This window comes from Leptolyngbya sp. AN10 (assembly GCF_050565645.1).
Lineage (GTDB): Bacteria > Cyanobacteriota > Cyanobacteriia > Leptolyngbyales > Leptolyngbyaceae > Leptolyngbya.
The window spans coordinates 1-45522 of record NZ_JBNXVP010000050.1; the positions used below are offsets into that span (position 1 = coordinate 1).

Genomic DNA, 45522 nt, shown 5'->3' on the forward strand with positions numbered 1-45522 from the left:
CTAAGTACAATCACACTGGCTTTTGGGGTTGGCATGACAGGATCAATTGGAATTAACCTTCTCACGCTACTGGAAAGTTAAAGCCTGCCCCCAGAACTGAAGAATTATTTCCGCTTTCTTGCACTAGTGTCTTTTCTTTGAGGGTTTCGTTTGATCAGAATCGATGAATCGAACACTGCAATCTGATCCGGTTTCCAAATGAGAAGCTGATCTCTAATTTGGAAAGTTTGGGGTGGGCAACGTAATTGTCGGTTGAGCCAATACTATTGTCGGGCAATAGCCTTAAACTAGTGGTTGTCGTCACTCGGAACTTTTGAGTTCATTTGGACGCTGGTTCCACCACAGGGGACTTGCACCCCATCAGATCACGCCCATGCTGGGCGTACACAACACAGTGGAGCGGACGGCGCAGAATCTTCGCGCTTCGTTCTAGCTCGCCGCCGCTCACTTTAGCCGTTAAATTCCGTTTGAAAAATCCGGGTTGTTTTCACTCTCAGAATTTTTGAGACTTTGAAAATGACCCGGATTTTTTGCGTTAGATGCTGTGTTTGCCCGATTGCATTGCTCGATCTCTCTTGAGTCCTGCCAAGGTATCGATATTTCACATCATGCGGATGAAAGGACTTGAACCTTCACTTCTTGCGAAACCAGAACCTAAATCTGGCGCGTCTACCAATTCCGCCACATCCGCGCATCGTTATTCATCATAACAGGAGAAAGGAGAAATAAATCGTCCTTTCTCCTACAAAATCGAGTTATGGCAAACTGCCAAGACTGAGGGGAATGAGATTGCCTTCGATCGTAAATCCGAGCAGCATCGGTTCTCCGGAGTGAATCGGCTTGCCAGTAAGGGCACAGCGATCGTCGGTTTGGGCAGTTGCGGACATCGTGGCTCGAACATCTGACGGAGAGAGTTCGGGAGCATAACTGCCCGATCGCTGTTGTACATAGTTCCACAAAATATCGCGAATGAGCGCTTGATAGCCTTGGTTGCCGGACAGTGCTTTAAGCTGCTCCTTCAACTCACGTTCTAAACGGATGCTCGTGACTTCCATTTCCGTTGTGCTGGTGCGAGTTAAGGTGTGCATCATTTGGTCTCCTTGATTGAGTGGACAGGTTTATAATACAAGTGTAGTACGTGTCCCCGTCAACTGTCACAGATGTTCGGATAATTTGATGATTTCTTTGATGCGATCGAGCTTGATCTTTCCTTGAGCCGATCGCGGAATCTGCTCGACTTTGATCCAGTGCTTCGGATGTTTGAATGCGGCAAGACGCGATCGCAGTTCGAGTTTAATTTCGTCGATCGTGATTTCCTGATCAGGCACAAAGATTGCCGTCACTGCTTGCCCCCAAATCGGATCAGGAGTTCCTAAAACATGAACGTCCTGAATGAGATTCGTCGATCGCAAAGCGGATTCGACTTCGGACGGAAAAATATTTTCGCCGCCGCTGATGATTTTGTTGCTGTCTCGTCCGATTAGATGCAGAAATTGTCGATCGTCAAAATATCCCAAATCATCAGGATCAAATTTCGGTTCAGTTAACAAATTCGGATAGTAACCGAGCATCAGGGATTTGGCTTGAATGCTCAGTTTTTGATCAGTGATTTTGATCGCCGCGTGTGGTAAAACTTGCCCACAGCCTTGAATTCCATCAAGAAAATCCGCAGGTTTGAGGGTGGAGATCTGAGAGGCAGTTTCGGTCATGCCGTAAGTTGGCGCGATCGGTAAATTTCTCGATCGAGCTTCTTCAAGCAAATGCGACCACGCTGGCGCACCTCCGAGCAGAATTGTCTTGAATTTCGCCAACCAATCTGCGTGATTCATAAGTTGTTGCAGTTGGGTTGGAACGAGTGAGATAAAGAAGTCTTGGGGATCGAATTGGGTATCTAGCGTTTTCCAGGATTGGATGATGAATTTGCCGTTTGTGAGGAACGATCGCATAAATTGCATCAATCCGCTGACGTGATAAAGCGGGAGAACGCAGAAGGAATTGATTCGATCTACTTCAAAATATTGGCGGAATCCTTGCACCGATGCGCTCAGTGTTTCCCAAGTGTGCATCGCGAATCGGACTTTGCCTGACGTGCCGCCTGTTGGAATCATGATGAGCGTTGAGACGGTTGGTTCGCTTCGTTTCGGGATCGCCCCGGAATAGAATTCGGGGCGATCGGTGCGAAGTCCGTTAGAAACGGACTGAAGAGATGGCTTTAACTTGTCCTTAGTCCACTGAAGTGGACTTTGTTCTGTTAGCCCCGAATTCCATTCCGGGGCGGGTGAATGCGACGATCGAGACCTTCCAAACAACTCATCGGATGTTTCACATTTCGGGGCGGGTGAGGACAACGATCGAGGCGATTCAAACAACTCTCCGGATGCCCCCCAAACTAAATCGGGTTGCACTAACTCCGCAACTTGTTTCCACTCGGATTTACCCCAATCGGGATTACACAGAAAGACATGACACGGAACCGAACAAGCCGCAACAAATCCAGCCAAAAACTGAACGGGATCGCGATCGCACAAAATCACATTCGGCTTTTCAAACTCTAATAGCTCCCGATACCGCAGTTCAGCTAGTTCTACTAACTTCTCGACATCTGCAAAATCGAATTCTGCTAATCGACTTAGAGGCTGTTCCATAGTTCCTCAAAGTCTTCACTGTTCAAGTCTTCAAACCAATGTGATGTGCCATATCCAACGGCTCTATTACTCAATTCCGCTGCAAGTTGCAATCCCATTCTTCGCCCGATCGCAGTTTCAAACACGGTCGAGAACACCGTATCGATCGAGTGCTGCTGGCAGAATTCGCGTAATTTCGAGGGAAATCCAGCGATCGCAGGTTTAATCACAAAAATGCCGCGCCAACCCCGATCGTAACAATCCCGAAGCTGACCAAGCGTTGCAACCGATTCATCTAATGCGATCGCAGTTCGATACTGCTGACTTAATTTCAGCATTGTCTCAAACTGATCGATTCCCATTGGTTGTTCTATAAATTCAACATTGTGAGATTCGTAAAACTCTAACCATTGATGCGTTTCAACTTCACTCAACCCCATATTTGCATCGAGTCTTATACTTGCCTCTTCTGGCAATTCATCCAGCAATGATTTTAGCGTTGCAATTTCGATTTCAATTGGTGCAACTGCAATTTTTAGTTTAAAGGTTCGATAACCCTGACTCCAAAGTAATTTCCAATCTTCGATTTTCGCCAACAATGCACTAAAGTTTCGAGTTTCAAAGTTTAGGGAATTTAGGGGACTTCCCAAAGCAGTCTCAAATCCAAATTGACAAGCAGGCAAAGAAACGTTCTGAATCCAATCCGGATCGATCGTATTCGGAGCAGATTCGCAAAGCGCGATCGCATCTTCAATCGATTCCGATCCAAACCATTCCAACGGCGCAATTTCCCCAAATCCAACTCGCCCCGCTTCATCTTCCAACCGAATCAGAATCCCTTCCCGTAGCGCCCAGACTCCATGATGCGTTTTGAGCGGTTGCCGAAATTTCCGCTGATAAGTGCGATACTCAAATCGAAACGTCACGGTAAGAGAAATCCTAATCCAAACAGCAAACCGTACCAGAAATGCAATTCCACCGCAATCAATCGACAACGTAAAAGTTTATGCGGTTGATCATACTGCGATCTAATCGTATGACACAGCCGTTTTGCTACTGGAAAACTCAGAAGCGATAACAGTGTCCAAAACGGAAACACTTTCAGAATCACAAACAGAATCGTCAACGCATAAAAGCTACCACAGATCCAAGGAAGCAATTCAGCCGATCGCTTTGCTCCGAGTCGTACAACCGGGGATTTTTTTCCGATCGCTGCATCATCTTTCACTTGATTAAAGTGCGAACAGAACAGCACTAAACTCGTTGCAATTCCAACCCCGATCGATGCCAGAAAATTCGTATTCGACCAAGCCTGAGTCTGACTGTAGTAAGCCGCTCCAAACGCCAAAGGTCCAAACGCTACGAAACAGAGCGGTTCACCTAATCCTTTGTAGCTCAAACGGAACGGCGGACCTTGATAAACATAGCCGATCGCACAACATGCCAGAATCAATCCGATCACAGTGAGATCTTTTTGCCAAAGCGCGATCGACAAAATTCCCGCCAATCCAGACAGCAAAAAGAAATTGGCAATCCAAAACACCAGCGATTTGTTTCCGGTAATATTCACCACCGAATTCGCCTTATTCACATCGACCCCAGTTTCCGAGTCGAACACATCATTGCTCAGATTTTCCCAAGCCAGAATCAAGATCGCAGACACCAGGAACGTGAAAAAAACTACTGGATTCAGCGATCGAGTTTCAAAAAATGCCACCGCAGACCCAACCCAGATCGGCATGATCGCCACGCTATACATGGGGGGCTTAATTGCGGCGTACCACAATTTTTTCTTGGAAAACTCAATCGATCGCGGGGTCATCCAACTCGCTCCTAACAACTGAAACGCTTACAATTGCTCAGATTTCAGTGTCTCATTCGAGTTTGAGAAACATGGCGATCGGTTATAGAAACGTTACAGATTCTGAACTACTGATAATTCACAATCCGCGCAAACCCTTTCGGATCAAGACTCGCACCACCCACCAACGCGCCATCAATCTCCGGTTGCGCCATGATTTCATCGACATTCTCAGGCTTCACCGAACCACCATACTGAATCGTCACACTCGGATTGGTTAACTTGCTGCGAATCAAACCAATCACGCGATTTGCCTCGATCGATTCACAGGTATCCCCCGTCCCGATCGCCCAAATTGGCTCATAAGCAATCACCAAATTATCTTGGTCAATGCCTGCTAACCCTTTCTCTAATTGTTCAAAAATAACGGCTTCCGTTTCTCCAGCATCCCGCTGCTGCTTGCTTTCACCCACACAGAGAATCGGCTTTAATCCCGCTTTCTGAGACGCTTTCAATCGTAAATTCACCGTTTCATTCGTCTCACCAAAAAACTGTCGGCGTTCACTATGACCGATCACCACATAGCGCACACTCAACTCCGTCAGCATCGGTGCAGAAATTTCGCCCGTAAATGCTCCTGACTCTGCCCAATGAACATTCTGCGCCCCGACCTGAATCCGGCTCCCGTGCAAATTCTTCGACAACACTGCTAAATCAGTAAACGGCACACACAAAAGAACTTCTCGATCGTCTGGTGTGTCCTCTAACAAAGGCTTAAATCCCTGCAAAAACTCCAAGGTTTCTGACTGAGTTTTAAACATTTTCCAATTGCCAGCAATGATAATTTTTCGCACGGTCGCTTCAAACGGATAAATTGCACTCTCCAGTCTACGGCTTCGGGGGGACAGTTTCGCGGTTTTAGTACAAGGTGCGGGGCAATTTCACCTCACACCCCATGCCCTAGTGATCAGAGCAAGAATGAGGGGTAGGGAGTAGGGGGTAGGGAGTCAGAAAAACAGCAACTCGCCTCCCCACTCCCCACTCCCCACTTTTCTAATCCTCATTCTCAATTTAACGAACCACTAAAGCGCCAACGCTCGCGGACGAATCCGAATTTGCCAACCCGAATCTACGGTTGGAGTCGCTGCGCCTGTCGTAACCTCAGTTCCATCCACTAACCAGATCGCATCTCCACCTGTCACCTGATTGCGCCAAATCAAATCGGCTTTGTCATCAAAGTTCGTGTCTCGTGCAGCAACAATTTGCCAGTTAACATCTGCAACCGTGGGAATTAATGCTCCTGCTGCGATCGTCGCTCCATCTAGCAACCAGATTGCATTCTCACCAGAGATCCGATGCCGCCAGACGAGATCCGCCTTGCCATCCGCATTAAAATCGCAGACATCCGCAATCTGCCAATTTGAATCCGGTGAGGACGAGAGCAATCCGCCGCCAGCAACCGTCGCACCATTCATCAGCCAGACGACGTTCTGCCCAGAAGTGCGGTGTCGCCAAATGATGTCGGCTCTACCGTCTCCGCTGGTATCCCGTGCGGCGATAAATTCCCAATTCGGATCTGAAATCGGAGCGAGTGCCCGTCCTTCACTCACCGCTGATCCGTTCATCAACCAAACCACTGAACCACCAGAATTAGAATTACGCCAAGCCACATCTGCTTTACCGTCATTATTAAAATCGGCAAAATCAGACACTTGCCAATCGGTTGGTACCACACCCAGCGATCGACCATCGATCACGTTGAAACTGTCCATCAACCAAACGACGTTATCCCCAGATAAACGATTGCGCCAGAAGATATCGGCAGTTCCGTCATTGTTAAAGTCACGTGATCCAATGACTTGCCAGTTCGTATCTGCAACACCTGCGATCGTCTGAGCATTTAACACGTTTTTGCCATCCATTAGCCAGAGCGAGTTATCTCCAGTAACGGAATTGCGCCAGAGCAGATCGGTTTTGCCATCCGCGTTAAAGTCGCGAGTCGAAACGATTTCCCAGTTCGGTCCAGTCGCTCCTGGAGCACCACCATCGACAACACTCGTGCCATTGACTAACCAGATCGCGGTTTCCGTCGAGTTCACATTGCGCCAGGGAATATCAACTCGTCGATCGCCATTGAAGTCAGGCGTGAAACAATCGTTATCGCTCATTCGAGTCAGCAAGACTGTTTTTGTAGAATCTTGAGGACTGCGATCGGCATTCGTGGGAGTTCCGACGCTAATCTCGATCGTTCTATCGCCTACGGTTGGTGAGTTATTGAGTCCGGTCAGCGTCACGCTGCCTGTGGTTTGTCCAGGTGCGATCGTGATGAAGTCTGGAATGGTATAGTCCGTGCCTCGTGCCGCCGTTCCACCAAAGGTCAGCGGAATTCTCACTTCTTGAGTCGTGGCAACATCGAGGTTGGCAGTTACGGTAAAGCTACCATTCGGCTTGATCACTCGTGAGGTTGACGGGAATTCAACCAGCGGTTTGTACGCTCCATCGAAGGTATTGATTTGCAGATTGTTCACCTCATGGAAGTTAGTTAATCCGCCAGTCGATGCTGCGAACCCGAACTTGAATGTACTTGGTAAAGCTCCGTTGATGGTGGTGACATTGACATCTGAAATTACGCGCTCATTTGCCGTCAGCGTTCCATCACCGTCGAGGTCGAAGGACACTGAGAGCAAGCCTGCATTCGACAGATCAATACCAACCCGTCGCCGCGCTCCCTCACGAGTGGTACTGGCTGAGTCGATCGTGCCACCTGTCAAAGTTCCAGTCGTGGTAATCAATGGGTAATTGATTGTTTCTCCAGTCCGACCTGCCCGACCGCGAACGGTGATTGATTGCTCAGCACGAGCAGTCGGGGCGATTCCACCTGACCCGTAGCGATTCACCGCAAAGTTCCCGAATTCATCGAATCCAATTCCCAGATAACCGCCGACGATTCCTGGTCCTTCTTCTCCAGAAGTGGCATTTGAAGAATATCCTAAGCTCCCTCCCACGCCGCCAGCACGAGTCGGATTAGCGCTGCCGTCAATCAGGAAGAAGCTGATTCCGTCTGCACCCGGAGTCACGACTTTTCCCTCTGAATCAACGACCTTGCCGCCGTAGGCATAGAGGTCAAACTGAACAGAAAGCCCCGATGAAGAGTTCAGCGGTTTGTCATAGATGACGAAGGAGCCTTGACTTTGGGTGTTATTGGTGAGACGAAGCGCACCGTTTCCAGGAGTATCCGAACCGCCTCCGGGCAGTCCACCGAAAGAAGCAGAACTCGAACTACGAGCGGTCAAAATGGGAGGAAGTGCAGCCGTTCGGCTAGTGCCAAAAATCCAATTGAATTGTTCGACTTCTGCATTTCTAAAAGATTCAGTTAAGATCCGATCTTGTACCATGATTTGTCCAGAGCAAAAAATTTCGTACCCTATCTAATTACCATCGTTAATGATTTTTCTCTACCGCATTCCGTAATGTCCACGTTGAATTTTCAAACAATTCATGCGGATACGTGTAGCACTTCATACATACTTCATGCACCTGAAGAAATTCCGGAGTTTAATGCGGCAGTAGCGCGTTATCTGTACTTGAGAGCGCGGTATTTCAAGCAAATAGAGCCTTTACTGCGATCGCACAAGTATAAAATTCATCTATCCTTAATTCTGTCAAGTCAAAATAAGAACAAGACATCAAAGAAGCAATAGATTTCTACTTATTCCTACTTCTTGGAATTTTCACAAAGTGAACGGATTACAGCTTCATAAAATGTTAAAGGAACAGCGTTTTTAACATTATAAAAATTGCTTATCCACCGATCGCCATTGCCATTTTGACTGCTTCCATGCTCACAGTTTGATAAATCAACTTCAGTGTTTCTATTGCAGCTTGATTCGCAGGGGGTTCTACTTTGATCGGAATCGTTCCTAATACATCAAGAACGGTTTCACTGCTGGGTGGCGGCGTGATGACGATCAGCGAAGATTCGAGTTGATCGGTATAGTTCCAGAACTGATCTGGATTCAGCGGTGTGACGGGACGAGCGATCGCTAAATCTGCACCAACCGATTCTTCTCCCGAACTCCGAATCTGCCTTAGCGCGTTGATGATTTCGTCTTTCGTGCGTCCACGCAATTGAAAGAGCACAAACGGGTCTTCTCCGAATCGATCGCCTAATAGATAGTAAACCGCGCCAATGTGCTTACAAGGATTCGCTGGATCGGGACAAGAGCAGCGACTATGAATCGCAGACTTATCATAAGGAAACAAAGAGAGTCCATTCGCGATAAAGACTTCTTGAATGTTCTGCGGCATTTCGCCTGATAGGAGTTTGGCAGAAAAAATGGCGCGTTCTGCCATCGTTTCAATCACGTAACCCCATTCTTCGTCGGTGAATCGATCGAGCGAAAATGTGACTTCATACGGTTCAGGTGCAGTCCCTTGCACTTTTGCTAGTACTTTCGCACCCTCAAAATCCAGACTCAGTACATTTCCCTGACGTGCATAGTTTCTCGCTCGTGCTAACCGCTGTGTGAATCCGATTCTTTCAAGCAAATCAATCCACTGTTGCACCCACCATTCACGATTGGGTTGAGAATATGAATCACTCATTGGGTTAATCCTCGATTACGGCACTACGATCGAGCAAGAGTAAATCTCTTAATTGATCGGTATTCAATTCTGTGAGCCAGTTCTCACCTGTACCCACAACTTGTTCTGCTAAAGCTTTCTTACTCTCGATCATGTCGTGAATCCGTTCTTCCAATGTTCCGGTACACACAAATTTATGCACCTGAACATTGCGCTGCTGACCAATTCGGAATACACGATCGGTAGCTTGATTTTCGACGGCTGGATTCCACCAGCGATCGTAGTGAAACACATGATTTGCGCGAGTCAGGTTTAGTCCAACTCCACCTGCTTTGAGCGACAAAATAAAGATTCTTGGAGCTTGCGGATCGTTTTGGAATCGATCGATCATTTCTTCGCGCTGTTTCTTCGGAGTACTGCCATAAAGGAAAAGCGTTTCACGTCCCAATTGCTGTTCTAGATGAGGTTTGAGCAATTTACCCCATTCTGCAAACTGCGTGAAAATCAAAGCTCGATCGCCTTCTGAAACGGCTTCTTCTAGCATTTCTTCAAGCCGTTGCAGTTTTACCGATCGAGGGGATGCAAGGCTTTCCTCTTTGTTAAACAATGCAGGATGATTGCAAATCTGCTTCAGTTTGGTTAGCAATGCCAGAATGATTCCTTTACGCTGGATTCCGTCTGCTGCCTCGATTTCAGCTAGTGATTGATCAACAGTTGCTTGATACAATGCTGCCTGCTCTGCGGAAAGTCCACAGTAAACGGGCATTTCTTGTTTTTCGGGAAGGTCTTGGATGATAGATCGATCGGTTTTTAGACGACGCAGAATGAATGGTTGAGTTAGCGATCGTAATGTTTGCAGAGAAGTAGTATCGCCGTAACGCTCGATCGGAATTGCAAATCGACGTTGGAAGAAATTCTTCTGTCCTAAGTAACCAGGATTGAGAAAATCGAGAATCGACCAAAGTTCAGTTAAGCGATTTTCGACAGGTGTTCCAGTCAATGCAACTTTGAATTCTGCTTCTAATTCTCGAACAGCTTGAGACTGTTTGGAGTCTGCATTTTTGATATTTTGTGCTTCGTCTAATGCAACTCCCTGCCAACTCACAGATGTCAGCGTTTTAACATCACGCTGAACCAGGGGATAGCTTGTAAGAACTAAATCACAATTTGCGATCGCAGTTTGAAAAGCTTTTCCTTGCAATCGTTTATCACCATGATGTACCAGTGTTTTCAGCGTTGGCGTAAACTTCTTGATTTCCCGCTCCCAATTGCCTAAGACCGAGGTTGGGCAAATAAGAAGTGCGGCTTTCTCTAAAATCTTTTGTTCTTTTAGATACATCAAAAATGCTAAAAACTGCGGGCTTTTACCGAGTCCCATATCGTCCGCCAAACAAGCTCCTAGTCCCCATTTTTCCAAGAATGCTAACCATGAAACGCCGCGTGATTGATAGGGTCTAAGCTCGCCTTGAAATGCTTTTGGTGTTTTGATTTCTTCTGGTGTTCCCGTTCCCGTCAGCGTAGTAACTAACTCTTGCAATGCGCCCGATGCTTCAAAAGTGACGACCGGAAGTTTCTCGATCGTTTGTGTGTCTCCCGTACTAATCCGCAACGCATCTTCGAGCGATAACGTCGTCTGGTCTTTTCTCGCAGCAAAAAACGATTGAGCCGATCGAATATCCGATTGCCGCAATTCGACCCACTCGCCGTTAATTTCAACCAAAGGTGAATTCTTCGCCACTAAGCGATCGAATTCTTTTTTACTCAAGCTCTGACCACCGATCGACAATTCCCATTCAAAGTTCAATAAGCTCTGTAATCCAAGCTTGCCTTTCTTCTGTTTCGTTGGCGTTGATGCTTTGATTCGCAGTCCCAATCGATTCGCCAATCCACCTCGATTCGCCAAACTTGGTGGCAGAACGACACCAATTCCACTATCTTGCAATCGCCAAACGACATTCATTAGAAAGTCATAAGCTTGAGAAGGATCAAGTAAACAAGCTTGTGGGCGGGCTTCTTGCAAACTGGGTTCAATGAGTGGATACAAGCGAGAAGCAAGTCCTAAACCCATTAATAATGTTTCTTGAGGTCGATCGATAATTCGTCCTTCATGGTTCAGTTGCTCGACTGGATTTCGCCAAATAGTTGGAGCATCTACCGTGAAATCAGAATCGTCGATCGCTTGCAGCAAATATTCAATCTTCCAACTCTGATAGCTCTCAGCAGGTGGAATGAGTTTCAGAGAAGCTCGGAACTGCGCCTGACTTTTTTGTAAGGGTGCTTTCCAATTCGTTAACGCCATTGATAGCGTTTTCGATTCGGTTTCATTTAGCGTTGTCGCTTTTGTACCGAGTCCTTGTATCCAAGTTTGTAAGAGTGATGTTGCTCTTTGGATTGTGACTGATTTGCGAGCTTGAGAATCGATTAATTGATTGAGAAAATCACGGAGTAGATCTTGAGGTTCAATTGGAAGATCGATCGCTAAATCTTCCCCATTCTGATACAACCGACAAACCGAAGGCATTTGACGCACGAAATGACGCAATCTTGTTTGATCGGTTGAACTATCTAGTAAAGCTTCCCAATTGTTTAAGTTTGGGAGAAACTTCGATCGAGCTAACAAATCCAACGCCCACCGCGCTCCATGCGACCAAAATCGCAAATCGCCGCCCATAAACGAATCATCGCCCAAAGCACCGAGCGGCAAGGAGTTGAGAAATTCAAACGCCTGAGACGGATTCAGCCAAAGCCCTTCGACTTTCCACGGATGCAAAACCCATTCAGAAATTGGAGCGGCAGAAAGTTGTGGGGCTTCTCCGTCGATCGGTAACGCTAAAACTCGCGCCGTCCAGTTCTCTAAAGCAGTCTTCCGTCCCCGTTTCGGCGCTTCCAGTGCTGGCAACTTCAAACCCAACGGTTCTAAAAACGCCAAGAGTTCCGATTGAGACATTGCATACGGATGAGCGGGAACGCCTGGAGTAACTGGCATCGCTTCCAATCTCCGCCACACTTCACCCCACAAAAACAAGCCGCTTGGCTGCGACTCAGACGTTTGAGCAAACCACCCACCATGTAAAACTGCCATGCCAATCTACTCGAATAAAAGCGAATCTATCTACCGTTGGGCAAAACCTTTTTTGATCTTCCGAGAAATCACATTGCTGCCGCGAAACTCTCTGTAAAACTTAATCTCATCGATCGCATTTTCTAATGACGCAAATTGAAGAATCTTTCTTATTTCTTAAGCAATTTGACAACTCGTACAGATCCGCTCAACCCGTTTCATTGTATCGCGATCGCTCAAAGGATGATTTTTCTAAGCGGTTCCGATTTCACAAGTTAAATTCATACTGCATTCGTAAATAAAAAGGCAGCAAAAAGTATATCAGTGCTACGATTGCAAGAAGACGAAACAAAAAGAAGAAAGGAAAATATACTTCATGCAAGAGTTCGAGAAGTCAATATCCTTTGATGGTAGGGATATTCGACTCAAAGTAGGCTTGTTGGCACCCCAAGCTGGAGGTTCAGTTTTAATCGAGTCAGGAGATACGGCAGTTTTAGTGACTGCGACTCGTGCGAAAGCGAGAGAAGGGATCGATTTTCTCCCCTTACTGGTCGATTATGAAGAGCGCTTATACGCAGCCGGACGCATCCCAGGCGGATTCCTCAAACGCGAAGGTCGTCCCCCCGAAAAAGCAATCCTCACCAGCCGTTTGATTGACCGTCCTTTGCGTCCGTTGTTCCCTTCCTGGTTGCGTGACGATATCCAAGTCGTTGCAACCACTATGTCAATGGATGAAAAAGTGCCGCCGGATGTGTTGGCGGTGACTGGAGCTTCGATCGCAGTTCTTCTAGCAAAGATTCCATTTAATGGTCCGATGGCAGCCGTTCGAGTGGGCTTAGTCGGTGACGATTTTGTCATCAACCCTACTTATAAAGAGATCGAATCCGGTGATTTGGATCTCGTGGTTGCGGGTTCTCCGAATGGCGTGATCATGGTTGAAGCGGGCGCAAATCAGCTTCCCGAAGCCGACATGATTGAAGCGATCGATTTCGGTTACGAAGCAGTACGCGATTTGATTCAAGCTCAGCGCGAATTTATCGAAGCGCTTGGAATTGAACTGGTTCAAGAAGCAGCACCAGAAATCGACCAAACGCTAGAAAACTTTATCCGCGATCGCGTGACATCTCCAGTGAAAGAGATTCTGGCGCGATTGGAAAAAGATAGAACTGTTCGCGATGCGGCACTCGATGAAGTCAAAGCTTCATTAGTCGAAGCGATCGCAGAATTACCCGAAGAAAATCCGGTAAAAGTCGCTGCTGCTGCCGATGGAAAAGCACTCAGCAACACTTTCAAAGACGTGACCAAAACGCTGATGCGTCGTCAAGTTGTGGAAGATAATGTCCGCATTGATGGTCGTCAACTCGATGAAATTCGTCCGATTTCGTGTCGAGTCGGTGTTCTACCGCAGCGAGTTCACGGAAGTGGAGTCTTTAATCGGGGACTCACTCAAGTCTTGTCGATCGCAACGCTTGGCAGTCCGGGTGACGAGCAAGAAATGGATGATCTACATCCCGACACCGAAAAACGCTACTTGCACCACTACAATTTCCCGCCGTTCTCGGTCGGTGAAACTCGTCCGATGCGATCGCCCGGTCGTCGAGAAGTGGGTCACGGTGCATTAGCAGAACGCGCTCTGGTTCCGGTTTTACCGCCGAAAGAGCAATTTCCCTACGTGATTCGCGTCGTTTCGGAAGTTCTCTCTTCTAACGGTTCGACCTCAATGGGTTCGGTTTCGGGTTCGACGCTGGCATTGATGCACGCAGGGGTTCCAATTATCAAACCTGTGAGCGGTGCGGCGATGGGCTTGATCAAAGAAGGCGAAGAAATTCGTATCCTTACCGACATTCAAGGGATCGAAGATTTCTTGGGCGACATGGATTTCAAAGTCGCAGGAACCGACACCGGGATCACGGCATTGCAACTCGATATGAAAATTTCTGGGTTGCCGATGAATGTGATTGCGGATGCGATTCACCGGGCGAAACCTGCTCGATTACACATTCTAGGCAAGATGCTCGAAGCGATCGACCAACCGCGCCCAGAGTTGTCTCCGTTTGCTCCTCGCTTGCTGACGATCAAGATTGATCAAGATCAGATCGGTATGATCATCGGTCCGGGTGGTAAGACGATCAAAGGCATTACCGAAGAAACCGGAGCCAAGATCGATATCGCTGAGGATGGAACCGTGACGATTTCCGCGATCGAAGGTGAGAAAGCGAAACGTGCGAAAGCAATCATCCAAGGCATGACACGCAAGTTGAATGCGGGTGATATCTACGCAGGTAAAGTGACGCGAATTATCCCGATCGGTGCATTTGTGGAATTCTTGCCGGGTAAAGAAGGCATGATTCATATTTCGCAGTTGGCGGATCATCGAGTCGGTAAGGTCGAGGATGAAGTTACCATTGGCGATGAAGTGGTCGTGAAAGTCCGCGAAATCGATAACCGAGGTCGGGTGAATTTAACTCGATTGGGGATTCATCCTGATGAAGCGACCGCAGCACGAGAAGCGGCAGCGAAATAGTAAAGAAGGCGATCGTTGTATTGTGCGATCGTCTTTTACAAAATAGAGACGCGATTGGGAGATTTACCTCATGTTCGCGTCTCTTCAGTTTTTTAAACGATCAAACCTGTGCAAATGCAGGTTCACGCATCAACAACGGAATCGCATCCGTCGCCGCCGCTCCATACACCTCACAAGAATTATTCGGACTCTCAATCAACTTCACCTTATACAACTGTGCCCCAATTTGCTGAATCGGATCTTCCAGCAAATCGCGAATGTGAACAGCAATATTCTCCGCTGTGGGCACAACCTTCTCAAAATAAGGAATATCTTTATTCAAGAACGTATGATCAAACGGTTCCACAACATAATCATCGACTGCTTTCTGGAACGCAACTAAATCTGCAATCATTCCCGTTCTCGGATCGATTTCACCCTTGATTGTCACTTCGAGGTGATAGTTATGACCGTGACCATTCGGACGAGCGCATTTGCCGTAAATTTCGCAATTCTTCTCAAAGCTCAAATCCGGACGAGCGAGACGATGAGCGGCACTGAAGTGAGTACTGATGGTGAGGTAGGCTTCCATATTGTTTCCTAGATAATCTGCCCAGAGTTCAGGATGTTCGTACAGTCGAATTTTGACGATCGGTAAATGCGATGCCAGTCGATTCCAAATCGATCGAGCAATGTGTTCGGTGGTGGGAAGGGTTTGCTGGAATTCTGCCCAGGCATCATTCAGAAAGGAGAAATCAAGCTGGCTGGTGACTTCGCGCTTGATCACATGCTTTACATCGGATAGATTCAGCACCATGCCGTACTCGTCCAAATCGCCCAGCATTGAGACATACAGCACGTAATTATGTCCATGACCGGGCGATCGAGTACAGGCTCCAAATCGCTCGACGTTCTCCGCTTCGCTCAATTCAGGCAAGTAGTACCGATGACTTGCCGAAAACTGAGCGCGGCGATCAATGATACATTTCATAGATTAGGTTAGGAGTTTAGAAAACTTCACACTTTCTTTAGGATACGCGCTTACGGTATGGATTGGGGTTTAAATTTGGGCTGGATTGAAGATTTGATTGACCGTGAGTGCGAAATCAGGGGCAATTTTGGATTGCAATAATTCATCATCGCGACGAATTTGATCTTCGTACTGTCCATTGTCCCAAGTACAGATTGTAATTTGCTGCATCTCTGGATCGATAATCCAATATTCGGGAATGCAACGTGCGGCGTATTCGGTGCGCTTGTGGCGGTAATCGCGATCGCGGTTCGTCGTTCCAGGAGAAACGACTTCAATAACGATCGCGGGAGAGGGCATTTCGTGAGTGATAGTAGCGCGTCTGGTTCTTTCCAGTGCCGCTTTAGATTCCTCAGTATGAATCATTAAATCAGGAAGTCGGCATCTTGCGAGTCTTCCAGATACTTCAATTTCAGTATCTTTGTAGGCAATGAGATTAATCGGAAAATGCTTGAGAAGTTCAAACAAAATTCGCTTTGCAACATCATTATTTGAATCACTCTCTGGCGGCATCTCGACTAGTTCTCCATCCACAAGTTCGTATCGAGTATCTGTGCCATCGTCGTAAGCCAGATACTCTGCAAAAGTCATCGGTTTTGTTTGAGATCGAGTTTGAGTCATCGGAAACCTCCGAGAAACCCTGACGCTTCAGCGCAGGGAGGGATAGGAGCGTCAATCAAGCGGACCCATGCCGCGCTGGTTGACAGTCTCACACAAACGAAGCGAGAATGTGAGGCATGGAACAAGCCTTCAAATACCGCTTCTATCCCACCGCCGAACAGGAAGCGCTCCTGCGTCGCACCTTGGGCTGTGTGAGGCTTGTGTATAACCGTGCTTTGGCTGCACGAACCGAAGCTTGGTATGAGCGACAAGAAAGCATTGATTATGTTCAAACCAGTGCTTTGTTGACTGGGTGGAAAAAGCAAGATGACCTCCAGTTTTTGAATGAAGTGAGTTGTGTACCCTTGCAGCAAGGATTGAGACATCTGCAAACCGCTTTTCGCAACTTTTTTACAGGTCGAGCAAAGTACCCGAATTTTAAGAAGAAGCGGAATGGTGGTGCTGCCGAGTTCACCAAATCTGCATTCAAATGGAAAGACGGGCAAGTGTTTTTGGCAAAGTGCAAAGATGCCTTGAGGGTTCGCTGGAGCCGTCAACTTCCTCAAGGTTGCGAACCCTCGACGATTACCGTTCGCTTGAGTCCGAGTGGGCGCTGGCACGTTTCGTTGTTGGTGGATAATCTCAACATCAAGCCACTTCCACCCGCTCAAAAATCGGTCGGGTTGGATCTCGGAATCACCAGCCTGATTGCGACCAGTGACGGCGATAAGGTTGCCAACCCCAAGCCGTTTGAGCGACTGAGAAAGAAACTCAAACGAGTCCAGAAGGCACTGAGTCGCAAGCAGAAAGGCTCTCGGAATCGCGATAAAGCAAGAGTGCAAGTTGCTCGAATTCAAGCCCGAATCGCGGATTCTCGTAAAGATTTTCTCCATAAGCTGACCACTCAACTGATTCGTGAAAATCAAACGATTGCAGTTGAGGATCTGGCAGTGAAAAACATGGTGAAAAACCCTAAGCTGGCACGTCAGATTGCTGATGCTGCTTGGGGTGAGTTGGTGCGACAACTCGAATACAAAGCCAAGTGGTATGGTCGAAACTTGGTGAAAATTGACCGATGGTTTCCAAGCTCTAAACGTTGTGGAAACTGCGGTCACGTTGTTGAATCGTTGTCGTTGAACATCCGTGCATGGGATTGCCCCAACTGCGGGGCGCACCATGACCGGGACATCAATGCAGCACGAAACATTTTGGCGGTGGGACACACCGTTGCAGTCTGTGGAGCGAACGTAAGACCTGATCAGCATGAGTTGAAAGGGCAGTTGCAAAAGTCCGGTAACGGAAAGAAGCAGAAACCTAAGCCGTGAGTCTTAGGAATCACCGTGGCTTCAGCCCGGTGAGGATGTCAAGAGATTTCCGCACGTCGATCGGAGTGACCTTATTCTATCGTAGGAGTTCTGCGACTTTTTCAAGTTGGGCGAAGGGCGGAAGATCGGCGGGAACGTTCGGTAGAGTGACGATCGCTTTTCCAGCAAATTGCTCGATCGAGTGCTCGGCGCGATTGTGAACGATGTAACGCTGATGAACTTTCAATTGTTCCAGAGATTGAATCAGGCGTTCGGTTTCAGCGAGAATTGTCGATCGATTCTGCACTACACCAATAAACTCTGTGTGTTCAGGATTTTGAAGTTTTTTATGAGTTTGAACAATTCGTTGGCGCAATGTTCTTAATCGGCTCATGAACTCAGTGTGACCAATCACGTTTTGATATTTGAGCCAGAGTTTGAAAATCCAAGCGAGCCAGTCTGAAAGCACCGAAGGCATTTCTAGAAATCTTAAGAGATGTCCAGTCGGAGCCGTATCGAGAATGATCAAATCTTGTGCTTGTGAGTCGAGCAGTTCCATAACTTCAATCAGTGCAAGCATTTCCTCGATGCCGGGAAGTGCTTGAGACATGATTTTTCGCCATGCTTCGGGAGTGTAAGCAATTTGCAGCGAATCATCTCCAGTTTCACCGCTCATCATGTCTGCTAATTCCCAAAGGTAAGCTTCACGAAAATCATCAAGCATCGATCGAGCATCAATTTCTTGAGCGCTTAAGTTTGGAGAAAGATTAGTCGGTTCATGTCGAAGTTCAGTTCCGAACGCATCACCAAGAGAATGAGCCGGATCGATCGAGATGACACGAATTTTTTTATCGGGATGAAGTTGTGAGAGATTGAGCGCGATCGCGGCTGCAACCGTTGTTTTTCCAACTCCACCTTTTCCACCAATTAACAACAGTTTGCGACCTTCTAAAATGAAATCTGGGAGCTTGATCGAAGACTGGACAGAGAGCGAAATTGAGATAGAACTTGAAGCACCAATTTGTGAAATGAGATGATCGATCGCGCTTCCTCCAAGCGGTTCTTGGTTCTGCTGTGGAATTGTAATGAGTGATCCAGGCTCGAATGTATCTTTGAACTTTTCAATCAATGGTTCACTCTCGGTGTGAATCTGATTTAGAAATAATCCTCCAAACGGAATCTCTAATGTTTCCAGAGATTTGAGAAAGCGTTGGGATTCGCGTAGACTTAACCATTCTGCGATCGCAACAATAAAACAAGCAGAGCGCGATCGATCTTGTAATAGCGATCGACCATCAATCAAATCTTGCTGCATTGTTTCAAGAAAGCGATCGACTTCATCGGGTGTGTAGCGTCCCGTAAATGTCTCGCTCATGGTGCGATGTTTTTGCTGAAATAGCTCTAGTGCAGAGAGGAACTCTTGCAGAAAGTCCATCATGTTGAACAATGCTAAGGTGTGACCGCTCGGAGCCATATCGACCACAATGCGATCGACAATTTGCTCTTTCAACAATCGATGAATTTCGAGAATTCCCATCAGTTCATCAAGTCCCGACCAGCCCAAATCCCAAACCGAAGATAAATCCCCTTTTTCAACAAAGCTTCCTCGCTCGACTAATCGTTCTAAAATCTCGCCATAGTTCGATTTGAAGTCTTTGAGCAACAATTGAGCATCTAACGCTCTAACACTCAAATTCGGCAAATCATTAACAGATCTCGCTGTGTTGTCTACATCCATTTGCAGCACATCACCGAGCGAATGGGCTGGATCAGTCGAGAGCAGCAAAATTCGCTCATTCGGAAACTGTTTTGCCCATCTGCGAGCAAAGCCACTCGACAACGTAGATTTACCCACGCCACCTTTACCGCTAAACATTGCCAAACGCAGAAAATCAAACGAATTCAGAGTCTTCATAATTCAACAGAGCGAGATGGGCACAATCCCTAATAGTCTTCCCCGAAACTCGGTAACATCATGAGTGAGCTATTTAAAGGATTTGAACAACTGCTAGAACTGGCAAAGCTGCTGGAGGAAAAAGCAGAAAAAGGCGAACTAAAAGCGAACGTGCAGATCAATCGAGGTGCAGCTTTTAGCAGCATTCCACGCAATACAGGCGTGAATCGTCCTGCTCCGTCACCTGCGCCAGAAGTGGTCGTCACTCCGCCACCTGCAAATTCAGTTTCGCTGCAAAATGTTGGCGGGTTGCGGGAAGTTTTACAAGAATTGCGCGAATTAGTTGAACTGCCGCTCAAACGCCCAGAAGTGTTAGCAAGATTAGGATTGGAGCCGATTCGAGGGGTTTTGTTAGCAGGTTCACCGGGAACGGGGAAAACCTTGACGGCTCGATCGCTCTCTGAAGAATTGGGCGTGAACTACATTGCGATCGCCGCTCCTGAAGTGATGGGTAAGTATTACGGAGAAGCTGAGGGTCGGTTGCGGAGCATTTTCGAGAAAGCGGCAGCTTCTACTCCTTGCATTATTTTTATCGACGAAATTGATAGTCTCGCACCTGATCGTGCCAAAGTCGAAGGCGAAGTCGAAAAGCGCGTTGTCGCTCAGTTGCTCACGCTGATGGATGGATTTGCTCAAACCAAAGGTGTGATTGTTCTAGCAGCAACGAATCGCCCTGATCATCTCGATCCAGCTTTACGGCGACCCGGAAGATTCGATCGAGAAATTCAGTTCCGCGTTCCCGATCGCAATGGACGCTTAGAGATTCTTGAAATTCTGACAAGATCGATGCCTCTGAGTTCAGTTGATCTCGAATTCGTTGCTGATCAAACCGTTGGAATGGTAGGAGCCGATCTTAAAGCAGTTTGCCAAAAAGCGGCTTACATTGCACTCAGGCGGCAGGTTCCTTCATTGGAAGCAGTGCCGGATCAATTGTCGATCGAACAATCCGATTTTCTTCAAGCTTTGAAAGAAATCAAACCTTCAGTTCTACGATCGGTCGAAGTCGAATCTCCGAACATTGCTTGGGAACAGATTGGAGGTTTAGAAGACATCAAACGAACCTTACGAGAAGCAGTCGAAGGTGCAATGCTTTATCCTGAATTGTTCCAGCAAACCGGAGCGAAAGCACCTCGCGGAATTCTACTTTGGGGATTGCCTGGAACTGGGAAAACATTGTTAGCAAAAGCGGTCGCATCTCAAGCTAGAGCAAACTTTATTGCAATCAATGGTGCAGAGTTGATGAGTCGCTGGGTCGGAGCCGCAGAACAAGAAGTGCGGGACTTGTTTAATAAAGCTCGTCAAGCTTCGCCTTGTGTAGTGTTCATTGATGAGATTGATACCTTAGCTCCTGCGCGTGGAAAGTTCAATGGCGATTCGGGAGTGAGCGATCGAGTAGTAGGTCAATTGCTCACCGAACTAGATGGACTACAAGACTGTGGAACGGTTCTATTAATCGGTGCAACCAATCGCCCAGATGAACTTGATCCAGCATTGCTCCGATCGGGACGGTTAGATTTGCAGATTGAAGTTTCATTGCCTGATCAATCGAGTCGATTCGCCATTCTGCAAGTTCACAATATCGATCGACCTTTAGCTGATGTGGATCTTAATGCGATCGCACAATCAACTGAAGGCTGGAACGGAGCAGATCTAGCACTATTGAGCAACCAAGCAGCACTGCAAGCGATTCGACGGTATCGTGCTCAAGGCATGACCGAACCTACGAACTTGCAAATCACTGGAGATGATTTCGCGATCGCCTATCAAGCGTTACTCAGTCAGCGACGCTAAGGAGCCGTATTCCGGATGATCACTTCAACGCGGCGATTTTTCTGGCGACCTTCAGGATCGTCTGAACCATCAGGCTTTGTGTTCGACGCGATCGGTTGAGTTTTGCCAAATCCCTTTGGTGTTAAGCGATCACCATTCACCTGAAAGTTTTGCACCAAATAAGCTTCAACCGCTTTGGCGCGACGTTCTGAAAGCGTCTGATTATAATCGTCGCTGCCTTTACTGTCCGTGTGTCCGCGAATCTCGGTCGGAGAGTTTTGATAAGTCTTCAACAATACACTGAGTTTTTGTAGAGTTGGCTTGGCGTTCGGGCGAATGTCCGCTTTGTCAAAATCGAACAGAATATCTTCCGGTAAATTGACCCTCAATCCTTCCGATGTCCTTTGAGCTTGCAAATCAGTGATAGCTTGCTGGACTGAGATGGTTGTCGTCGTCGTTGGCGCAGTACTACCTGATTCGAGGCGAGTTGGCTCGATCGTGGTCGGAGGCTCTAACTGAGTCACGGCAGGAGTCGAGGTTTGGATTGTAGTCGTCGTAGGAGCAGGTTCGATCGCACGACAGGAGACAAGACTCAGACCCAAAACAATAAGCGCAGTCCACTTCATTGAGTCCCTCCTTGAAGTGGAACATTAAACACGATCTTTGGATCTCTACTGAACTTGGCAGTGCCGCCAAACTTATTGTTCGTTGCCACTGCGATCGAGGTTACATTCGGCGCGAGTCGCCCTTTGAAAACAAACTGTCCTTTTAACGTTGTTCCAGGTGCGATGCTAATCTCAGCATTTTCGGGGGGAGCTGCCAAATTATATTGATTGCCGAGATTGTCGGTAATCACGAAATCTTCATGCTCGTTTAATTTGATCGCTTCTTTGTAACCGTTAGTCACGGTGAGCGATGCAGTCATGCTGTCTTCACCAAAGGTAAGTTGGGTGAGACGAGCGGTTGAGCCATTGGGATGATTGACTTGAAGATTAACAGTTGGGGCGGGCGGGAGTGCTTCTGTGGTCGCTGGAGAACTATTTGGAGATTGCTGTGGAGAGGCAGGAGCGACTGTGGTTGGGGCATTTGCGATCGGCGAAGTCGTGGGTGCGGTCGCTTGTCGTTGTGTAAAAAAGTAAAGTGCGCCGCCCGCGATCGCCATGACTGCAACACCTAATAGAAAAGCAAAGAATCCATTCGAGGAACGATTTCCGTCAGCCATACTTCAGATTGAACTCGCTGCATCCACTATACAGAACCTTGCTTTTCTTTCAGGACTGCATGATATTACTTATCCTTTCGATGATTCTGTCTTTGGGTTTAGCAAGCTCTTTCGATCGAGGGAATTTTGAAACGCTCGATCGCAGTATTGTCAAAACCATGCAGTAAAAGTTCAGAGTAAACACTCAGAGTAAATCCTATGTCAAACAATCCAGATCTCTCATCTCCAGCATCGGCACAACCTGGAAGAGGCGCAGCAGGGAATGATCATTGGGCAGTTCAAACTGCACAGCCAACCGATGTGAATGCTCCTGATGAACGCATTCCTTCTGGTGTCAATGTTGAAGAAAACATTCACAACCTAGAAGCCGCAGTCGAAGCAGAATCAGACACCGATTTGAAGACAACGGACGGATATGTGATCACTGAATCAGGTCAGATTAATAACTTTGCGGTTGAACCTCCGATGTATTACGAAGATAACAATGGAAATCGCGTAGATTTGCCGAGTTAGTAAGATTGTTCTTTTTCATCAGCGGCGGGAGGTAGCTTCCGTCGCTTTTGTTTGCCCGAATGTGGATATCCGTTCCGAATTGCGTTGATTCCGCCCAACCGAATCAGCGCAATTCTGCCACAATAAACTCAGAACTTTAAGATTTGTGAAAATTATGAGTCTCAGTATCGAACAAATTGCCCAACAATTAGAAAGCGATAATAGCCGCGATCGCATGATTGCCTTAGCGAACTTGCGGGAGATTCCGGCTGAAGATGCTGTGCCACTGATCAAAAAGGTGCTGAACGACGAAAGTTTGCAGATTCGATCGATGGCTGTGTTTGCCCTTGGAATTAAGCAAACAGACGAATGTTTTCCGATTTTGCTCAACATTCTGGAAACAGAAAAAGACTATGGAATTCGAGCGGATGCCGCAGGTGCATTAGGCTATCTCGAAGATTTGAGAGCCTTTGAGCCGTTAGTTCGCGCATTCTATGAAGATACAGACTGGCTCGTGCGATTTAGTGCGGCTGTAGCGTTAGGCAACTTGAAAGATCAAAGAGCCAAAGAAGTTCTGTTGCAAGCTTTGAACAATGAGGAAATTGTTGTCCAGCAAGCCGCGATCGCAGCATTGGGAGAAATCAAAGCGATCGATAGCGTCGATGCAATTCTGCGGTTCGCTCAATCGGAAGACTGGCTCGTTCGACAAAGACTGGCAGAAGCTTTAGGCAATCTTCCCAGCGAAAAAAGTATTTCAGCGTTGCGCTACATGGAAAAAGACAGCAATTCAAACGTGGCAGAAGCAGCACGTATCGCATTGGAGCGATTAAACGGAGCTTCAATTTAACCGGATGGGGTTAGACCTAGCGTGGAAAAGATTGACAAGCCTCCCTCCAATTGTGTAATTTGCATGACTTAGGGATGTCCGTCGGATCGAGTACATATTTAGCAAGTGACCCTAACCCCACCTCACCATGAAATTGTCGCCTTGGAATCGTCTCCTGAGCTTCTCAAAGCGGGTTGCTCCTCGATCGCACTGGAAACGTTTAACGCTGGGTTTGTTGTCCTTCGCTGCAACGGTCTCGATCGCGGCTTGTTCTGGTCTAAATACGTCTCAGATGACCACGCTCACTCCGCCGCTGTTACCTGTCGCTGAGAAGCCTCCCACACTGCAATCGAGTTTGAATGTTGCGATCGCGCCTGTTTGCTCTCAAGGAACTCAGATCGGGTATCAAGCTTCGACTTCGGTTCCGACCGATTTCAAGCCTGTGACATTTAGCGCTGAATCGAAACGGTTTGCGGAAGCTTGGAAGACGGAATTTGCTGAAGTACCCTCGCCCGAAATCAATCCCCGCGCACGATTGGCGAAAGTTCCAATCATGATGTATCACGACATCATTGCTGAGAAAGAAGTCTTTTTTGATGTCACTCCTGAAGAATTAGAGGCTCATTTTCAACTGATTCAGAAAAATGGACTAACTCCGATCAGTTTGGATCAATTAGTTGAACATCTCAAAACGGGCATTCCACTGCCTCCAAAGCCGATTGTTCTCACGTTTGATGATGGTTACTTAGGACATTACAAATTTGTCTATCCGCTGATGAAAAAGTACCGCTATCCGGCGGCATTCTCAATTTATCCTGCCAAGATTGACAAACCGAGAGGTCGTCCGGGCATGAATTGGGCGCAGGTGAAAGAAATGGCGGCTGATCCACTCGTGACGATCGCATCTCACAGCGTGAACCATCCCTCTGATCTGCGCGAGATCAAAGACGATACGAAGTTAGCCTTCGAGATGACCGAATCCAAGCGATCTCTAGAGACAAACCTCGGCATTCCGATCAAGTACTTTGTCTATCCTGAAGGCAAAAATGATGAGCGAGTTCAGCAAGCCGCGATCGCAGCAGGCTATCAAGCGGCTTGGACAATGAGCGACGAAGCAAATCTATTTGCCGCAGAATCTGAGAACTTATTCAACATTTCGCGAATCGGACAATCTCAAATTGAAACAGTGCTAGAAGTTGCGAGTGGTGGACCTCCGATCGCATTTATTCAAGATGGTAAGAACTTCAGTGCGCCCGTAGAATTGATCAAAACCACGATCGATAAAGTGCCTCTGATTATGGCAGCGGGCGGAAAGCCAACCACAATTCACGCCAAAAGCCGATTCCAGGTTGGGGAGATCATCAAGGACACACCCGCGATCGCAGGGGTCGATGGAGGGTTCTTCTCGCTAGAAATGCTCGATTCAAACAAGATGATTGGTCCGGTGATGAGCAGTCACTCTGGAACCTTTGCGGCGGCTCCTCAAGGATCATTGGCAAAACTTGAAGGGCGACCTTTAGTATTAGTGAGCGATCGTACAATCAAGTTCGTTCCATTTGATCCGCTGAAACACAATACTCGCGAAGGCATTCTTTCAGAAATGAGCGATGCCAAAGATGCCTTTGTTGCAGGTGCATGGCTTGTGAAAGAAGGGCAACCCCAATCAGCAGAAACCTTCCGGGGATTGTTTGGGTTTGATGCAGAACGCGATCGAGCTTTTTGGGGAATTGATCAAGCCGATCGTCCGTTAGTCGGGGTATCGGGTGATTATGTGAACTCAGTTGCATTAGGGGAAGCTTTATCAAAAGCAGGATTGAAAGAAGCGGTGATGCTCGATTCTGGTGCGAGTGCATCTCTGGTGTATAAAGGCGAATCGATGATGAGCTATACGCCGCGTCCGGTTCCGCACGTTGTGGCTTTGATGCCGCCTGTTCAAACTGATTCAACCACGTGTCAAACGGCTGTGAAACCTTAGAGGATGTTTGAAAAGTAATCGTTCATCGCAGCAATCGCCCCTCGAATGGAATTCGGGGCTATCGGAACAAAGTCTGTTGAAACAGACTGAAGCGTTCTCTATAACTGGCTTCTAGTCCCCTTTAGTGGACTTTTTCCGATAGACCGTGATTTCTAATCACGGGCGGAACGCAATCGCAGCGAAGAGTTTTTCTATACGTTTCAAACACCCTCTCATACCAAATCAATCTTTGATTGATTTGGTATGAGATCATTCAAGTTGCGATCGCTTAACCGCAGCCCTGGCGAATAGAATTCGCGGCGATACAAACAAAGTCCCCCTGTGGGGACTAAGACATTAAAATTGGCAGTGCGCGAAGGTGCACTTCGTTCGTATGGCTGTGAATTCCATTCGCCGAGCTTAACTCGAACTGAGGTTAATTAATTACGCGCCCTCATTGCCGAATTCTGCGATCGAATCTCGTCTATTTTCAGCGATCGAGATGAATAGTGGATCTGCGATCGTTCAAACTCCAGAACAGCCTCTAGAGCGAATCTCTCAACTATTGCAGCGATTTCTAGAGCAGCATCCCAGCGATGAGATTCGATTGCGCGACCTATTGAATGAACTTGGCGATCGAGCATTTGGTCCAACGCTAATCATTTGTGCGCTACCCGAAGCTTTACCGCTCCCGTTTGCTGGCATTTCTGCTTTGGTTGCTATGCCCTTGATCCTTGTCTCTGGTCAGATGGTACTTGGATTCCAACAGCCCTGGCTTCCAGAGCAAATCCTCGATCATCCATTTAAACGCGAACATTGTGGGCAGGTTATTGCTGCGGCTATTCCGTTTCTTGAGAAGCTGGAGCACTTTGTTGAGCCGCGCTGGTCGTTCTTGACCACACCCGAAGCGGAACGAGGAATTGGTTTGATGGTATTGCTCCTGAGTATTATCATTGCGTTGCCGATTCCGTTTGGAAATATGCTGCCTGCGATCGTGATTGTTTTCATTTGTCTCGGCTTAATTGAAAAAGATGGATTGATGATTGCGATCAGTGCAATGGTCACAGGGATTACTCCAGCACTATTGTTGCTTCTGCTGTAGTTTTAATTTAATAAGTGAATTTGAAAACTTGATGAAGTGTGGAACTTTGGAGCAGGAACGTCAATCCACAAGATTACTTCTCGCGGAATGGGTCTATGCGTCGATCGATTCGTTTCTTTTTGCATAGTACGATCGCTCTGTTCGTTGTTCTCGTCAACGTCTTCATGATTCAACTCATCTTCCATGCTCCAATGCCTGTAGGTGGAAGAGTAGCAGGATTACAACTGGGATCATTGTTCATTCCCGGACAAGCGATCGCCTGTTCACAAATGCAATCTCATGTGCAATCTCGCGATTTCTGCCAAATCTTACTCTTCGATCGACCCTTGGAACTGACAATGACTTCTGCACGTTCTGAGGTAAAGCAGTGTGAATTATCCTATGCAGGTCGAACTGCAAAATGCGAAGGGAATTATCACACGCTGATCATCGGCGGATGGATGCCTGTGATTACAACCAATAGCAATTTAGGCTTAAACGCGAATCAAATCGCGACCTTGAGAGAACAATATCCACAGCGAAATTTCTTTTTGTATGAAATAGGAGAAACTCGATTGTTGCAGAGTGCGACGGGAATTGCGATCGCGGCAGGACTGTTAACGTTTTTCTTCGGGTGGCTACACTTCTCAGAAATCAGGCTCTATGCTGGCTTTGGGTTAGTCGTATTCATTGTTACTTGGATCATTTCTAATGCAATGATCTGGGGATTAGGATACGTCGATTAGTGTTTTTGTGACAGCTTAATAACGGGGTTGACATTTAGTAGACCAGTCGTCTAATATTGAATTGTTGAGACGACTGGTCTACTAAATACTGCTCAACCTAATATCGGCTTCGTCATTGAGAGAATGGTAAAAGGAGACACTCGACTCGCGCTGATTCAGACCGGACGGCGCATCATTGTTGAAAAAGGGTACAACCACACAGGCATTCAAGAAGTGCTGCAAGCTGTGGGAGTACCCAAGGGATCGTTCTACCATTTTTTCAAGAGCAAAGAAGATTTTGGACTGCAAATCATCCAGCATGAGGTGGCAGAACACGATCGCATTCTAGATCATTACCTAAACGATGAAACGCGATCGCCACTGAACCGCCTCAAACATTACTTCGAGGACAAATGCCAGGAATTTGAATCTTTGCACTACCGAGAAGGCTGTTTGCTCGGCAATCTAGGGCAAGAAATGGCGGATCAAAATGAAGCCTTTCGCCAACACCTTCAAATTGCTTATCAGGATTGGAGACAGCGCGTCGCAGACTGCTTAAAGCAGGCTCAAGCGGCTCAAGAAGTTTTGACTACCTGTGATGCTCGTGACCTAGCTGAATATTGTGTGAACAGTTGGGAAGGAGCATTGTTATGTATGAAAACTACTAAAAGCATCAAACCGCTAGAAGTATTCATGCAATTGACGTTTGAAGTTGTACTGAAGCCCTAAGTTGCGAGTTCAAACTAGATGAGTAGAATTTGTAGTAATCAATCTGAGTAGACTGGTCTATTTTTACTAGGAGGAAGTTATGACTAAAGTACTGATTGTTCTGACCAGTCACGATCGACTCGGCAATACAGGTAAACCAACAGGCTTTTATCTTCCAGAGGTGAGCCATCCTGTTGCTGTGTTCGAGCGGGCTGGAATCACAGTTGAGTATGTCAGTCCTCAAGGGGGCAAAGCACCGATGATTGGCATCGATCGCAGTGATCCAACCAATGCTGCATTTTTGGATGATCCCGCTAAAGTGGCGCAAACTGAAAATACTTTGCATCCAACCCAAGTCAAACCAACTGACTACGCAGCGATTTTTTACGCAGGGGGACACGGTACGATGTGGGATTTTGCAGAAGACACAACCCTTGCTCAAATCGCAGCCGATATCTATGAGCAGGGCGGTGTGGTGAGCGCAGTTTGTCATGGACCTGCCGGACTCGTCAACATTCAACTGCCCAATGGTGAATATCTGGTTGCAGGCAAGACTGTTGCCGGATTTACTAATGAGGAAGAAGCAGCAGTGGGTTTAACAGATGTTGTTCCTTTTCTGCTTGAATCCACGCTCATCGATCGAGGTGCAACGATCGAGAAAGCACCAAACTTTGAGGCAAGAACGGTTGTCAGCGATCGTTTAGTGACTGGACAAAATCCAGCATCGGCATCTGGAGTTGCAGAAGCGATCGTCTCCCTTCTTAACAACTAATCTCGCCACTTGAGCAAGTTCATTCTGTGTTTCTCGCAACGGATTCACAGAATGAGATTCTTACATGTTAGAAGTTTGGATGTAGATATTATCTCGTTCAAATTCATCATTTTTCAAGTAATCCTTGCATCGCCAACAAAGCTGTTCCATAAGCCGCTTCAGTTTGAGCTGCACACATTGCAGGAACTCCGAGATGGCGTTGCCGCATTGTTGTCCAAGCCTCATTCTTTGCGCCTCCTCCTGCGGTCAAAACTTGCTTCAATGGTGTTGACCCAAATGATTCGAGCAGTCGATAGCCTTGGGCTTCAATTCTTGCCATGCTCTCTAACAAACCGTGGAGAAATTCAACTCGATCGATAGGTCTTGGTTCTAATCGAGGTGCAAGTGTTGGATCATTGATTGGGAAGCGATCGCCTGGTTGCAACAAGGGATAGTAATCAAGCGGACTTTCGTAAGGTGGAATACGATCGCTAAATTCTCGTAGTTCATCTGAGGTAAAGAAGTGCTTTAACACTGCACCTCCTGTATTCGATGCACCACCGACAAGCCAACGATTTCCAAAGCGATGACTATAGATGCCAAAGTCTGCTCGATCGACGCGAACATCACTCAATAGCTTTAGTACTAATGTTGAGCCGAGTGAAGTTACAGCTTCCCCACTCTCATTGGCTTGACTTGCAATAAAAGCAGCAATGCTATCCGTTGTCCCTGCACAAATTTCACAAGTAGCTGGAATGTTGAAGCGTTGAGCGATCGAGCTTTGAATCGGTGCGATCGAGTTTCCAGGTTCTACTACGATCGGCAACAATTCTCGAAGCGGCAACCAATCAGGATACTCTAATCGTTCCACATCATAACCAAGCTTCAAGCTATTGTGATAGTCACTGATTCCAAGCTGTCCATGTAGCTGAAAGGCTAGCCAATCTGCTTGATGGAGAAAGTATTGTGCTTGATCAAAGTTCGGACAGTTAGACTGCCACCAGAGTAGCTTTGCAAGACTTGAAGTAGCACTAATGACTGTATGTTGTTCTGGTGCAATTGAGCGAACTTGATCTAATACAATTGCTCCTCGTGAATCGTTATACATCAAAGGTTCAGTGATCGGAACACCAGAGCGATCGCACAATAAAACGGTTGAAGAAGTTCCATTAATTGCAATTCGAGCTAACTGCGATCGCGCTTCGATCGGTAAAGCTTCGAGTAATTTCCATAACATCTGATCCCAGTACTGAGACATTTCAATACTTGCCTGAGCAACAATATCGCCCTGGGGATTGATGACGATCGCTCTTGCACCCGAAGTGCCAAAATCGATACCTGAAAATAGAGTCATAAATTGTTAAGTTTGTTCAACAAGTCTTTTCAAATTAAATTCATTCTTCTTAGAATAACGTCCAAAAATGATTCAGTTCTGAGGAGAAATGGTATTGATGTATACCTTTGATATCGTTGGAGTCTCTCCAATTTTGTCTTTCTTCAATCAACAACAAAACACCCTTGAAAAAAATCTATCCAGCGGAGTCGAATACGTCTCAACGTTTGAATGTACCTTAGATGCGCTCATTCATTCGGTCGAAACAGTTAGCCCTCGACATCAGTGGCATCTCGATGAAGTGGTCGGAACCGTAGTGAACTTTTGGATGAAGAATTCCGACCTCGTTCACCATTGGAAAGATCGACTCCAAGATGCAGGCAAAGATAGTCTACTTGTCAGCCGCGTTGCAGATATTCACTCATTAAAAAACGAGTTTGAACTGCTACTTTAGAACTGTAAACATTGACACTTTCTGAACTCTTTCTTCAGTAGGACGTAGGAATGTAGTAAATACCGTTTTACTGATGATCAGTTTAGAGGTGTTGCTATGGAAACTCAGGACAAAGTAATGTCAGTCTCCCATTTAAGAGAACTCGGAATTACCAGAGAGATGGTCTTTCCGATCGGGCTGGGTGGAATGCCAATGTCAATCCGCGATCGCCCATCGGAAGATCAATCGATCGCAACCATTCATAGAGCATTAGAACTCGGTGTCACTTTGATTGATACTGCCGATGCTTATTGCCGTGATGAATCAGATAAGCATCATAATGAAAAATTGATTTATAAAGCGATTCAACAATATTCCGGTGATAAAAGCGAAGTGATGATCGCGACGAAAGGCGGATTGATGCGTCCGAAGGGATCTTGGACACAGAATGGCAATCCAGATCATCTACGCCAAACGATTCGCGAAAGTTTTGAAGCATTAGGAGGAGATCGACCGATCGACATTTGGCAATATCACTCACCTGATCCACATTACTCGATCGAAGATGCGCTGACACCTGCGAAAGAAGCTCAGAGCCAAGGTTTAGTTCGCTATGTGGGTGTGTCTAACTTCAGCATAGATCAAATCAAACGGGCGCGAGATGTGGTTGAGATTGTTTCGGTGCAAAACCAGTACAATCCTTGGCATCGCAATCCTGAGTATGATGGCGTACTCGAATACTGTGAATCAGAAGGGATTACCTTTTTACCTTGGAGTCCTTTAGGTGGCTTTAGTCGTGTGAGTCAATTGAAGCAGTTTACGGGAATTGCAGATTTAGCGGCTGAGAAAGGTCTATCTATCTATAGTTTGATTCTGGCGTGGATGCTGTCGAAATCGCCCGTCATTGTGCCGATTCCGGGTGCAAGTAGACCAGAAAGCATTGCAGACTCGGTGAAAGCTGCACAGGTTCGATTAGACCCGATGGAGATTGCGATCGTTGAAGATGCGATCGCGAATGTCTAATCTTGTCGTGCCTTGGTAAATTCGACTGAGGCACGTAAGATACATCTATGGAGCAACTGATCAAAACGAACAATCAATCACAGTTAGAATTGCTTGCACTTCAGAATCCAACGTTTGGAATTGATGACAGCAATGTTCGCGATCGCATCAAATCCCGTTTAGAATTGTTCAACGATAGCTATGATGCGATCGAGGATTGTTGTTCTGAACTCAATCTATCTCCTTCAATTGAAACCATTTGGAATCTGTGGCTGCCGCTAGCGATGCAGATTGCAGATTGGAGAGGATCTATCGATCGATGCCTAATTCAAGGCTTTTTAGGTGGTCAGGGAACGGGAAAAACGACTCTGACACGAGTACTAACCGTCATTTTGAATCAGCTTGGATATCGTGCAATTAGCTGGTCAATTGATGATTTGTATTTACCTTATGTCGATCGTGTTGCACTGAGAAATCGTGATCCGCGAATGATTCGTCGAGGTCCACCTGGAACACATGATGTACAGTTAGGAATCGAAGTTCTGACACAATTTAGACAGGGAAATTGTCCGATCGCGCTTCCTCGATTTGATAAATCTTTGCACAATGGAGAAGGCGATCGAACAATTCCTGAAAACATTGATCAAGCTGATATTGTGTTATTTGAAGGCTGGTTTGTCGGAGTGCGTCCGATAGTTTCTCAGTTTGATATTGCGCCGATTTTGACAGAGAGCGATCGACAATTTGCACAAGACATGAATGAGCAGTTACAGAACTATGAGCCGTTGTGGGAATTGCTCGATCGATTGATTGTTCTTTATGTTCCGAACTATCAACTAAGCAAACAATGGCGCAAAGAAGCAGAGCATCGAATGATCGACCAAGGTAAATCAGGACTGAGCGATGTAGAGATTGATCAATTTGTTGAATACTTCTGGAAAGCATTGCATCCAGAATTGTTCATTCCGGCTATTTTAGGTAGTGTAGATTTAGTGCTTGAAATTGGAGCAGAGCATACAGTGGCTCGAATTACTAACCTGAGTTCGACTTAAGAGAGTGTTTGAGAAGTAATCGTTTATCGCATTCACCCGCCCGGAAATGAATCTCCGGGCTAATCGTGGGAAGCCCACTAAACTGGGCTAAGAACTCCGAATTGCGCTCCCAGCCCGCTTCAGCGGGGTTTCCTCCATTAGCCCGGAGATTCATTTCCGGGCGGAATGCCAACGCAGCGAAGCGCTCTTTATACTTCTCAAACACCCTCTAAGACTGAGCACTTGGCGGTTAGAAACCGCAGCTATACAAACAAAGTGCGCCGCGTACTAACAGCCAATGTCAAGGATATTAGTCCACCTTCGTGGACTTCGTTTGTATAGCTGCGAATTCATTCGCCCGGACGCTTCAAGGTAACGAGAATTCAGGCAAAATCTTCTCTAACTCCAAATTTGCAGCAACTTGAGCTAGTTTTTCGACATCAGTTGGATTGCTCAGATAAGGAATTAATCCGAGAACTGGAACTCCAGCAATTCTCTCAATCAGACGAACCGATGCCCAGTTCTCGATTTCTTCGTCAGTACTCGATCGAATACAGTTCAACACAATTCCACGCAAATGAACTTTCGATTGTCGTGCCAATGCCACATTCGCTACCGCTTGCCCGATCGCGCCCAACTTCACAGGCACAACTAACACCGCTGGTAAGTGCCAATCCCAAGCCCAATCCGCCACAGTCGTTTCATAAGTCACAGGCGAACCCAATCCACCCAACGCTTCAACGATGACAAAATCTCGTTTACTTCGCAACGCTTCAAACGCTTTCCAAACAGGTTCCATCTGAACGCGCTTACCTTCAAGATCAGCCGCGATCGGGGGAGCCAAGGGAGCCTCAAAATGCAGTGGATTTAACTCTTCTGGCGTTTGATCGAGATCGAAGATTTGACGATAGAGTTCTCGATCGCCAATTCCCGTCTGCAAGGGTTTCATCACACCGAGAGAACGCGATCGACAATACTTTTGCCAATACGCGATCAATGCAGTCGTCAATACTGTCTTACCTGCGTCTGTATCAGTTCCGGTGATTAAAAGTGCATTGTCGATCATTTTGCATCAACACCTAGTGTAAAACTGGTTTCTCGATCGCTCGTCACATCAATCTGATAACCGCCACCTGTCGGAACAATCCCCTGCCAATTCTGCAAGTTGGCTGCATCTTCGACAGGTCTACCATCTGGATATCTTAGAGTAAATCTTGCTCCTTGAGAGAGATCCAAAGATAAGGTTTGATTGGGTCGAACATTGATGATGTAGCGGCGAGTTGTTGATGGATTAACAGTTCCACTGACCTGGACACCTGTTTGACCTTGAGGAATGCCGATGACTTGTTCGCTTACCGTTGGATTAGTCGGAGAGGGGGACGGTGAAGGAGTCGGAGAAGGCGAAGGCGGAGTTTGCAGCGCAACGTTGAGTTTGAAATCGCTCTTTGGAATGCCTTTGACAGTTCTTAGCTGAATGGTGTAATTGCCATTGAAAGGAAGTTCCCCTGACCAATTGGTAACGCGATTTGCAGCATTATCAACGGGATCACGATTTGGAGCTAACACGCTCAGAAGAACGCCTTCACCTCCCAGACTGGTATTCAAGCGCTGTCCTTGATTCGCTGGAACAATTAACTCTAGAGTTTCATTCGATCGTAATGTTCCACTCCGAGTCACTGATCCACTGGATAGATCTAATTGTTGACTGAACGTGACAGGCGTAGGAGTCGGTGAAGGACTCGGAGAGGGGCGATTGGTTGGACTCGTGGTGGGTTTGGGTGAGGCAGTAATCGTCGGGCTGGGAGTTGGAGACGCGATCGGTTGATTCGCATTCATCAAAGCACGAGTAATTGTCCATGCTCCTAACCCTGTAAGCAGGACTAAACCAGTGCCGATCGCAAACACAGCCCAAGGATCATCCCAAAGCGAACTACGAGACGGAACTGAGGGATCATTGGGACGTTGAACATTTGTTCGAGCCACAGTTGAAGGATTCTGATGTCCGATCGCAACTGTATCTGCTCTCGAAACATTCGTTTGAGGCGGTTGAGCATTGGTTGGAGGGGGCGTTGCAGGGAGTGGCGCGATCGTAGCGGGTGTTTGTAGAACCTGCATAATTTCGGTCGCGGATTGAAAGCGATCGCTGACTCGATAGCTCAACATCCGATTCAATACTTGAGCGAACGTAGGTTCTACAGTGACATAGCGCTGCCAACGCCACGTCATTGTATTTTCATCAAACAAATCTTGCGGCTCTCGCCCGGTGAGCAATACTACTGCTGTAACGGCTAACGCATACAAATCGCTATTCGGATAAGCTCGTCCAGTCTGCATTTGCTCGGTCGGTGCATATCCAAGCTTGCCGACTGTTGTATGCTGCTTCACGGTTTCTTGTGCCTGAATCCGAGTTGCCAGTTCTTTGACGACTCCAAAATCGATCAGCACTGGGAGCTTATCGCGATCGCGCAACATGATGTTATCGGGTGCAATGTCGCGGTGAATGATTCCCTTGCCGTGAATGTATGCCAATACGGGTAAAACTTGCTTCACCAATTGAGTGATTTCGCTTTCTGAAAATACATAGCCGCGAGATTTGCGCTCATCTAACAGCGATCGATAAGTTTTTCCCTCGACATAATCTTGAACAATAAAGAACCGCTGATCCTGCTCAAACGTGGCGCGGAACTGAGGAATTTGAGGATGTTGAATTTGATAAAGCGTTTGGGCTTCTCGTTGAAATAATTCTTTAGATTTTTCTAGTGCATAAGGATTATCTTGCGGCGGCGTGAGTTCCTTAATCGCGCACAATTCGTTAAACCGTCCTTGATCTTCCGCGAGATAAGTTCGCCCAAACCCACCTTGTCCCAAAACGCTGAGAATCCGGTAGCGGCTCTGTAAAATAGTGGAGGCTGGGATGGGTGGCTGCATAACAGGGGCGATCGCACGATACGAACTACTAGAAGGGCAATTTGGAAGCAGGGTTCCAAGTATTTACTTATATCCTATTCGAGACAATTTGGGATAGAGACGGAATCCGCCCTAGAACTGAAATTTCTGAGGTAATCTAGGTAATCTATCGATCGCGTTTTCATCTGCAAAATGGATCACGCTCAGTTCTGAAGTTTTACCCAATTCCATGCACACTTTCCTTCCTATCGCCTACTTTAAGAATCAGTTTGTCCCGTTTGCTGAGGCAAATGTATCGATCGCAACTCACGCATTGCACTACGGCACAGGTGCATTTGGTGGTTTGCGCGGTATTCCGAATCCGGAAAATCCCAATCAAGTGCTCTTATTTCGGCTCGATCGACATTGCCAACGATTGAGCAATAGTGCGAGATTTCTGGGTCACGATTTGCCTGCGGATAAGATTCAGAACATCATTACTGAGTTTGTGAAAAAGAATCAGCCAGAGCGATCGTTTTATATCCGTCCGTTCGTCTACACGTCTGATTTGGGGATTGCGCCTCGGTTGCACAATATCGAGAAGGATTTCTTTGTGTACGGTTTGGAATTGGGCGATTATTTATCTCCAGATGGCGTGAGTTGTCGAATTAGTTCTTGGTATCGTCAGGAAGACCGCAGTTTACCGCTCAGAGGCAAGATTAGCGGCGCGTATATTACGTCCTCTTTGGCGAAGACAGAGGCGGTTGCGTGTGGGTTTGATGAGGCGATTTTGCTTAATTCACAAGGGAAGGTGAGTGAAGCATCAGGAATGAATATTTTCATGGTGCGGAATGGAGAATTGATTACGCCTGGATATGATCAAGATATCTTGGAAGGAATCACACGGGATAGTATTTTGACGATCGCTCGCGATATGGGAATCAAAATAGTAGAGCGACCCGTAGATAAAACGGAACTGTTTATTGCAGATGAAGTGTTTTTGAGTGGAACGGCTGCGAAAGTTACACCTGTGAAAAAGATCGAGACCTTTGAATTTGGCACGAATCGACCGATTACCGATCGATTACGTGAGGTGTTGACGAAAATTACCGAAAATCGGGATGAACGGTATCGCGACTGGGTGAATACGATCGACATTCGATAGATCAATTTTCCAAAAATTTGGTTGAGGCGCGAATGCACAGGAACTCTAATCGCGTCTCTGCGTGCTGCCGTTCTCGCCCCCAAAAACAATCTGTCAAACTTGATAATTTTGCCTAAAAATCTATCCTGAGCGTCTCGAAACTTTCCGCAAAACTAAGTAATCTAGCCCTAGCTTTTTTGATGAATTCATCCTCGATGAAAGGGTTCTTTAAGACACCGTACCTCTTACTGGCGATCGCAGTTGCTCTAACCACGATTCACTTCCAACTGATTTGGAGAATTAATCACCAAGGGCAATTCCTGGAAGCTACGGTGATTTGTTGGGCAGCGGCTTGGTTTATGATTTGGCGCAGACACGAAGAATTGAACTTCAAAAGTTCTCTTGCCGCTAGTGCGATCGCGCTCGTCTTGATCGCTTGGCTCTTATTCCGTAGCCTGATGGTGTCTCAATACGATGCGTTTCTACGATTCTTTCCACTGGTTGCGGGTGTGAGTGTCGCTCTGCTCGCCTCTGGTTTCGCACTCAAATCTTACTGGCGAGAACTTATCGTCTTAGGCTGGTTGACGATTCCGACCACGACTTTACTTTCTCAGATTGACATTTCCCCTCTCACCGCAGAATTTAGCGGCAGTTTGCTTTGGTATACAGGCTTTCGAGTCGTGCAAGAAGGAGTGATGATTCATCTGCCGACTGGAAGCGTTGAAGTTTACCAAGGATGTTCTGGAATTCAACTGATGTGGCAGCATTTATCGCTTGGAGTGCTGTTTATTCTGCTGTTTCCGATCGGCAGGATGCGATCGCTGATTGTGCCGATTGCAGGAATCTCGATCGCATTCATTGTCAACAGTATTCGAGTTGCACTGATGGCAATCTTAGTCGATCAAAATAATCGAGAAGCTTTTGACTATTGGCATTTGGGAACTGGATCGCTAATTTTTTCGATGATTTCCGTCTCGCTGTTTGGCTTGCTTTGCTACTTCCTACTCGAACAAGCCGATCGCGCTGAAGAAGAAGAGGAGGTACAAGCTTGAAAGCCTGGGAGAAAGTTCGGAATATCTGGTTAGCGGCTGCTTTAGTCAGTAGTAGTTTAGTCGTGCTGAGACTGGCAGCCACTCCCGTTCAAAGACCCACTCCACCCAGTTATACGTTTCCTGCCTCGATTCCACTCTCTCGCTGGCAATTCGTTCAAGCTACTCCGATCGGACAACAAAGATTTTACACGCCATCTCTCGCCACCAGCATTGATGACTTGATGATTGCAGGACAGGTGTACCGCTATCTGCGAAACGGCAAACCGCTCGATGTCGAAGTGCGATACTTTCACGATTACGGCACAGTGAGCGACATTGTTAGAGAATCCACAATCTGGGGTGAACGCATTCCTTTTAACCCAGGACAATCGACGTTTGGACCTCATGCCACGTATGAACGATCGGGTCGTCGTTTTATCACTGCCTGCATCGTTTCCACTGGAAAAACGACCGTGACTCAAGGTGAATTTCGATCAGCCCCGAACCGTCCCGAATTTTTGCTCGGTCGATCTCTTCCCTGGCTCCTGGGTCAACGTCCACTCCGAGATATGCGCTGCCTCTGGACGCGAATTTCGACCCCGATCAATCGACTTTCTCCGGAAACAACCGAGCAAGAACTCGACCAAGCCTGGATCGAATGGGTGCAGTGGTGGCAAAACAACTATCCCCCAGAATCCTAAAAAAATCGCGAGACTCATTGGTTTGAATCTCGCGATCGCAGAATCTATTTGCGGTTTTTCTTACGTCGTCGCTCCATCAGGGCTGCGAATGCGATCGCGCTTCCTGATCCCAGAATCGTGAATGGCTCTGGAATTGTTTCGGGTTGTCTGGGCGGAGGACCGGGTAGGGGCACGATACCGGGTGGGGGCGGAATCGGGGTTCCTCCACCTCCACCTGGATTGTCGCCACCACCTCGGAAGAGGAAGGGCAACGCTGCCAATGGAGCCAACCAAAGCGCACTCGCTCCGCCCCCTGGTGCAATCACTCCTGGCAATTCCGGGGCGGCAACCGCGACTTCTGGAGTTTCACCGCCCCCAATTCCGCAGGTTACGCTCTTCATCTGAACCACGAAATCATCGAAATCGCGGTCTTGCTGTTGACGATCGCGCACCAGTTTCGATCCGGTATCGTCCCATCCGACTGTAACTCCGCTGCTACAGAGGTCGCTAATTCCGCCTGCGAACTGTACTTGCTGTTCTCGGTTGGGATTGAGCACATCGGTCGAGTAGAGAATTCCAGTGGGACGACCATTAAACGATGATTCTAAGTACAACACATAGCGTTGATTTGCCTTAAAGTTATACTGCGCGACGGGTTTGGGAACGGCGTTACCAGGTGTGCCTCGGAAGTCCGTATTCGTTCCCAGATGGCTCCGACGAGTGGAAGCTTTGAAAATGGACTCTGGGGCATCGGAAGCTCTCGTTTCTACCAGCAAGGGCGTTTTTTCTTTGGTGTCCAGGTTGATTACGCCAAAGGTCGATTGATACGCGCCGTGAGACTCGACAAAGTTAGATTCTAACGTTGTATCTTGGTCAAATTGAATACCTGAGTTATTGATTAAATTGGCAGCATAAACGGGAAGCGCAATCTGACTCGCGAACCAACCGCTGGTGAGTGCGATCGTCATTCGAGCTAGGGAATTCCGTCGATGAGCAGTCGATGAGACACGATCTTGGGTCGCTGCGGATTGAGCGATCGTTAAATCACGTTGTGGTTCGGGGGGAGACCGGAAGCCACGAGGATAAATTGTCATACAAGGAGACCTTACAGTAGACGGAGAGTAGATGGTTGATGCCCCCGCGCAATTCTGTGTCACAGTCTTTATTACTGTGCAGAATTGTCAAACTCACTGTAAGAAAGTTAAGTATTTCTAACCGAATTATGTCGCACTTCCGCTAAACTGCTGCGCTATTTTACACAAGCTTAAATATCACGTCCGAAATTCTGCGGTTCTTCTAAGGTTCCTCATGAACCCTTTATGAAGTGAGGCTCCGTGATTCCTAGTAATTGCTGAATCTTTAAAAATAATAAGGGGAGCATTAGGCGCTCCCCGGTTAGACATAATTGGTTTTCTAGTTAATCGCTTAACCTTATACTTCATAGAATACGGGATGAAACGGCTCGATCGTGCCCTCCGTGAGATTGAATGTTTCCTCTATCGGTCGATCGATATCAGGCTTTCAAAAGGTAGATATTAGCGCTACTTATCGGGAGCAAATCGTTTCGGTTTGCGTCGAATTAAGGGCAGTCCGGGCAAAACTTTGCTACCCTACGAGACTGCGCCCTTAATTCTCTGGATTTTATGATCGAAGTTGAGCATCTCAGCAAACTCTACGGGTCAACAGCAGCGATCGAGGATGTGACTTTTTCGGTAGAGCCAGGTGAAATTCTTGGGTTTCTGGGTCCGAATGGGGCTGGAAAAACAACGACGATGCGAATTTTATCAGGTTATCTTCCGGCAAGTCGTGGAACTGCGAAAGTGGCTGGGTTTGAGGTGCATGAGAATTTGATGCAGGTGCGGCAGAAGATTGGATATTTACCAGAGTCGCCGCCCCTTTACCCGGAAATGACGGTGCAGGGATTTCTCAACTTTGTGGCGCAGATTAAAGGAGTGAGTGCAGGCGATCGCGCCAACCAAATTCAAACGGCGCTCGAAAAAACCGGATTAGTCGAGAAGCGCAAAACGATTATTCGCAAGCTGTCTAAGGGTTATCGGCAACGGGTGGGAATTGCTCAAGCGATCGTACATGATCCGCCTGTGATTATTCTGGATGAGCCGACCGTGGGACTTGATCCGCGTCAGATTATCGGAGTGCGGAATTTGATCAAACAGTTGGCGAATGATCATACGGTAATTCTTTCGACTCACATTTTGCCAGAGGTGAGTATGACCTGCGATCGCGTCACGATTATCAATCGTGGTCGAGTGGTGGCAACGAATACGCCTGATCAATTGATGGCGCAACTGAATCGCGGAACGGGCTATGAGTTGGAAGTTGAAGGAGATTGGAACGCGATCGAGCATTGTCTTAATCTGATTCAGAATGTGCAATCGATCGAGAAATCTACGAGATCAGACGATCGATATCGGGTTCGCGTCGTGTCAGAATCGGGAACGGAACCTGGAAGCGAAATCGCAACCGCACTCGTAAATCGTGGAGTTGAATTGTACGAAATGCGGCGAATGCAGGCGAGTTTAGAAGATGTGTTCTTGGAATTGACGACTGAAGAAAAACCTGTTGAAGATCACGCTGAGGAAGAAACATGAAAACGGTTTTGTATAACATCGTGGCAATTTATCGACGGGAGCTTCTGAGTTATTTCACGTCTCCATTGATGTATGCGATCGCGGCTGTGTTTTGGCTGATTACTGGGTTTCTCTTTACGGTGACGCTTGATGGCGTGATTCAACAAGCCGCAATTTTCGATCAAGCAGCAGCAGCAGGAACTTCAACGGCTCCAGTTGATATTCCTTATGAATTCATTCGCACGATTCTCGGTGTGATCGGTTCGCTATCCCTTTTCGTATTGCCAATTTTATCAATGGGATTATACGCGGAGGAACGTAAACGCGGCACTTTAGAATTGTTGGCGACATCCCCATTAACAAATTGGGCGGTTGCAGTCGGTAAATTACTTGGTGTGATGACGTTCTTCTTTACGATGTCATTACCGTTGTTACTGTATGAAGCGATCGCGCTTTCTAATGTCAATCCACCAGTTCAAATCAATGTTCTCTTACTCGGTCACGCTGGATTATTGCTACTGGCTGGATCAGTGTTATCGCTCGGAATGTTCATGTCATCGCTAACCGATAGTACGATCGTTGCTGCCATTTTCACGTTTGCGTTGGTACTTGTATTGTGGGTAGTGGATCTCATTGCGAGAAGTTTTGGCGGTGTGGTTGGAGAAGCGATCGGGCATTTATCGCTGTTAAAACACTATACGAATTTGATTCAAGGCATTGTCGATACGAGTAGCCTTGCTGTATTCGCAAGTTATATCTTTCTAGGAATTTTTCTGACGGCTCAATCGATCGACACATTCCGCTTCCAGCGTTCTTAATGCTATGAAAAGACGTTTTAGTTTCGTAAAATTTCTCATTCTGCCGGGTGCAATGCTAATTTTGGCAGGCATTTCCGCTGGCATTGTTTCGGGTACTTGGGGATCGATCCCAATTGGATTGATTATCGCTGGAATTGTATTGATCGGATTATGGATGATTCTGATCGGGCGATTTGAAGATCCTTTGACTCCAAGTTTTTGGCGAAGACGATCGACACAAGCCAGCACGAATGCGTTAGTCAGTACGATCGCGGTTCTCGTCATTCTCGGATTGATTAATTTGCTTGCTGTGCGATCGGCTCAAAGAATTGATCTCACAGAATCCCGATTGTTTACACTCTCGCCTGAATCACAGCAAGTTTTACGAGAAATGCAGCAGGGTGTGAAAGTTTGGATTTTTTCAAGCGATCGCAATCCTCAAGATTTGGATCTGCTCGAAAACTATCAGCGCAGAACTCCGAAATTTGCCTTTGAGTTCGTTGATCCGCAAGCAAATCCTGGAGCCGCTCAAGCTTTTGGTGTCAAGAATGCTGGCGATGTTTTTATCGAACTGCAATCGAGCAAACGAAGACAATTTCTGCAAACGATTTCTCCGCAAGCTCGACTATCTGAAAGTCGATTAACCAATGGGATTTTGCAGATTACTAGCGATCGACGTTCTAAAGCCTATTTCCTTCAAGGTCACGGGGAGAAGTCACTCACTGAAGGCGAAGGCGCGATTTCTAATTCTGTCAAAGCCTTGGAAGATAAGAATTTTACCAATGAGCCGCTGAATCTCGCTCAACTTGGAAGCGTTCCCTCTGATGCGTCAGCGGTTTTGGTAATTGGACCGACTCGCACCTTAGCAGAAGGCGAAGTGAAAGCGCTCCAAGACTACTCTAATCAAGGCGGAAATCTGTTGATCGCGGTTGATCCGAATGTCAAAGCTGGACTCGATTCGCTGTTAAATAGTTGGGGTGTGAAATTAGACGATCGCGTTGCAATTAACGCTCCTGAGCAACAATTAACCAATGCAGGTCCAGCAGTCGCAGTCGTGACCCAGTATGGCGCACATCCGATTACGAAAGATTTTGGCAATGGGATTTCGTTTTATCCGATCGCACGTCCGATCGACATTACAACAACTCCCGGAGTTCAAGCCACTCCACTGTTATTAACCGATCCAAACAGTTGGGCAGAAAGCAATATCAAGCAACAACCGCTGAAACTAGATGGTGGCGATCGACCGGGACCTTTAGCGATCGGAGTTGCACTCGAACGCGCTGTCACCCCAAGCCCGTCGCCCTCTCCAACGCCTTCGCCAACTGCTTCCCCAAGCCCGAATGCCTCTCCAACTGTTTCGCCTAGTCCAGTCGCCTCTAAACCCGCTCGAATGGTCGTGTTTGGAAACTCTACCTTTATCGTGAATGGCTTCTCTAATCAGCAGCTTAACGGCGATGTGTTTCTCAATTCTGTTAGTTGGGTGAGCCAAGATCCGTTCCAACCGCTGTCGATTCGCCCCAAAGAAGTGCGAAATCGCCGGATTGTTTTGAACAATGAGCAAGCGATGCTGCTTGGGTTTTTGGCATTAGGAATTGTTCCACTCGTTGGATTTATCGCGGCTGGCGCAGTCTGGTGGCAAAGGCGTTAAAAAACCTGGAAGCAACTAACTTCCAGGTGCATAACGATAAACCCAAGGAGAATTACATCAAGCCCAACTGAGCCAAGATGCCTTTTCCAGTCATTAATTCAGTGGCAAGCCCGATCGCTAAACCGAGCATTGCCAAGCGACCATTCCAGTTTTCAGCAAAATTGGTAAAGCCGAAGGTTCCTTTCTTTTCCATGTCGTTACCTCTATAGAAAGACAGATTGTTACAACTAACGTAACATTTCTTAACGGAATTGACCATCGTAAAATTTTGGACTGAGGAATTGAAGTCGATCGATAGCCATAAGAAACAGCGGACAAGGAACTCCTCATCCGCTGCGACCTGAACAGAGCGAAACTTGATTTAGATATGAGCCGAAAGAACTTCGCGGTATTGGCTCTTTTGCTTCACGCCTTTCAATTCCGCCACCTTATCTTTGTTCTTGAAGATGTGAACAGTCGGCGTTCCCATCACGCCCGCCGCTTCTGCAATATCTGGATCTTCTTCGATGTCAATTTCGACAAAGTGAATCTGACCATCAAACTCATCCACAACCTTGCTCAAAATCGGTTTCAGGGTATGACAAGGACCGCAACTCGGTGAGGCGTATTTGACGACAATTGGTCGATCGCTTTCGTGATACAACTTCCGAAGTGCCAATCCACCCCGATGCCGCGTATGCTCTAAGCTGAATTCTACAACTTCGGATTCACTCGCTGCATGAGCCGTATTCTCTTCATTCGGCACATCTGCTTGAATCCGAGCAAATTCTTGCACCAGTCCATTCACCGACAGCCAACGTTCCGCCAACATTGCCGCCATACATCCGGTTCCCGCTGCGGTAATCGCTTGACGGAATTCATGATCTTGCACATCACCCGCTGCGAATACACCTTCTAAGCTGGTTTCAACGCTGCCATGTTTAGTCTTGATGTAGCCAATCTCGTCAAGTTCAAGCTGACCTTTGAACAGCGAAGTGTTCGGTGTATGACCGATCGCATAAAACAAGCCTTTCGCTTCGACAACGGTTTCGTCACCCGTCTTGCGATTCTGAAGTCTCACACCCGTCATGTGCTTCTCATCGCCCACAACATCGATCGCTTCTGAGTTCCAATGCACTGTAATTCGAGGATTGCTCAAAACTCGATCTTGCATTGCTTTCGAGGCACGCATCACATCACCGCGCACCACCATGTGAATATGATCGCCATACTTGGTGAGATAAATCGCTTCTTCTGCTGCGGTATCTCCACCCCCGATCACAACCAGCGGCACACCTCGGAAAATCGGAGTTGCTCCATCACAAATGGCACAAGCCGAAATTCCACGGCTCCAAAACTCATGCTCGTTCGGCAGTCCTAACCGTTTCGCGGTCGCTCCTGTCGCGATCACCACGGTATGCGCTTTCACTTCACGAGTTTCCGATCGAATCGTAAATGGACGCTGGGAAAAATCAACTTCCAGCACATCTTCCATAACCAATTCCGCACCCCAGCGTTCAGCCTGCGCTTTCATTTGCGTCATCAACTGAGGACCCGTAATCCCTTGGGGAAACCCAGGAAAATTCTCGACTTCGGTGGTGGTCATGAGCTGTCCGCCGGGTAATCCACCTGCTTGAAACCCTTCAAATACAAGCGGCTTGAGGTTGGCACGTCCCGCATAGATCGCCGCCGTATACCCTGCCGGACCCGACCCAATCACTACTACATTCTCTACAGTTGGGTTTGCCATAAGACCTTTATTACAAACTCATAACGACTATGAGTAGTATAGCCAAATCTGAAAGAAAATGAAAGGGTTGCGCGATCGCGCTTTTAATCTCCTTAGAGGGTGTTTGAGAAGTAATCGTTGATCGCATTCACCCGCCCGGAAATAAATCTCCGGGCTAATCGTGGGAAGCCCACTAAACTGGGCTAAGAACTCCGTATTGCTCTCTTAGCCCGCTTCAGCGGGGTTTC

38 protein-coding genes and 1 tRNA gene are annotated in these 45522 nt (G+C 47.1%); 19 read left to right on the top strand and 20 right to left on the bottom strand.

From position 1 onward, the window contains the following. Positions 1–609: 609 nt before the first annotated feature. The 9 genes from ACQ4M5_RS36320 to ACQ4M5_RS36360 all read right to left on the bottom strand — a co-directional run bounded on the left by ACQ4M5_RS36320 (position 610) and on the right by ACQ4M5_RS36360 (position 12091). Positions 610–691: transfer RNA gene (locus ACQ4M5_RS36320), tRNA-Leu, on the bottom strand. Positions 692–755: 64 nt separating this feature from the next. After that, positions 756–1091 carry a hypothetical protein gene (locus tag ACQ4M5_RS36325; RefSeq protein WP_430680666.1) on the bottom strand — a complete coding sequence of 112 codons (336 nt, stop codon included), beginning with the start codon at positions 1089–1091 and terminating at the stop codon, positions 756–758. Positions 1092–1154: 63 nt separating this feature from the next. After that, positions 1155–2645: an AMP-binding protein gene (locus ACQ4M5_RS36330; RefSeq protein WP_430680667.1), complete on the bottom strand. Its 1491-nt coding sequence runs from the start codon at positions 2643–2645 to the stop codon at positions 1155–1157. Then, positions 2630–3550, bottom strand: coding sequence for an o-succinylbenzoate synthase (locus ACQ4M5_RS36335; RefSeq protein WP_430680668.1), 921 nt, complete (start codon positions 3548–3550; stop codon positions 2630–2632). The genes ACQ4M5_RS36330 and ACQ4M5_RS36335 overlap by 16 nt, the downstream gene beginning before the upstream one ends. Next, positions 3547–4446 carry a 2-carboxy-1,4-naphthoquinone phytyltransferase gene (gene menA, locus ACQ4M5_RS36340; protein ID WP_430680669.1) on the bottom strand — a complete coding sequence of 300 codons (900 nt, stop codon included), beginning with the start codon at positions 4444–4446 and terminating at the stop codon, positions 3547–3549. Before menA ends, ACQ4M5_RS36335 begins: the two co-directional genes overlap by 4 nt. Before the next feature lie 107 nt (positions 4447–4553). Beyond that, positions 4554–5279, bottom strand: coding sequence for a triose-phosphate isomerase (tpiA, locus tag ACQ4M5_RS36345; RefSeq protein ID WP_430680670.1), 726 nt, complete (start codon positions 5277–5279; stop codon positions 4554–4556). A 228-nt stretch (positions 5280–5507) separates the two neighbouring features. Next, positions 5508–7820, bottom strand: a complete 2313-nt coding sequence (locus ACQ4M5_RS36350) for an FG-GAP-like repeat-containing protein (protein WP_430680671.1) — start codon at positions 7818–7820, stop codon at positions 5508–5510. Positions 7821–8226: 406 nt separating this feature from the next. After that, positions 8227–9030, bottom strand: coding sequence for an SWIM zinc finger family protein (locus ACQ4M5_RS36355; RefSeq protein WP_430680672.1), 804 nt, complete (start codon positions 9028–9030; stop codon positions 8227–8229). Between the two features lie 4 nt (positions 9031–9034). Continuing rightward, entirely contained in the window at positions 9035–12091 is a 3057-nt protein-coding gene (locus ACQ4M5_RS36360) for a DEAD/DEAH box helicase (protein ID WP_430680673.1), read from the bottom strand. Between the two features lie 355 nt (positions 12092–12446). On the opposite strand from ACQ4M5_RS36360, the gene ACQ4M5_RS36365 reads away from it, so the two are divergent. Next, complete coding sequence (locus tag ACQ4M5_RS36365) at positions 12447–14594, top strand: polyribonucleotide nucleotidyltransferase (RefSeq protein ID WP_430680674.1); 2148 nt, start codon at positions 12447–12449, stop codon at positions 14592–14594. A 100-nt stretch (positions 14595–14694) separates the two neighbouring features. Here the strand turns inward: ACQ4M5_RS36365 and ACQ4M5_RS36370 are convergent, their stop codons facing one another. Continuing rightward, complete coding sequence (locus ACQ4M5_RS36370; protein WP_430680675.1) at positions 14695–15564, bottom strand: 6-carboxytetrahydropterin synthase; 870 nt, start codon at positions 15562–15564, stop codon at positions 14695–14697. 69 nt (positions 15565–15633) lie between these two features. After that, positions 15634–16224: a Uma2 family endonuclease gene (locus ACQ4M5_RS36375; RefSeq protein ID WP_430680676.1), complete on the bottom strand. Its 591-nt coding sequence runs from the start codon at positions 16222–16224 to the stop codon at positions 15634–15636. Positions 16225–16340: 116 nt separating this feature from the next. Here ACQ4M5_RS36375 and ACQ4M5_RS36380 point away from each other — a divergent pair, with 116 nt between their 5' ends. Further along, positions 16341–17528, top strand: coding sequence for an RNA-guided endonuclease InsQ/TnpB family protein (locus ACQ4M5_RS36380; protein WP_430680677.1), 1188 nt, complete (start codon positions 16341–16343; stop codon positions 17526–17528). A 76-nt stretch (positions 17529–17604) separates the two neighbouring features. Here ACQ4M5_RS36380 and ACQ4M5_RS36385 read toward each other — a convergent pair whose 3' ends face one another. Then, the gene (locus tag ACQ4M5_RS36385) at positions 17605–19422 is read right to left on the bottom strand and encodes an ArsA family ATPase (RefSeq protein ID WP_430680678.1); all 1818 of its coding nucleotides are present in this window, start codon (positions 19420–19422) and stop codon (positions 17605–17607) included. 60 nt (positions 19423–19482) lie between these two features. Between ACQ4M5_RS36385 and ACQ4M5_RS36390 the strand changes: the two genes are divergently transcribed. Continuing rightward, entirely contained in the window at positions 19483–21252 is a 1770-nt protein-coding gene (locus ACQ4M5_RS36390; RefSeq protein WP_430680679.1) for an AAA family ATPase, read from the top strand. On the opposite strand, the gene ACQ4M5_RS36395 is transcribed toward ACQ4M5_RS36390, so the two are convergent. Next, positions 21249–21857 (bottom strand): OmpA family protein, encoded by a 609-nt coding sequence (locus tag ACQ4M5_RS36395; protein ID WP_430680680.1) that lies wholly within the window; start codon positions 21855–21857, stop codon positions 21249–21251. The two genes, ACQ4M5_RS36390 and ACQ4M5_RS36395, sit on opposite strands and share 4 nt — an antisense overlap. Further along, positions 21854–22453 carry a hypothetical protein gene (locus ACQ4M5_RS36400; protein WP_430680681.1) on the bottom strand — a complete coding sequence of 200 codons (600 nt, stop codon included), beginning with the start codon at positions 22451–22453 and terminating at the stop codon, positions 21854–21856. Before ACQ4M5_RS36400 ends, ACQ4M5_RS36395 begins: the two co-directional genes overlap by 4 nt. A 198-nt stretch (positions 22454–22651) precedes the next feature. On the opposite strand from ACQ4M5_RS36400, the gene ACQ4M5_RS36405 reads away from it, so the two are divergent. From ACQ4M5_RS36405 to ACQ4M5_RS36435, 7 genes are all read left to right on the top strand, one after another. Further along, positions 22652–22966, top strand: a complete 315-nt coding sequence (locus tag ACQ4M5_RS36405; RefSeq protein WP_430680682.1) for a hypothetical protein — start codon at positions 22652–22654, stop codon at positions 22964–22966. 154 nt (positions 22967–23120) lie between these two features. Continuing rightward, positions 23121–23792, top strand: coding sequence for a HEAT repeat domain-containing protein (locus tag ACQ4M5_RS36410; RefSeq protein ID WP_430680683.1), 672 nt, complete (start codon positions 23121–23123; stop codon positions 23790–23792). A gap of 127 nt (positions 23793–23919) precedes the next feature. Beyond that, complete coding sequence (locus tag ACQ4M5_RS36415) at positions 23920–25746, top strand: polysaccharide deacetylase family protein (RefSeq protein WP_430680684.1); 1827 nt, start codon at positions 23920–23922, stop codon at positions 25744–25746. A 481-nt stretch (positions 25747–26227) separates the two neighbouring features. Beyond that, positions 26228–26827 carry an exopolysaccharide biosynthesis protein gene (locus ACQ4M5_RS36420; protein ID WP_430680685.1) on the top strand — a complete coding sequence of 200 codons (600 nt, stop codon included), beginning with the start codon at positions 26228–26230 and terminating at the stop codon, positions 26825–26827. A gap of 95 nt (positions 26828–26922) precedes the next feature. Further along, positions 26923–27552 carry a hypothetical protein gene (locus tag ACQ4M5_RS36425; RefSeq protein WP_430680686.1) on the top strand — a complete coding sequence of 210 codons (630 nt, stop codon included), beginning with the start codon at positions 26923–26925 and terminating at the stop codon, positions 27550–27552. A 123-nt stretch (positions 27553–27675) separates the two neighbouring features. Beyond that, a complete protein-coding gene (locus ACQ4M5_RS36430; RefSeq protein ID WP_430680687.1) occupies positions 27676–28260 on the top strand; it encodes a TetR family transcriptional regulator C-terminal domain-containing protein in 585 nt (194 codons plus the stop codon). A gap of 79 nt (positions 28261–28339) precedes the next feature. Continuing rightward, on the top strand, positions 28340–29011 hold the full coding sequence (locus tag ACQ4M5_RS36435) for a type 1 glutamine amidotransferase domain-containing protein (protein WP_430680688.1): 672 nt from the start codon (positions 28340–28342) through the stop codon (positions 29009–29011). Between the two features lie 106 nt (positions 29012–29117). On the opposite strand, the gene ACQ4M5_RS36440 is transcribed toward ACQ4M5_RS36435, so the two are convergent. Next, on the bottom strand, positions 29118–30344 hold the full coding sequence (locus ACQ4M5_RS36440) for an FGGY-family carbohydrate kinase (protein ID WP_430680689.1): 1227 nt from the start codon (positions 30342–30344) through the stop codon (positions 29118–29120). A gap of 88 nt (positions 30345–30432) precedes the next feature. On the opposite strand from ACQ4M5_RS36440, the gene ACQ4M5_RS36445 reads away from it, so the two are divergent. The 3 genes from ACQ4M5_RS36445 (at position 30433) to ACQ4M5_RS36455 (ending at position 32810) form a co-directional block, all read left to right on the top strand. Further along, positions 30433–30777, top strand: a complete 345-nt coding sequence (locus ACQ4M5_RS36445; RefSeq protein ID WP_430680690.1) for a hypothetical protein — start codon at positions 30433–30435, stop codon at positions 30775–30777. Positions 30778–30873: 96 nt separating this feature from the next. After that, positions 30874–31779: an aldo/keto reductase gene (locus ACQ4M5_RS36450; protein WP_430680691.1), complete on the top strand. Its 906-nt coding sequence runs from the start codon at positions 30874–30876 to the stop codon at positions 31777–31779. A gap of 47 nt (positions 31780–31826) precedes the next feature. Then, the gene (locus ACQ4M5_RS36455) at positions 31827–32810 is read left to right on the top strand and encodes a glycerate kinase (RefSeq protein ID WP_430680692.1); all 984 of its coding nucleotides are present in this window, start codon (positions 31827–31829) and stop codon (positions 32808–32810) included. A gap of 346 nt (positions 32811–33156) precedes the next feature. On the opposite strand, the gene bioD is transcribed toward ACQ4M5_RS36455, so the two are convergent. Together bioD and ACQ4M5_RS36465 are read right to left on the bottom strand one after the other, a co-directional pair. Beyond that, positions 33157–33855, bottom strand: coding sequence for a dethiobiotin synthase (gene bioD / locus ACQ4M5_RS36460; protein WP_430680693.1), 699 nt, complete (start codon positions 33853–33855; stop codon positions 33157–33159). Beyond that, complete coding sequence (locus tag ACQ4M5_RS36465) at positions 33852–35717, bottom strand: protein kinase domain-containing protein (RefSeq protein WP_430680694.1); 1866 nt, start codon at positions 35715–35717, stop codon at positions 33852–33854. Before ACQ4M5_RS36465 ends, bioD begins: the two co-directional genes overlap by 4 nt. A gap of 208 nt (positions 35718–35925) precedes the next feature. On the opposite strand from ACQ4M5_RS36465, the gene ACQ4M5_RS36470 reads away from it, so the two are divergent. The 3 genes from ACQ4M5_RS36470 (at position 35926) to ACQ4M5_RS36480 (ending at position 38551) form a co-directional block, all read left to right on the top strand. Next, positions 35926–36840 carry a branched-chain amino acid transaminase gene (locus tag ACQ4M5_RS36470; RefSeq protein ID WP_430680695.1) on the top strand — a complete coding sequence of 305 codons (915 nt, stop codon included), beginning with the start codon at positions 35926–35928 and terminating at the stop codon, positions 36838–36840. Positions 36841–37034: 194 nt separating this feature from the next. Further along, positions 37035–37871 (top strand): cyanoexosortase A, encoded by an 837-nt coding sequence (gene crtA / locus ACQ4M5_RS36475; RefSeq protein ID WP_430680696.1) that lies wholly within the window; start codon positions 37035–37037, stop codon positions 37869–37871. Beyond that, positions 37868–38551 carry a cyanoexosortase A system-associated protein gene (locus ACQ4M5_RS36480; RefSeq protein WP_430680697.1) on the top strand — a complete coding sequence of 228 codons (684 nt, stop codon included), beginning with the start codon at positions 37868–37870 and terminating at the stop codon, positions 38549–38551. The genes crtA and ACQ4M5_RS36480 overlap by 4 nt, the downstream gene beginning before the upstream one ends. Before the next feature lie 44 nt (positions 38552–38595). Here the strand turns inward: ACQ4M5_RS36480 and ACQ4M5_RS36485 are convergent, their stop codons facing one another. Continuing rightward, positions 38596–39624, bottom strand: a complete 1029-nt coding sequence (locus tag ACQ4M5_RS36485; protein ID WP_430680698.1) for a PEP-CTERM sorting domain-containing protein — start codon at positions 39622–39624, stop codon at positions 38596–38598. 549 nt (positions 39625–40173) lie between these two features. On the opposite strand from ACQ4M5_RS36485, the gene ACQ4M5_RS36490 reads away from it, so the two are divergent. From ACQ4M5_RS36490 to ACQ4M5_RS36500, 3 genes are read left to right on the top strand one after another with little or no spacing between them, the layout of a single operon-like run. Next, on the top strand, positions 40174–41139 hold the full coding sequence (locus ACQ4M5_RS36490; RefSeq protein WP_430680699.1) for an ABC transporter ATP-binding protein: 966 nt from the start codon (positions 40174–40176) through the stop codon (positions 41137–41139). Beyond that, positions 41136–41936 (top strand): ABC transporter permease, encoded by an 801-nt coding sequence (locus ACQ4M5_RS36495; protein ID WP_430680700.1) that lies wholly within the window; start codon positions 41136–41138, stop codon positions 41934–41936. The genes ACQ4M5_RS36490 and ACQ4M5_RS36495 overlap by 4 nt, the downstream gene beginning before the upstream one ends. A gap of 4 nt (positions 41937–41940) precedes the next feature. Then, positions 41941–43566: a GldG family protein gene (locus ACQ4M5_RS36500; protein ID WP_430680701.1), complete on the top strand. Its 1626-nt coding sequence runs from the start codon at positions 41941–41943 to the stop codon at positions 43564–43566. Between the two features lie 52 nt (positions 43567–43618). Here ACQ4M5_RS36500 and ACQ4M5_RS36505 read toward each other — a convergent pair whose 3' ends face one another. Both ACQ4M5_RS36505 and trxB read right to left on the bottom strand, forming a co-directional pair. Next, the gene (locus ACQ4M5_RS36505) at positions 43619–43759 is read right to left on the bottom strand and encodes a high light inducible protein (RefSeq protein WP_430680702.1); all 141 of its coding nucleotides are present in this window, start codon (positions 43757–43759) and stop codon (positions 43619–43621) included. A 168-nt stretch (positions 43760–43927) separates the two neighbouring features. After that, a complete protein-coding gene (gene trxB / locus ACQ4M5_RS36510; protein ID WP_430680703.1) occupies positions 43928–45295 on the bottom strand; it encodes a thioredoxin-disulfide reductase in 1368 nt (455 codons plus the stop codon). Positions 45296–45522 lie beyond the last annotated feature (227 nt).

What these genes read in the sequence shown, in the direction of transcription:
- ACQ4M5_RS36445 (WP_430680690.1), top strand. Translation starts at nt 30,433, where the DNA reads ATGGTATTGATGTATACCTTTGATATCGTTGGAGTCTCTCCAATTTTG.
- ACQ4M5_RS36430 (WP_430680687.1), top strand. Translation starts at nt 27,676, where the DNA reads ATGGTAAAAGGAGACACTCGACTCGCGCTGATTCAGACCGGACGGCGC.
- ACQ4M5_RS36455 (WP_430680692.1), top strand. Translation starts at nt 31,827, where the DNA reads ATGGAGCAACTGATCAAAACGAACAATCAATCACAGTTAGAATTGCTT.
- crtA (WP_430680696.1), top strand. Translation starts at nt 37,035, where the DNA reads ATGAAAGGGTTCTTTAAGACACCGTACCTCTTACTGGCGATCGCAGTT.
- ACQ4M5_RS36375 (WP_430680676.1), bottom strand. Translation starts at nt 16,224, where the DNA reads ATGACTCAAACTCGATCTCAAACAAAACCGATGACTTTTGCAGAGTAT.
- ACQ4M5_RS36490 (WP_430680699.1), top strand. Translation starts at nt 40,174, where the DNA reads ATGATCGAAGTTGAGCATCTCAGCAAACTCTACGGGTCAACAGCAGCG.
- ACQ4M5_RS36395 (WP_430680680.1), bottom strand. Translation starts at nt 21,857, where the DNA reads ATGAAGTGGACTGCGCTTATTGTTTTGGGTCTGAGTCTTGTCTCCTGT.
- ACQ4M5_RS36330 (WP_430680667.1), bottom strand. Translation starts at nt 2,645, where the DNA reads ATGGAACAGCCTCTAAGTCGATTAGCAGAATTCGATTTTGCAGATGTC.
- ACQ4M5_RS36405 (WP_430680682.1), top strand. Translation starts at nt 22,652, where the DNA reads ATGTCAAACAATCCAGATCTCTCATCTCCAGCATCGGCACAACCTGGA.
- ACQ4M5_RS36425 (WP_430680686.1), top strand. Translation starts at nt 26,923, where the DNA reads ATGCGTCGATCGATTCGTTTCTTTTTGCATAGTACGATCGCTCTGTTC.
- trxB (WP_430680703.1), bottom strand. Translation starts at nt 45,295, where the DNA reads ATGGCAAACCCAACTGTAGAGAATGTAGTAGTGATTGGGTCGGGTCCG.
- ACQ4M5_RS36420 (WP_430680685.1), top strand. Translation starts at nt 26,228, where the DNA reads ATGAATAGTGGATCTGCGATCGTTCAAACTCCAGAACAGCCTCTAGAG.
- ACQ4M5_RS36450 (WP_430680691.1), top strand. Translation starts at nt 30,874, where the DNA reads ATGGAAACTCAGGACAAAGTAATGTCAGTCTCCCATTTAAGAGAACTC.
- ACQ4M5_RS36415 (WP_430680684.1), top strand. Translation starts at nt 23,920, where the DNA reads ATGAAATTGTCGCCTTGGAATCGTCTCCTGAGCTTCTCAAAGCGGGTT.
- menA (WP_430680669.1), bottom strand. Translation starts at nt 4,446, where the DNA reads ATGACCCCGCGATCGATTGAGTTTTCCAAGAAAAAATTGTGGTACGCC.
- ACQ4M5_RS36380 (WP_430680677.1), top strand. Translation starts at nt 16,341, where the DNA reads ATGGAACAAGCCTTCAAATACCGCTTCTATCCCACCGCCGAACAGGAA.
- ACQ4M5_RS36325 (WP_430680666.1), bottom strand. Translation starts at nt 1,091, where the DNA reads ATGATGCACACCTTAACTCGCACCAGCACAACGGAAATGGAAGTCACG.
- ACQ4M5_RS36385 (WP_430680678.1), bottom strand. Translation starts at nt 19,422, where the DNA reads ATGAAGACTCTGAATTCGTTTGATTTTCTGCGTTTGGCAATGTTTAGC.
- ACQ4M5_RS36435 (WP_430680688.1), top strand. Translation starts at nt 28,340, where the DNA reads ATGACTAAAGTACTGATTGTTCTGACCAGTCACGATCGACTCGGCAAT.
- ACQ4M5_RS36485 (WP_430680698.1), bottom strand. Translation starts at nt 39,624, where the DNA reads ATGACAATTTATCCTCGTGGCTTCCGGTCTCCCCCCGAACCACAACGT.
- ACQ4M5_RS36390 (WP_430680679.1), top strand. Translation starts at nt 19,483, where the DNA reads ATGAGTGAGCTATTTAAAGGATTTGAACAACTGCTAGAACTGGCAAAG.
- ACQ4M5_RS36440 (WP_430680689.1), bottom strand. Translation starts at nt 30,344, where the DNA reads ATGACTCTATTTTCAGGTATCGATTTTGGCACTTCGGGTGCAAGAGCG.
- ACQ4M5_RS36400 (WP_430680681.1), bottom strand. Translation starts at nt 22,453, where the DNA reads ATGGCTGACGGAAATCGTTCCTCGAATGGATTCTTTGCTTTTCTATTA.
- ACQ4M5_RS36500 (WP_430680701.1), top strand. Translation starts at nt 41,941, where the DNA reads ATGAAAAGACGTTTTAGTTTCGTAAAATTTCTCATTCTGCCGGGTGCA.
- bioD (WP_430680693.1), bottom strand. Translation starts at nt 33,855, where the DNA reads ATGATCGACAATGCACTTTTAATCACCGGAACTGATACAGACGCAGGT.
- ACQ4M5_RS36410 (WP_430680683.1), top strand. Translation starts at nt 23,121, where the DNA reads ATGAGTCTCAGTATCGAACAAATTGCCCAACAATTAGAAAGCGATAAT.
- ACQ4M5_RS36350 (WP_430680671.1), bottom strand. Translation starts at nt 7,820, where the DNA reads ATGGTACAAGATCGGATCTTAACTGAATCTTTTAGAAATGCAGAAGTC.
- ACQ4M5_RS36470 (WP_430680695.1), top strand. Translation starts at nt 35,926, where the DNA reads ATGCACACTTTCCTTCCTATCGCCTACTTTAAGAATCAGTTTGTCCCG.
- ACQ4M5_RS36355 (WP_430680672.1), bottom strand. Translation starts at nt 9,030, where the DNA reads ATGAGTGATTCATATTCTCAACCCAATCGTGAATGGTGGGTGCAACAG.
- ACQ4M5_RS36505 (WP_430680702.1), bottom strand. Translation starts at nt 43,759, where the DNA reads ATGGAAAAGAAAGGAACCTTCGGCTTTACCAATTTTGCTGAAAACTGG.
- ACQ4M5_RS36370 (WP_430680675.1), bottom strand. Translation starts at nt 15,564, where the DNA reads ATGAAATGTATCATTGATCGCCGCGCTCAGTTTTCGGCAAGTCATCGG.
- ACQ4M5_RS36365 (WP_430680674.1), top strand. Translation starts at nt 12,447, where the DNA reads ATGCAAGAGTTCGAGAAGTCAATATCCTTTGATGGTAGGGATATTCGA.
- ACQ4M5_RS36465 (WP_430680694.1), bottom strand. Translation starts at nt 35,717, where the DNA reads ATGCAGCCACCCATCCCAGCCTCCACTATTTTACAGAGCCGCTACCGG.
- ACQ4M5_RS36495 (WP_430680700.1), top strand. Translation starts at nt 41,136, where the DNA reads ATGAAAACGGTTTTGTATAACATCGTGGCAATTTATCGACGGGAGCTT.
- ACQ4M5_RS36360 (WP_430680673.1), bottom strand. Translation starts at nt 12,091, where the DNA reads ATGGCAGTTTTACATGGTGGGTGGTTTGCTCAAACGTCTGAGTCGCAG.